General features: G+C 40.2%; 56 protein-coding genes and 1 pseudogene (1 of these 57 running past the window's edge). 16 read left to right on the forward strand and 41 right to left on the reverse strand.

What is annotated here, in order from left to right; translation table 11 throughout:
- The first annotated feature begins 533 nt into the window (after positions 1-533).
- Positions 534-1,097 (forward strand): GNAT family N-acetyltransferase, encoded by a 564-nt coding sequence (locus J2S25_RS00005; protein WP_044391246.1) that lies wholly within the window; start codon positions 534-536, stop codon positions 1,095-1,097.
- Positions 1,098-1,427: 330 nt separating this feature from the next.
- Here J2S25_RS00005 and J2S25_RS00010 read toward each other — a convergent pair whose 3' ends face one another.
- Positions 1,428-2,348, reverse strand: a complete 921-nt coding sequence (locus J2S25_RS00010; RefSeq protein WP_307190905.1) for a DUF1002 domain-containing protein — start codon at positions 2,346-2,348, stop codon at positions 1,428-1,430.
- Between the two features lie 251 nt (positions 2,349-2,599).
- On the opposite strand from J2S25_RS00010, the gene J2S25_RS00015 reads away from it, so the two are divergent.
- A complete protein-coding gene (locus J2S25_RS00015) occupies positions 2,600-3,121 on the forward strand; it encodes a MerR family transcriptional regulator (protein WP_044394644.1) in 522 nt (173 codons plus the stop codon).
- Positions 3,122-3,207: 86 nt separating this feature from the next.
- On the opposite strand, the gene J2S25_RS00020 is transcribed toward J2S25_RS00015, so the two are convergent.
- From J2S25_RS00020 to J2S25_RS00055, 8 genes are all read right to left on the reverse strand, one after another.
- Positions 3,208-3,408, reverse strand: a complete 201-nt coding sequence (locus J2S25_RS00020) for a cold-shock protein (RefSeq protein ID WP_044394646.1) — start codon at positions 3,406-3,408, stop codon at positions 3,208-3,210.
- Positions 3,409-3,496: 88 nt separating this feature from the next.
- Entirely contained in the window at positions 3,497-4,729 is a 1,233-nt protein-coding gene (locus tag J2S25_RS00025) for a glutathionylspermidine synthase family protein (RefSeq protein ID WP_044394648.1), read from the reverse strand.
- Positions 4,730-4,739: 10 nt separating this feature from the next.
- Positions 4,740-5,204, reverse strand: a complete 465-nt coding sequence (locus J2S25_RS00030; protein WP_307190906.1) for an RNA helicase — start codon at positions 5,202-5,204, stop codon at positions 4,740-4,742.
- Between the two features lie 14 nt (positions 5,205-5,218).
- Positions 5,219-5,623 (reverse strand): DUF350 domain-containing protein, encoded by a 405-nt coding sequence (locus J2S25_RS00035; RefSeq protein ID WP_241768515.1) that lies wholly within the window; start codon positions 5,621-5,623, stop codon positions 5,219-5,221.
- 12 nt (positions 5,624-5,635) lie between these two features.
- The gene (locus tag J2S25_RS00040; RefSeq protein WP_052807048.1) at positions 5,636-6,067 is read right to left on the reverse strand and encodes a hypothetical protein; all 432 of its coding nucleotides are present in this window, start codon (positions 6,065-6,067) and stop codon (positions 5,636-5,638) included.
- Positions 6,068-6,287: 220 nt separating this feature from the next.
- Positions 6,288-7,286, reverse strand: coding sequence for an NAD(P)H-dependent flavin oxidoreductase (locus J2S25_RS00045; protein ID WP_044394654.1), 999 nt, complete (start codon positions 7,284-7,286; stop codon positions 6,288-6,290).
- 152 nt (positions 7,287-7,438) lie between these two features.
- A complete protein-coding gene (locus tag J2S25_RS00050) occupies positions 7,439-8,692 on the reverse strand; it encodes an MFS transporter (protein ID WP_084221855.1) in 1,254 nt (417 codons plus the stop codon).
- Between the two features lie 178 nt (positions 8,693-8,870).
- Positions 8,871-9,104, reverse strand: coding sequence for a hypothetical protein (locus J2S25_RS00055; RefSeq protein WP_044394656.1), 234 nt, complete (start codon positions 9,102-9,104; stop codon positions 8,871-8,873).
- A gap of 229 nt (positions 9,105-9,333) precedes the next feature.
- Between J2S25_RS00055 and corA the strand changes: the two genes are divergently transcribed.
- Positions 9,334-10,284, forward strand: coding sequence for a magnesium/cobalt transporter CorA (gene corA / locus J2S25_RS00060; RefSeq protein ID WP_044394677.1), 951 nt, complete (start codon positions 9,334-9,336; stop codon positions 10,282-10,284).
- A gap of 72 nt (positions 10,285-10,356) precedes the next feature.
- Here the strand turns inward: corA and spoIIP are convergent, their stop codons facing one another.
- Both spoIIP and J2S25_RS00070 read right to left on the reverse strand, forming a co-directional pair.
- Positions 10,357-11,487 carry a stage II sporulation protein P gene (gene spoIIP, locus J2S25_RS00065; RefSeq protein WP_052807050.1) on the reverse strand — a complete coding sequence of 377 codons (1,131 nt, stop codon included), beginning with the start codon at positions 11,485-11,487 and terminating at the stop codon, positions 10,357-10,359.
- A gap of 566 nt (positions 11,488-12,053) precedes the next feature.
- A complete protein-coding gene (locus J2S25_RS00070; RefSeq protein WP_044394661.1) occupies positions 12,054-12,992 on the reverse strand; it encodes a magnesium transporter CorA family protein in 939 nt (312 codons plus the stop codon).
- Positions 12,993-13,429: 437 nt separating this feature from the next.
- Here J2S25_RS00070 and J2S25_RS00075 point away from each other — a divergent pair, with 437 nt between their 5' ends.
- A complete protein-coding gene (locus J2S25_RS00075) occupies positions 13,430-13,828 on the forward strand; it encodes a hypothetical protein (protein ID WP_044394663.1) in 399 nt (132 codons plus the stop codon).
- A gap of 311 nt (positions 13,829-14,139) precedes the next feature.
- The gene (locus J2S25_RS00080) at positions 14,140-16,248 is read left to right on the forward strand and encodes a transglycosylase domain-containing protein (RefSeq protein WP_044394665.1); all 2,109 of its coding nucleotides are present in this window, start codon (positions 14,140-14,142) and stop codon (positions 16,246-16,248) included.
- A gap of 213 nt (positions 16,249-16,461) precedes the next feature.
- On the opposite strand, the gene J2S25_RS00085 is transcribed toward J2S25_RS00080, so the two are convergent.
- Entirely contained in the window at positions 16,462-17,406 is a 945-nt protein-coding gene (locus J2S25_RS00085) for an ABC transporter permease (protein ID WP_044394667.1), read from the reverse strand.
- Positions 17,403-18,344: an ABC transporter ATP-binding protein gene (locus J2S25_RS00090; RefSeq protein ID WP_044394669.1), complete on the reverse strand. Its 942-nt coding sequence runs from the start codon at positions 18,342-18,344 to the stop codon at positions 17,403-17,405. Before J2S25_RS00090 ends, J2S25_RS00085 begins: the two co-directional genes overlap by 4 nt.
- A 197-nt stretch (positions 18,345-18,541) precedes the next feature.
- On the opposite strand from J2S25_RS00090, the gene J2S25_RS00095 reads away from it, so the two are divergent.
- Positions 18,542-18,694 carry a YpzG family protein gene (locus J2S25_RS00095; protein WP_084221856.1) on the forward strand — a complete coding sequence of 51 codons (153 nt, stop codon included), beginning with the start codon at positions 18,542-18,544 and terminating at the stop codon, positions 18,692-18,694.
- A 70-nt stretch (positions 18,695-18,764) separates the two neighbouring features.
- Here the strand turns inward: J2S25_RS00095 and J2S25_RS00100 are convergent, their stop codons facing one another.
- The 3 genes from J2S25_RS00100 to J2S25_RS00110 form a co-directional block, all read right to left on the reverse strand.
- Entirely contained in the window at positions 18,765-19,592 is an 828-nt protein-coding gene (locus tag J2S25_RS00100) for an undecaprenyl-diphosphate phosphatase (protein WP_044394671.1), read from the reverse strand.
- 636 nt (positions 19,593-20,228) lie between these two features.
- Positions 20,229-21,263 carry a glycosyltransferase family 2 protein gene (locus J2S25_RS00105; protein WP_044395517.1) on the reverse strand — a complete coding sequence of 345 codons (1,035 nt, stop codon included), beginning with the start codon at positions 21,261-21,263 and terminating at the stop codon, positions 20,229-20,231.
- Between the two features lie 294 nt (positions 21,264-21,557).
- Positions 21,558-22,796 (reverse strand): MFS transporter, encoded by a 1,239-nt coding sequence (locus tag J2S25_RS00110; protein ID WP_044395519.1) that lies wholly within the window; start codon positions 22,794-22,796, stop codon positions 21,558-21,560.
- 326 nt (positions 22,797-23,122) lie between these two features.
- On the opposite strand from J2S25_RS00110, the gene J2S25_RS00115 reads away from it, so the two are divergent.
- Complete coding sequence (locus J2S25_RS00115; RefSeq protein WP_307190907.1) at positions 23,123-24,865, forward strand: AAA family ATPase; 1,743 nt, start codon at positions 23,123-23,125, stop codon at positions 24,863-24,865.
- 39 nt (positions 24,866-24,904) lie between these two features.
- Here J2S25_RS00115 and J2S25_RS00120 read toward each other — a convergent pair whose 3' ends face one another.
- The gene (locus J2S25_RS00120; RefSeq protein WP_044395523.1) at positions 24,905-25,735 is read right to left on the reverse strand and encodes an STAS domain-containing protein; all 831 of its coding nucleotides are present in this window, start codon (positions 25,733-25,735) and stop codon (positions 24,905-24,907) included.
- A gap of 89 nt (positions 25,736-25,824) precedes the next feature.
- Positions 25,825-26,100, reverse strand: a complete 276-nt coding sequence (locus tag J2S25_RS00125; RefSeq protein WP_307190908.1) for a YkvA family protein — start codon at positions 26,098-26,100, stop codon at positions 25,825-25,827.
- A 248-nt stretch (positions 26,101-26,348) separates the two neighbouring features.
- Here J2S25_RS00125 and J2S25_RS00130 point away from each other — a divergent pair, with 248 nt between their 5' ends.
- Positions 26,349-27,104, forward strand: coding sequence for a uracil-DNA glycosylase family protein (locus J2S25_RS00130; RefSeq protein WP_307190909.1), 756 nt, complete (start codon positions 26,349-26,351; stop codon positions 27,102-27,104).
- 58 nt (positions 27,105-27,162) lie between these two features.
- Here J2S25_RS00130 and J2S25_RS00135 read toward each other — a convergent pair whose 3' ends face one another.
- The 5 genes from J2S25_RS00135 to ltaE all read right to left on the reverse strand — a co-directional run bounded on the left by J2S25_RS00135 (position 27,163) and on the right by ltaE (position 34,128).
- Positions 27,163-29,442, reverse strand: a complete 2,280-nt coding sequence (locus J2S25_RS00135; protein WP_307190910.1) for an ATP-dependent DNA helicase — start codon at positions 29,440-29,442, stop codon at positions 27,163-27,165.
- A gap of 106 nt (positions 29,443-29,548) precedes the next feature.
- On the reverse strand, positions 29,549-29,677 hold the full coding sequence (locus tag J2S25_RS00140) for a hypothetical protein (RefSeq protein ID WP_307190911.1): 129 nt from the start codon (positions 29,675-29,677) through the stop codon (positions 29,549-29,551).
- Positions 29,678-29,978: 301 nt separating this feature from the next.
- On the reverse strand, positions 29,979-31,199 hold the full coding sequence (locus tag J2S25_RS00145) for a tetratricopeptide repeat protein (protein WP_307190912.1): 1,221 nt from the start codon (positions 31,197-31,199) through the stop codon (positions 29,979-29,981).
- A gap of 184 nt (positions 31,200-31,383) precedes the next feature.
- Positions 31,384-32,670 carry a S8 family peptidase gene (locus J2S25_RS00150; protein ID WP_307190913.1) on the reverse strand — a complete coding sequence of 429 codons (1,287 nt, stop codon included), beginning with the start codon at positions 32,668-32,670 and terminating at the stop codon, positions 31,384-31,386.
- A 432-nt stretch (positions 32,671-33,102) separates the two neighbouring features.
- A complete protein-coding gene (gene ltaE / locus J2S25_RS00155; protein ID WP_307190914.1) occupies positions 33,103-34,128 on the reverse strand; it encodes a low-specificity L-threonine aldolase in 1,026 nt (341 codons plus the stop codon).
- Between the two features lie 188 nt (positions 34,129-34,316).
- On the opposite strand from ltaE, the gene J2S25_RS00160 reads away from it, so the two are divergent.
- Positions 34,317-34,802 (forward strand): hypothetical protein, encoded by a 486-nt coding sequence (locus J2S25_RS00160; protein WP_307190915.1) that lies wholly within the window; start codon positions 34,317-34,319, stop codon positions 34,800-34,802.
- A 38-nt stretch (positions 34,803-34,840) separates the two neighbouring features.
- On the opposite strand, the gene J2S25_RS00165 is transcribed toward J2S25_RS00160, so the two are convergent.
- From J2S25_RS00165 to J2S25_RS00180, 4 genes are all read right to left on the reverse strand, one after another.
- A complete protein-coding gene (locus J2S25_RS00165; RefSeq protein WP_307190916.1) occupies positions 34,841-35,242 on the reverse strand; it encodes an anti-sigma regulatory factor in 402 nt (133 codons plus the stop codon).
- Positions 35,243-35,246: 4 nt separating this feature from the next.
- Positions 35,247-35,603 carry an STAS domain-containing protein gene (locus tag J2S25_RS00170; protein ID WP_044394785.1) on the reverse strand — a complete coding sequence of 119 codons (357 nt, stop codon included), beginning with the start codon at positions 35,601-35,603 and terminating at the stop codon, positions 35,247-35,249.
- Between the two features lie 204 nt (positions 35,604-35,807).
- Positions 35,808-36,824: a C40 family peptidase gene (locus J2S25_RS00175; protein WP_307190917.1), complete on the reverse strand. Its 1,017-nt coding sequence runs from the start codon at positions 36,822-36,824 to the stop codon at positions 35,808-35,810.
- A 368-nt stretch (positions 36,825-37,192) separates the two neighbouring features.
- Positions 37,193-37,627, reverse strand: coding sequence for a hypothetical protein (locus tag J2S25_RS00180; protein WP_307190918.1), 435 nt, complete (start codon positions 37,625-37,627; stop codon positions 37,193-37,195).
- A 237-nt stretch (positions 37,628-37,864) separates the two neighbouring features.
- Here J2S25_RS00180 and J2S25_RS00185 point away from each other — a divergent pair, with 237 nt between their 5' ends.
- A complete protein-coding gene (locus J2S25_RS00185) occupies positions 37,865-38,974 on the forward strand; it encodes a TIGR04053 family radical SAM/SPASM domain-containing protein (protein WP_307191037.1) in 1,110 nt (369 codons plus the stop codon).
- Positions 38,975-39,142: 168 nt separating this feature from the next.
- Complete coding sequence (locus J2S25_RS00190) at positions 39,143-39,439, forward strand: HesB/YadR/YfhF family protein (RefSeq protein WP_044394775.1); 297 nt, start codon at positions 39,143-39,145, stop codon at positions 39,437-39,439.
- Between the two features lie 94 nt (positions 39,440-39,533).
- Here the strand turns inward: J2S25_RS00190 and J2S25_RS00195 are convergent, their stop codons facing one another.
- Entirely contained in the window at positions 39,534-40,130 is a 597-nt protein-coding gene (locus tag J2S25_RS00195; RefSeq protein ID WP_307190919.1) for a class I SAM-dependent methyltransferase, read from the reverse strand.
- Positions 40,131-40,353: 223 nt separating this feature from the next.
- On the opposite strand from J2S25_RS00195, the gene J2S25_RS00200 reads away from it, so the two are divergent.
- On the forward strand, positions 40,354-40,557 hold the full coding sequence (locus tag J2S25_RS00200) for a thioredoxin domain-containing protein (protein ID WP_084221859.1): 204 nt from the start codon (positions 40,354-40,356) through the stop codon (positions 40,555-40,557).
- Between the two features lie 107 nt (positions 40,558-40,664).
- Here J2S25_RS00200 and selB read toward each other — a convergent pair whose 3' ends face one another.
- Positions 40,665-42,524 carry a selenocysteine-specific translation elongation factor gene (gene selB / locus J2S25_RS00205; protein WP_439117475.1) on the reverse strand — a complete coding sequence of 620 codons (1,860 nt, stop codon included), beginning with the start codon at positions 42,522-42,524 and terminating at the stop codon, positions 40,665-40,667.
- Between the two features lie 284 nt (positions 42,525-42,808).
- On the opposite strand from selB, the gene J2S25_RS00210 reads away from it, so the two are divergent.
- The 3 genes from J2S25_RS00210 to J2S25_RS00220 all read left to right on the forward strand — a co-directional run bounded on the left by J2S25_RS00210 (position 42,809) and on the right by J2S25_RS00220 (position 44,022).
- Positions 42,809-43,015 carry a spore coat protein gene (locus J2S25_RS00210; protein WP_307190921.1) on the forward strand — a complete coding sequence of 69 codons (207 nt, stop codon included), beginning with the start codon at positions 42,809-42,811 and terminating at the stop codon, positions 43,013-43,015.
- Positions 43,016-43,120: 105 nt separating this feature from the next.
- Positions 43,121-43,555 (forward strand): spore coat protein, encoded by a 435-nt coding sequence (locus tag J2S25_RS00215; RefSeq protein ID WP_307190922.1) that lies wholly within the window; start codon positions 43,121-43,123, stop codon positions 43,553-43,555.
- 29 nt (positions 43,556-43,584) lie between these two features.
- Positions 43,585-44,022 carry a spore coat protein gene (locus J2S25_RS00220; protein WP_307190923.1) on the forward strand — a complete coding sequence of 146 codons (438 nt, stop codon included), beginning with the start codon at positions 43,585-43,587 and terminating at the stop codon, positions 44,020-44,022.
- 93 nt (positions 44,023-44,115) lie between these two features.
- Here J2S25_RS00220 and J2S25_RS00225 read toward each other — a convergent pair whose 3' ends face one another.
- From J2S25_RS00225 to pdxR, 8 genes are all read right to left on the reverse strand, one after another.
- Entirely contained in the window at positions 44,116-44,691 is a 576-nt protein-coding gene (locus J2S25_RS00225; protein ID WP_307190924.1) for a branched-chain amino acid aminotransferase, read from the reverse strand.
- A gap of 231 nt (positions 44,692-44,922) precedes the next feature.
- Positions 44,923-46,182, reverse strand: a complete 1,260-nt coding sequence (locus tag J2S25_RS00230; protein ID WP_307190925.1) for a LysM peptidoglycan-binding domain-containing protein — start codon at positions 46,180-46,182, stop codon at positions 44,923-44,925.
- Positions 46,183-46,327: 145 nt separating this feature from the next.
- Positions 46,328-46,810 (reverse strand): hypothetical protein, encoded by a 483-nt coding sequence (locus J2S25_RS00235; protein WP_241768516.1) that lies wholly within the window; start codon positions 46,808-46,810, stop codon positions 46,328-46,330.
- A 77-nt stretch (positions 46,811-46,887) separates the two neighbouring features.
- Positions 46,888-49,560, reverse strand: a complete 2,673-nt coding sequence (ppdK, locus tag J2S25_RS00240) for a pyruvate, phosphate dikinase (protein WP_307190926.1) — start codon at positions 49,558-49,560, stop codon at positions 46,888-46,890.
- A 4-nt stretch (positions 49,561-49,564) separates the two neighbouring features.
- Complete coding sequence (locus J2S25_RS00245; RefSeq protein WP_307190927.1) at positions 49,565-50,377, reverse strand: pyruvate, water dikinase regulatory protein; 813 nt, start codon at positions 50,375-50,377, stop codon at positions 49,565-49,567.
- 14 nt (positions 50,378-50,391) lie between these two features.
- The gene (ccpN, locus tag J2S25_RS00250) at positions 50,392-51,039 is read right to left on the reverse strand and encodes a transcriptional regulator CcpN (RefSeq protein ID WP_307190928.1); all 648 of its coding nucleotides are present in this window, start codon (positions 51,037-51,039) and stop codon (positions 50,392-50,394) included.
- A 246-nt stretch (positions 51,040-51,285) separates the two neighbouring features.
- Complete coding sequence (locus J2S25_RS00255) at positions 51,286-52,041, reverse strand: exodeoxyribonuclease III (protein ID WP_044394754.1); 756 nt, start codon at positions 52,039-52,041, stop codon at positions 51,286-51,288.
- 62 nt (positions 52,042-52,103) lie between these two features.
- Positions 52,104-53,513 carry a MocR-like pyridoxine biosynthesis transcription factor PdxR gene (gene pdxR / locus J2S25_RS00260; RefSeq protein ID WP_307190929.1) on the reverse strand — a complete coding sequence of 470 codons (1,410 nt, stop codon included), beginning with the start codon at positions 53,511-53,513 and terminating at the stop codon, positions 52,104-52,106.
- Positions 53,514-53,650: 137 nt separating this feature from the next.
- Between pdxR and J2S25_RS00265 the strand changes: the two genes are divergently transcribed.
- Positions 53,651-54,544 (forward strand): DMT family transporter, encoded by an 894-nt coding sequence (locus tag J2S25_RS00265; RefSeq protein WP_307190930.1) that lies wholly within the window; start codon positions 53,651-53,653, stop codon positions 54,542-54,544.
- Positions 54,545-54,598: 54 nt separating this feature from the next.
- Here J2S25_RS00265 and J2S25_RS00270 read toward each other — a convergent pair whose 3' ends face one another.
- From J2S25_RS00270 to J2S25_RS00285, 4 genes and pseudogenes are all read right to left on the reverse strand, one after another.
- Positions 54,599-55,468 (reverse strand): DUF3307 domain-containing protein, encoded by an 870-nt coding sequence (locus J2S25_RS00270; RefSeq protein ID WP_307190931.1) that lies wholly within the window; start codon positions 55,466-55,468, stop codon positions 54,599-54,601.
- Between the two features lie 21 nt (positions 55,469-55,489).
- Positions 55,490-56,227 (reverse strand): hypothetical protein, encoded by a 738-nt coding sequence (locus J2S25_RS00275; protein WP_307190932.1) that lies wholly within the window; start codon positions 56,225-56,227, stop codon positions 55,490-55,492.
- Positions 56,228-56,398: 171 nt separating this feature from the next.
- A complete protein-coding gene (locus tag J2S25_RS20110; RefSeq protein ID WP_439117476.1) occupies positions 56,399-56,797 on the reverse strand; it encodes a peptidylprolyl isomerase in 399 nt (132 codons plus the stop codon).
- Positions 56,798-57,193: 396 nt separating this feature from the next.
- Positions 57,194-57,671 (reverse strand): annotated as a pseudogene (locus J2S25_RS00285) (recombinase family protein) (its annotated part continues 677 nt past the right edge of the window); the annotation flags it as partial.

Here is a 57,671-nt window from a genome sequence, read left to right on the forward strand (position 1 = left end):
TTCAGCTATCAACATCAAAAAGGAAGGATTAAGATTATTAGCGTTAGCATAGAAACAAAAACTCTTGGAACAAGAGGGTTAGCTCGGTCAGTTTTCGTTGGCTAGCAAAAGCAACGATAAGTCGAGAAGCCCCCACTTCAAGCGACCTGTAAGGGTGGTAAGTGGTGGGAGTAGTTCACAGTTCCTTTTTGCTTTTTGTCCATTATTTGTATTATTAGGTTTACTAGTTTTACAAGGGGGAATAATATAAGTAACAAAATGATGACAGGAGCGATTATTAATGATTACTACATTTGTATTACTTGGTGGAGCTTTCGCAATCGCCGCTGGACTCAATTTCTTTGCAGTTAATGAGAAAAATGCCTTTATAGATGATGAAGCAATGAACTAAAGTGGCGCTAACATAGCGTCTTTTTTTTGTGGAAATTTTGCAACTTTTATTGTATTTTGAAGCTGCTAGAGGAAATAATAGAATAAAAGAGAATTATATAAGGATAAGGCTAGCCTCATTTCGATGAAGGAGGTACCGATTTATGCAAAGTCCTGATTTATTGCCAGGAGAACAGGTTGTCCTATGCAAAGTGAAAGAAGATGATTTAGAAAAATGGTGGAGCCTCATCTATAATGATGAACATCCGGAATGGAAAAAATGGGATGCTCCTTATTATCCGTTGAGACATATTGAATATGAAAAATTCAGGGATCAAATGAGCAATTTGATACACCAGGGTTACGACCGAAAATACCTAATAAAAGTGGATAATGAAATAATTGGTATGGTCACTTACTATTGGGAACACGAATCTTCACAGTGGCTTGAATTCGGAATCGTCATCTATCTCCCTGAATTCTGGAATGGAGGATATGGAACGGATGCGCTTATAGTATGGATTCAACATCTGTTTGACACCTTCCCCATTCCCCGGATAGGCTTTACCACATGGTCTGGAAACGCCAGAATGTTGACTGTCGGCAAAAAATTAGGAATGGTGGAAGAGGCAAGAATCAGAAAGTGCCGCCTTTACAACGGAAAATACTATGATTCAATCAAAATGGGGTTATTAAGGGAAGAATGGGAAGCACGGGATCAGGGATAATCTCTTGATCCGACAAAATCTGTCGGTATTTATTTTAACGGATTTCCGTAAAAATAGGCACCAATGATGCCTATTGGTGACCTAATTTTGCGGATCGCCTCAAAATGGGGATCATTGGAGTGCCTGGCGTCATTCAGCTAAAATCATGAAAGATCTCACGCCTAAAGGATCCTCGACATATAATACTCGTCGAAAAATTGTCCATCCTTGAACATTGAACCCTTCTTCGTTCCCTCTATTTCAAATCCCATTCTTGTGTATAATGCGATGGCTCCTTTATTCTTTGTTACGACAGTTAGCCAAACTTTATTGCTTCAACAACCAAACGGTTTATGAAAAAAGGTTTTTGATGCTGTTAATAAGTTCCTTAAAGAAGTTGGAGACGGATTCCAGAAATCCTTTGTCGCCTACAGCTTCCTCAATCCTTTTCTGGATATCGCCCGAAATGGTTTCTAATTGGCTTTTCACATTGTCAAAGTTTATGTTTAGGTCGCGCATTTTATTGAACAGATCGACAAGTAACTGCCTGTCTTCAGGGCTAAGTTGAATTTCAAGAGTTTTTAACTTTTCATCAATTATTTTTTCGATTTCCTCTTTGGTTGCTGGATTTTGCTCGGCAATATCTTTCTTGATTTCTGTCAGGAGTTCGCTGACTTTATCCTGATCAAGGCCGTCTTTTTTCGCAAGGTTTGTCGCCAAGTTCAATTCCTGATTCGCTACTTCTGTGCGGTCCTTATTGAGTGCGGTTCCGTCCCCTTCATCATATGCCTTGTAAATTCCGACTAGCGCTGAATGTCCAGTAACTTTCACCGGGGAAACCACGTCTACGACTGCTTCTTCCACTCCAGCTGTTAACAGGGCGTTCGCATACATTTCATCCGTTACCTCTGTAATATTTTCTGGTGTAACCTGGTTAATAACGAGACCCTCTCCTGGATCCTTCCTGGTGATTTTTGCTGATGAGTACATGTTAGAATGCTCGTCACCGTCAATATAGTTCACTAGGTCTTTTCCGGTGACGATTATTTCTTTTACTTTCGTTGGATCTGTTACATCCAGCAGATCCCGAACCTCTTCTTTTTGTTTTTCAGTGAGAGCTTCACCATATACAACAATCGGAAGGCCGTATTTTTCATTAATCGCTTCCTCTTGATTCCCAGTGGAAGCAAAAGCTGGCACAGCAACGATAACTAGAGCAAAAATGAACAAACTAGCTGCCGCAACAAAATGTACTACGTATTTCGCCTTCATCCTATTTTTCTCCTTTTTTACATCTATTCAGTACATATATATGTACGATGAAAACAACAGAAAAGTTTCGTGTCTTCCCTATTAAATTCGTTTTCAACAAACAGTAGCTGTCTGATTTTTATTTCTTAATTATTCGGATTTGAGCATTTCATGTTGCTTCTTCACTACCTTTGCCGAAAGATAACTAGTTTTGTCATGTACGAAGGAATTGCCTAATGGAACAGCGAAGTTTTTTTATATGGAGGGATGATATGAATACAAATGCAGTCGCAAAGTTGCTAGGGGTGTCGCCAAGTACCATTCAGCGTTGGGTGAAACAGGCGAACCTTCAAATGGAACGTACGGAGCTGGGCCATTATCAATTTTCAGATGAAAGCATTGAAATCTTAAAAGATATCAAAGCTCAGCTTAATAGCGGTGTCTTGCTCCAAGATCTGAAAATAAAAGGGAGACAGCCAAGAAAAGCAACCGTAAAAGGAAGCTCAACCGAGATCGCCCTTGGATCTTTGGTAAGGCGAATGGAGGAATTTGATCAAAGGCTGGAAAGAAAGGCTGATGAAGTAGTCTCTTATCAAATTCTCCAGCACAGAAGAGAAATAGAGGAGCTTCAGAGCGAACTTTCCAATCTTAAATTGTTAATCACCAGCATGCAGGAAGCTGCCGCTCAAAGGGAAAATGACACAGCAATGGAAAGGACGGATTCCTTGGAGCCACTCTCCACTATAAGAAACTCTAAAAAGAAAAACTTCATGAGTGCTTTTTTTGGATTTTAAGCTCCGCACATCAAGGATGTTTTTTTTTTTTTGAAAAAAAACAGACCCCATAAGATGGAGTCTGAGTCTGTTGTGGATATCCTTAGTCAGATCTTCTGTACATTTGTCGCCTGCGGACCACGCTGGCCCTGCTCCACATCAAACGATACTTCTTGTCCTTCATCTAAAGATTTGTATCCTTCACCCTGGATTGCTGAGAAGTGAACGAACACATCTTCTCCACCTTCACGCTCAATGAATCCAAAGCCTTTTTCACTGTTAAACCATTTTACCTTGCCACGTTCCACGATTGTTGCCTCCTAGCGATTTAAGAAAATTGCAATTAACCTTGCCTGATTATTATATCCATTCATGATAATTTTAAACGTATCTTTGCTATTTTTTTATGCCTGCTGGTAAAAAGCATGATAGGTTGTTGGTAATCTTCCCCCCAACTCTGTAGCCAAAAGCGGACGGTTCTCCGGAGACAAGAAAACTTCCGATCAGGATATGACCGCATTTTATTCCACTCTCTGTCGCGTAATTTGCGCTAGGCAATTCGATATACTGCTGAAAAATTGATGGTAGATGATCGTAACTTTTCTGTTGCTCTTCTAAAATCAATTTTCCATTCGAATTGAAAATTTGGACGGTGTCTCCTTCTCTCCCGAAAATCGGTTTTTTTACATATGGCGTTTTTGTTTCGTGGAAATGATCTGCTTCCAAATACGTCGGCAAAAAGTATTGCTCGATCCATTGGTGCTCCTCTTTGCTGAAAAAAGGATGTTTGTTTTCATGCATCCCCCAAATCACTGCTTGAATTGCTTTATTTTGCAATAAGAATGCAGATGGAGGATTAACCACAGCAAGTTTTTTTGTTTCAATCAGCTCGATCAACCAGAGCCCGATTGGATTGTCTGAATCATCCTTATCGAGGATCATGCTTTCAATGGGATATGTCTGCCTGTACAAGATGTCGATCTTACGGCCATCTTCATCAAAAAGACCTTCTCCACGCTGGATTGTCAGTTTATCTAATGAAATAAACCTGGAAGGCAATCCGTACAATTCTTGTAAATATAAGACTGTGTTCTTGTCTTCGATATTTTCTTCATGTGCGGTAAAAACAATATAGGGCTCCACTTCAGACAGCCATTTAGCTGAACTCCCGATAGCATTCCTAACAGCTTTGGCAAGTTGTTTTTCCGTTGATTCATTGGGATTCCGATAGCCAAAGTCCTTTGCCACGAGTCCATTAACAAGGAACAATTCTTTAATAAAAGTGGGAGTATCGGCATTCATTTCAATGCATTTGTATGTAGCTTCCGTTTTAATAAGATCCAGTCTTGCAATGACACTTCCATGATTTAAGGTTTTCATCCGGAGAAAATCCAGTGTTTCATTCGGGAAACCCAATTCTAGTAAGGTATTGCTCTCCACGTTTCGTAGCAGGTCACAAATTTTGAAAAAAATGTTTCCAATCCGGTGCGTACAAACCCTAATTTCCTCCGCTTCCTCCTGGGTTATAGGAGCGATATCATATAAAGCGTATTCTTCTCCGTATAAATCAGGCCAGAAACTCTTGATTTCTCGATAAAAATTCCTTCGTCTTATTCGTTGGGTTTCCATGGAATACCTCCTATTCCATGGCGTTTTCTTGCAAATCTTGCACATATAAAACATATACTCCGCGATCCTCATCAATTTCCGTCGATTTTACTGCCATTTGGCCAATTTCCGGGATATCCGTGACATCCTTTAAAAGATAACGGATGACATCGAGATGGGTTTTGCATCCGACGGTGGAGAGCAATTTGTAATTGTCCCGTTCCTGATGCTTGCGGAATTCAACGTGAATCCCCAATCCCCGATAATTTTTCTCATCCATGCCGGAATAATTCCTTCCACGGTCCACTACAACTAGGATTTCATCTTCTCCGCTCATTTCATTTGAAACCAATTCATATTGGTTCCCTTTTATGACGAAATAGGTACATAACTGTCTGGCATAAAATTCATCGATGCCAACTGTTGCAGATGTATATTCATATAAAGGTTCGAAGTGTCCATTTCCTTCGTCGATAAAATAAGTCAGTTTTTTCATAGCTGTTTTCCCCCTTAATACGAAAGACTCTTGGAGACAATCCAGCCAACAGCGAGAGAAAGTGAAAAAAGAATGACCCCGACAGAACGATTATCTTCCTCAATTGCTGTTTGAAGACTAAACCTGATGGTGGCCATCTCAGCGACAAAAAAAACTAGGATTTGTGTAAAAATCCCGATAGATCCCCAAATAGCCATATCAAGGAGGGAAATGGAATATTCAGCCGCTGCCCCAAGGACAATGGCTAGTCCAAGCATTTTTCCGCCTAGCGAAAGAGCAGCCGCAACGTTTCTCTTGCCAATCAGCTCGAATTCTTTGATTTTAGGAGTAGCCAGAACAAATAAACCTACTCCTGCTGTCAGCATAAGCAATCCAAGCCCTAAGTATGAAGCAAAATTCAAATATAAATTATTCATCATCTGATCTCTCCCTTAGCCGCCAGTCGTGCTTCTTGACCCGCTTCCGAATCCCGAACTTCCCTTTGGCGAACTATTTTTAAAATTGCTGTCCAGTCTAGCTCCCTTAAATGAAGAGCTGTCCTTATATTTCATATAATCATTGCTCCTATAAAGCATAGAGCGGTTTGCAAAGAACATGCCTGCGAAAAAGTAATGGCCAAAGTATGAAGAACGTTGATCATCACATGACCATACTCCCTCCTTATCATCCCACTTCCAGTCACTACAATCTGTTCCTTCTGGTACAGGGGGAATATCTTGATCACCAGCAGCACTCCAATCCTGCCCGTTCCCTGCAGGAGATGACCCTTTGTCAGGAAGTGTTTGTTGATTATTGCATGCTGCTGCACTCATTAACAGCGCTGTTGCTGAAATCCCCGCCATCACCTTCTTTGTTTTGTTCAAATTTTTCACCTCTTTCTGTTCCATAACTGTATTTACGATAGCATGATCAAAAAGTTTCAGATTGGATATTCATCCTTCCTTTTATTATATACCAGAAAATGAATTTCTTATTGTGAAAAAGGTATCAACGCTGAAAGCCTTGATCGAGTCGCTCAAAAGATCAGCTTCCTATGTAGAAAATAGAAAAACCTACCTATAATAGGCAGGTAATATACTTTCACTAACTTCCAGTCATGGCTGCGAATTTGTCCGCTTTTCCGTTCAGCACTAATAAGGCTTCTTTATATTCAGCTTCTAACTGTTTGATAATCGCAGATGCAGGCTGAATTTCATTGATCGCCTCAACCCCTTGTCCTGCTGACCAGATATCTTTCCACGCTTTTGCATTTGTCTCTCTTTGCATAGAATCAAAATTTACACTGTCTTTTTTCTTAAGTGTTTCAGGGTTCAATCCGGCTTTTATAATACTTGGCTTAAGCATGTTTGCTTTCACTCCTGAAAAAGCATCGGTAAGGATAATGTCATCTTGGGTTGCATTAACTACCATATTTCTGTATTCGTCATTTGCCATGCTTTCCTCTGCAACAATAAATCTTGTCCCCATATAGGCTAAATCTGCACCAGCAGCCTGGGCAGCTAGGATGGACTTTCCGGTAGTGACCGCACCTGCCAGCACAATAATTCCGTTCCAAAAGGAGCGAACAGTATCAACAAACGCAAAGCTGTTCCATTCCCCGGCATGCCCACCAGCCCCATTGGCAACCAAAATAAGACCGTCTACTCCGGAGTCCACTGCCTTCCTGGCAAATTTCACATCGCTCACGTCAGAAAATACCAGCCCGCCATATTCATGCACAATGTCAACGACCTTTTTTGGACTTCCAAGAGAGGTAATGACAAGCCGCGGCTTATGTTTTCTTACTAATTCCATCTCATCTTCAAGCCGGCTGTATGTACTGTGAACGACCATATTCATGGCCCAAGGTGCAATCTTCCTTTCCGGTTCCCGATTTCTCGCATCTGCCAAATCTTCATTCAGTTTCCCCATCCATTCATCCAACACTTCAATTGGCCTGGCATTTGGAGCTGGAAAAGAACCTATCACTCCACTTTTACAACAAGCGCTTACAAGATCTGGCCCGGAAACAAGAAACATTGGTGCGGCTATTACGGGTACGGAAAGATTTTCCCACCAGCTTTCAGGTATCATATTACTCATAGAATCATCCCTTCTCAACGAGTCTTAATTTTCTGAATATAAGTATCATAATGTAATATATCCAATAAATCAATAAAGACAAGCATGGTTAAATAAAATCCCCCCCACGAATGGGAAGGATTTGTCAATTGCACTTTTCTTATTTTGACGATTTAGGATCTCTGAACAGATACTTTTGTGCACCTATAATTTCTCTGCTTTTTCATGTAATAGTAAAATCCTAAAAATACAGCACCGCTGACCAAACGCATCCCAGCCGAAAGGTTCATAGCAGTTTGAATCGAACTGAACTGCAGCAAATAAACACCTGCCTGAGGAGCAACAAAACCAATGACCGCCAGATTGATATTGTACTGAGCAATAAAGCTACTGCGATTCTCCTCTAGTGTAACTTCGAGCAATTGGTTGAATAACAATAAGACTGTTCCCGAAACAAACAACCCCGAAGTAAAATTCACGATAGTCAAATAATACATATTAGTAGACAAAATCGTTAAAAATGGAGCAGTTGCCATGCCTATAGCTGTAATCGCCAGCATCTTAGAATTGCTGTGCTTATCAGCCATCCTTCCCCACCACTTGAAACTGATGATTTGCCCAACTGAATTTGCCACTGTAATGATACTAATCCAAAATCCACTCATATGAGCAATCTTTATATTATAAATGTTGAACAGTGGCCAAGCCATCTGCCAGGCAAAGTTGAAAAATAATCCGCATACAAGAAAATAGATAAACGATTTATGTTTATAGGCGTCCCAGCCAAAATTCACTCGTTTTATTTCTTTTTTTCCTTCTTTTTCCGGTTCAATATGTTTATTCAAATAAAAAACTTCCACAAGGCCAAAGAAGAAAGCGAGAATAAACAGGATCTGATATGGCAATGGATTGGTTTTATCAAACCATTGAAGTCCGATACCGATCACCAATGTAGTGAACATGCCAGCAATCGTCAATAATCTGTTTCTCTCACTGAAAAAACTGCTTCTTCTGTTATCAGAAATAAGGTCTCCAATAAATGACTGCCAGCTGAGCATGGCAAATGAGCCTGGAAGATTCATCAGACCGATTAAAATAACAAACGTCCATGCCCTGTACTCCACAGGCAGGTAAATGACCAGGAACATCGCAAGCAAAAACAAGCGTGTGAATAAAATGGATAATCCAGTGAACCGCTTCTTTCCTTTTAACCTGCTCATGATCGCGGTTCCGAGAAACATCGCGAACATCCCAACGATTTGCGGCAAGGAACTGATCAAACCGACTTGGTAATTCGTCGCACCAAGAACACCGATTGCGAAAAGAGCAAAGTAATTATTGCTCATGCTCGTAACAATCGTCGCAGCCACACCATTTAAGATACTATTTTTCTCATTCCGCATTGCCAGTTCAGAAAGACTTTGCATCTCTTTTTCCTCTTTCAAATGATTCAAATTATTTTGTATATCGAAATATCCACCTAATTTTACTCCTTCTGTTTTTTACTGGCAATAAGAATTTTAGCTACTATATAAACAAAGAGTATTCTGTAAATTTATTTTACTACGTAAGAAAAACCGGGCGCAGTTAGCCCGGTTTTTCTTATTAAACGTTTTTCAAGATCAGATTCAATCTGTTGTTTCGTTGATTTCTTTCCTCTTCGGCGGCAAGGTCATACTTTTTCAGCAAATGAAATACTTCATTCAAGATTTCCTGCGTATGTTCTTCCTCGAGAAAATTGTTGAATGAAGCTTGAATATCCTGTGGCAGGAATTCCTTCTGAGACTCGTACTTCTTTTGGACATCTTCCTTGCTGTGATCGATTTTGCATTCTCCCATTTCAAAATCCCTCCTCCATGGTAGCATACCAGACTGATACTTCGATTTTCTAGTCATTTTATTCCTTGATGGCATTTCCGAAAATATTTTGGATCATTTGATGATGCAAAACCGATCGAACTTTACCGCCCCTCCCTTTCAAAATTTAAACTATAGGTGCTTTTAGCTTTGCTTCCTGTTCGCCTTTGTTATTATAATAAGAAGAAAAGCCTATATGCAGGGAGATTTTATGATACAAACAATGTCAGTAAGTCATTCTGGACAGATCCAAATTGGCAAAAGTATCGAAGCAATGCTATCTGAAAAGGATAAATGGTATTGGATCGATTTTCATGCACCCACAGAGGAGGAGGTAGAGCTATTACAAACCCCGCTTCGGTTCCATCCATTATCGATTGAAGACTGTACCCACACTTTACAAAGACCAAAGCTCGATTATTATGATGATTATCATTTTTTTATCTTTCAGAATTTAAATCCCGGAGTCGTGCAAGGGGAAGAGATTGATGTGTTCCTCGGCCCCAACTATATCGTCACCTACCACAATAATCATTCAAGTGAAGTGGCAGAAGTCTGGAAAAGATTAGAGCAGGCAAACACGACAAGAGAGTGGAACCCGTCGACTGTTCTTTATCATGTTTTGGATAAAATAGTTGATAACTTTTTCCCGCATGTCGATCGTATCGAGGATCTATTAAACGAAATAGACGAAAATACCGCTGAACGATCAACGGAGGAGTTGCTCAACGATCTGTTTGATACAAGGCATCAACTGCTCTCCCTTCGTCATACTATTACCCCAATGAGAGATTTGGTATACAGGATGATCAATTCACATCATCTCTCTGGTGTCCTTGAGCGAAAAGAATATTTTGCCGACATCCATGATCATTTACTGAGGCTGGCTGAAAAGGTAGAAGCAAGTCGCGAGTTGACAACAGATATTCGCGATAGCTATTTATCCATGAACTCTCATGAAACAAATCGAGTGATGAAGGTTCTAACCGTTATTACAACCATTTTCATGCCTCTTACCTTCATTGCCGGAGTTTACGGAATGAACTTTGAGAACATGCCGGAGCTCTCCTGGGAATTTGGTTATTTTGGAGCTTTAACCGCCATGTTTACCATTGGAATAACCATGTTCCTGTTGTTCAGAAAAAAAGGCTGGTTTAAATAAACGCAAAAACCATTGAAGTCGTTCCTTCAATGGTTTTGGTTTTTTCGACGACTTGTATATATAGATTTCTGATCAACCATTCACTTCTTCCGCTTTCCAATATATCTGGCTGATTGCCTCTGCTAATGCTTCGACCGTATTTTTTAATTCTTTCATATTATTATCGACGCCACCAACCTCTACTACCAGTGAATTAGGATTCAAATCCTGATTGTAAATCCCATCTACCCCAACACCCTTTTTCGGCAAAACACCTTTGCTTATTCCTGGGTATTGCTTATTAAGGATTTTATGAAGCTCATTCGCAAACTGGAGATTTTTTTGAAAATTTTTGTTTTCCTCCCCAATGACAAGCACAATTCTCGCATATGGTTGATTGTTTATAACCGTGGTTGTTGAATCCTTTCTAACTGAATCACGATGCAGATCAATGAAATAGTTCAGTTTTTGATTGCCTGCCATCGCTTTTTGGACGAGCGAACGGGAAATTTCATAAGACCTAGGAGTAAGCCATCCTTTTTCATCTAACATCAAGCCAATATTCGTCTTATCCACACTAGCCCCTACGCCACGTTTTTCCAATTCTTGTCCGAGCAATTCCCCTACTACCGTAATATTAGTCTTGCCATCAACAGCTTCATTTTCATTCTCCGCACCCTCCATGCCAAGCAATGGCAAGTAAGATTCCCAACTATGGGTATGGTAAATGAAAACAGCTTTTTCCGATGGGGAAGAACCCGAATACACCTTGCCATTATTCAGTTCCTTCAGTTCCTTCGCAGCCATATTCCTTTCCTGCAAAAGGACATCCATAGGAGGCGCTGATTCAACCGGGATATCCGTAAAATCTACCCCGTCTTCTGCAATAATGAAATTAGAATCAAAGGCCATGAACCCTGGAAGCTCGCTTCTAATCAGGCTCCTAATATCCTTCATCTCCACGTTTGTAAGCAACTGGAACCCCGTAGAAAAAATTGGGAAGTCCATATTTGCACCTGTTAAAGCATGTCCTATAAGCGGATTCTCATAACCGATAATCCGCAGAAAAACCTCTGCACCGATATCACCGTTCACTTTGAACTTAAAAAAACTGATATTAGAAGAGGATAAAAGACCTGCCATCACAAACAAACTTGTTGTGCAGATCAGAATGGCGAAAACCAACAATATTTTCCTGTAAATTCGCATTAATATCCTGGACATTCCATCACCCTTTTGCATGCGTAAGAAATTCTTTTAATCCATGAATATGTCAAAAAAAAGTTTTTAGACTAAAAAACGCCTGAACCTATGTCCAGACGTTGTTTTTACGGATGAATGAATTTCATTATTTTAATCCCTTACGCTTCAAGGCTTTCAAGACATGAAAAAAGGAGTACCTCCCCAAATATCGAATTAGTTAAGTACGACCCAAACTATTCGAAAGCGGAGGTGACTCCCACATCCGTCAGGGAGCACTTCTACCGTATGACAGCTATGATAAGAAATACAAATCCCTAAAATATACCCGTCCAAGAGAGTGCGAATCAATGAAAAACCAGTTGATTGGAGTGGAAGGCGCGAAGACTCCTGCGGGATCAGACGGACAGGTGAGACCCCGCAGGAGCGAAGCGACGAGGAGGCTCAGCGCCGGCCCCGCGGAAAGCGAAGCGCCTGGAGCGCAAATCAACTACCTCGTTTAAAGACCAAATTTTAAAAAAGTGCATTTTTAAAATCAGGGCCACTCTAAACTATTTTTTAAAAAGCAATTATGAAATTGATTCGGATACTTAAAAATATCTTTTTTTCCAGAAGATGAAGGCTGTGAGCCCCGCCAACAGCACGGCCATGCTAATAGCCAGGAAAAACGCATGTGGGCTATGCTGAAACGGAAGGTCCACGTTCATCCCATAAAAGCTTGCTACCATTGTTGGGAACGACAGGATAATGGTGATAGAAGTCAAAAACTTCATCACCATATTCAGATTATTGGAAATGATAGAGGCAAACGCATCCATCATCCCGCTTAAAATGGAGCTGTATGTTTCAGCCATTTCAATCGCTTGTGTATTTTCGATGATGACATCCTCTAATAAATCCTTGTCTTCTTCATACATTTTTAAAAAATGAAAGCGCATGATTTTCGCGAGCACAACCTTGTTGGATTTCAAAGAAGTAGTGAAGTATACCAGACTCTTTTCGAGAGCAAGGAAGGCATATAATTCCTTGTTTTTCATCGACTGATGCAGTTCCCGCTCTATTTCATTCGTCTTTTTATTAATTTGTTTCAAATATCGCAAATAGTAAATGGAAATAACATACAGAATTTGCAGAGCAAATCGTGTTTTTTTGAATGTAAAGAATTCCTTCACCCTGTTATTGCGAAATTCTTCCAATACTGGTGTTTCATTTAGAGAAACCGTAATAATGCAGTTGGATGTTTGGATAATGCCTATAGGGATCGTTTCATAAACAGGAAAACCTGCTTCGTCATGAGTAATATATGGATAGTCAACAATGATATAAACATTGTCATCTTCTTTCTCAATTCGCGGACGTTCTTCGTCATCAAGGGCATCTCTAATAAAATCAACTGCTATTCCCGTTTCTTTTGCTACTCTCAAAATTTCATCCTCAGAAGGATGCACCATATTGATCCAGCAGCCTTTTGAGATTTCTTCAACAAGTGATAAATGTCTATCTTCCTTACTTTTGTATATCTCTAACATTTTCTCCACCTCCTCTTTTAACTGAGGAAGTCAATTACCGTTTATAAGAGTTGATCGTCTTCCAGATTCATTAGCATCAAATCTACTAGATTATCGACTTCCCCGCGCCTATCGGGATCAGGTTCTATTGAATAACCCAAAGATACCAACTCCTCTCTTTTTTCACCTCTTACATATTACTCCTGACTGCGGTAAAGCACAATGCTATTTTTCAAGAAGGGGGTATGTCGTCGTTTCCCTACTAACTTGAAAAAAGGATGCTTGAATTTATGGGCACATACGGCCTCTTATGTGACAATAAATCAGATATTCTCACATAACACATTATTGCTTAAAAGCAAGACGAAAAAAAGTATTGACAATATACCAATAGGGGTATATATTATAAACATATCACGAATACCCCATTGGGTATAAATTAGGGAGGAAACAAATATATGATGAATAGAATCGCAAAAATGGTTATCGCACTTGCACTTGTTGTTTCCATGTTAGCTATTGGTGGTGTCAGCCAGCAAAAAGCTAAAGCAGCCACTACTGCTGCGGATGTGTTGGTAACTGTCGGCCAAATGGGTGCAGACTCTTATTCACAAACTTTGGATGGCGTTTTATATACAGTTGATTCAATCGGTTTAATGGCGGACCGAATTCTGTGGACGGAACAGCAAATCGGGTTCATGGCGGACCGGATCGTCTATGTAACTGAATTCTCACAAGACAATACCATCAAAGTGATCTACATGGCTACGGCTTTATGGCCAACCGGAACACAAGACGGAGGCTACACTTACCAAGTTTCCTTAATGCCTGTAGCCATGCTTCCAGCAGGATGGTAATTGAATACAAAAGGCGAACCCATAGCGGTTCGCCTTTTTTTATAGGTGAATTTTGATTTTGCCTTTTTAACTACCATGGTTCCTTTCGGATTTTGTTTCCCTGATTTTGCATACTCAGAACAAATCAAAATGGCTCCAGCTTTTCCGCAACTGAAAAAATATATATAATGAATAAAAGATAAATGAGTCTATATTTATCTTTTACAGCTTCCAGCCAGCTAAAGTAGTCAAAAAACCAAGCTTTTTTAAAAATTTTCACCCCTGTAAATATATATCTAATTCCTTATCATTCGTTAAAAGGAGAAATGGTCATGCAACTGGTGCAACGACTATGGGAGGCTATTGTCCGATTTTGGAAAAGACGCCATCTGACACAAATTCTGTTATTAAGCTTATTGGTATTTACATTGCTGGCCATTCTTTGGTTTGCCTTTATTGCCAGCAGGGCAAATGTCCAGACATTAAAGGATGGATTAAGCCAGGCGACTACAATCTATGATAAAAATGGAGAGGAGGCCAGCATACTTGCAACAAATCGAACTGGCGGGGTCCCTATTGAAGAGATGCCTAAGCATGTTCCGAATGCGGTAATCGCAATTGAAGATGAGCGATTTTACGAGCATAATGGTTTTGATATCAAGGGAATCGCGCGTGCATTCTTCGGAAACTTGTTTGCTGGACAGATTACCGGAGGCGGTAGTACGCTGACTCAGCAGCTGACAAAAAATGCCCTGCTTTCTTCTGAACGAACTTATAAACGTAAAGTGGAAGAACTTTTTCTTGCGGTAGAACTTGAAAAGGTATATGAAAAAGACGAAATTATGGAAATGTATCTGAATCAGGTTTATTTCGGCAGCGGTGCATTCGGGATCAATAATGCCAGCAAGAAGTATTTTGCGAAAGAGATTCAGGATGTGACGATTAGTGAAGCGGCTATGCTCGCTGGTTTGCTGAAAGCTCCTTCTGCACTTGATCCCTACAATAATTACGAGGCTGCCATCCAGCGCAGGAATGTGGTTCTCGCAAAAATGAACGAATTAGCGATGATAACGGATAAGGAGTTTACACAAGCAAAGGCCGAGGAGATACAATTAGAAGACGGCGGCGGGTCACTTGCGGATCGTAAATATCCTTCCTATGTCGACGCCGTATTAGATGAAGCAACCAGCATATATGGACTGACACAGGATGAAATCATGACAAGAGGCTACAGGATTTACACAGAACTAGACCAGAATATCCAATCCGGTTTGGAAAAGGTATACCAGCAGGATTCCCTATTTCCTGATCGGACAAGGGATGTAATGGTACAAAGCGGATCCGTGCTGCTTGACCCTAAAAGCGGCGGAGTCCGAGCACTGATCGGCGGCCGTGGTGAAAAAGTCTTCCGCGGGTTTAACCGCGCAACACATTTAAAGGCTCAGCCAGGCTCGACCATGAAACCTCTGGCAGTTTACACCCCTGCATTAGAAGAAGGATACGAGTATGATTCAATGCTGGTAGACAAAAAGATGAGCTTTGAAAATTATAGTCCCAAAAACTTCTCAGATACTTACAAAGGAGAAGTTCCAATGTATGAGGCCATTGAAAATTCCATTAACCTTCCTGCAGTCTGGCTCCTAAATGAAATTGGTTTAGATAAAGGAATTGATGCTGTCATGAGGTTTGGCATCCAGGTTAAGAAAGAAGACCAGAATCTGGCGCTTGCTTTAGGTGGAATGCATAACGGAGTTTCCCCTCTTAAGATGGCGGAAGCTTACTCCGTATTTCCAAATGGTGGGACACGAGAAGATGGACATTTGATTACGAAAATTGTTGGTCCTACAGGAAAAGTCATCGCCGAGCATGATGGCTCTACCACTCGTGTAACATCTAAGTCTGTGGCAAATAAGATGACATCTATGCTGTTGAATGTAGTGGAAACAGGCACGGGAAAGGGAACCTATATAAAAGGAGTCGATCTAGCTGGAAAAACAGGTTCCACACAGCTTCCTTATGCAGATATCGATGGTACAAAAGATCAATGGTTTGTTGGTTACACCCCAAATATCGTCGGTGCAGTCTGGCTTGGATATGATCAAACCGATCGCAAGCATTATTTATCCAGCAGTAGCTCAAAAGATGTGGTTCCTTTGTTTAGAGCCATAATGGAAGAAACCTTGCCTCATGTAAAACAAGCGGAATTTCCAGTGAAATCAATCAATGAGAGCAACTCCCGAGGGTTTGAACAAACCGAAAAGGCACTTAAGGAACGAGCAGACAAACTGGAAAAAGAATTAAAAGCTCGTGCAGGCCAGGTTGAAGAAAAATTGAAAGAGGAAGCACCAAAGTGGAAAAAGGTTTTTGAACAAATGCAAGAGGATGCAGGGAAAGTCAGCGATCATGTTATAGATAAATTACGTGAATGGAAAGGACAGTAAAATAAGGAAGAGAGCGGCTTTGAAGAGCTGCTCTCATTTTTTGTTTCTTCAAAGGATCTTAGATAAATACAAGTATCCCACAAATCACCTCAACGGAAACGGAATCTTTTTTCAATATACCGTCTAGGGAAAATTCTGATTTTCCGGTAATGCTTTTCCTATTTAAAGAATCCTGTCATTTCAATCCTGCGGTCTTTCAATTGTTATACCCCTCTATATGCTAATATCCCTCTTTTGGAAAAAGAAAAAGGTTAGCATCATAAATATTGCATAGTAAACAGCGAGTATGGACAGGGATACTGGCAGGGTTATGTCCTGTAGGATCCTTTCCTGAAGAGCATAAACTGTCAAATCCAGATGGGGAAAAATTAAAAATTTTGCCCAAGTATATTTGTCAGCAAGCATCAGGATGATGCCACCCAAAGTAGACGAAAAGAAAAGGACAAAAATACCGATGCCAACGGAAATAGCCTGGTTTTTGAATAACGTAGATAGCATGAATGCGATCGTCATGATCATCAGCAGGCTCGGAATGAAGTAAAGCATTTTCAAAAGGAATTGCTCCCCTACAATTGCGACCTTTCTTCCTTCTAATGTGATTTCAAAAATTTTCATGTTAAAATCACCGTTTCCAAATAGAACCAAACCAATTATATATCCTGAAACGATCAACGTAAGGACCAATATCAATGCATAGAGGATGACGGCTATATACTTGGACAGCAGGATTCTCCATCTCTGGTGCGGGCGGATCAGTAATTGCTTTATCGTTCCATCAGAGAATTCTGCCGCAACATTGGCACTTCCTACAACAACTACAAAGAGTGTCACTAAAGAACTGACACCAACAACGACATCATTCATAAAGTGCCAGTTAGTCTTGGCATTTGGATTGATGTCCTCATCCAAAAACTCCTTTGTCTGATCAATTTGGTTTTGAATCATTCCTTTTTCCTCTTCAGAAGCGGATGCCTTTTGGTTTTCAAGCATGGCGATTTCTGCCTCGGTATCCTGGCGCCAATTCGGATTGGGCTCGGCACTGAACTTCATATAAATAATTCCGGCAATTAAAACAGCCAAAACAATAATTGCGATATAAATCCAGCTTGCCACTTTTCCGAAGATCTTCATTAATTCATTTTGGATTAAACCAATCATGTCGTTTGCTCCTTTCGATCTTTATTGGTGATTTCTAAGAAGCGATCTTCCAACGTTGCTTTCACATTCATTATCTCGAAAACATCAATATTGTTTTCGACGAAGAGCTTATTAAAGGACGGTATCTTGTCTTTTCTCAACGATAAGGTTAGTCGGGAGCCTTCTTTTGAAGTCACTTTAATGTCAGGCATGTGCTCTGCTAGCAACTTGGCCGCTATGATTGGGTCTGAAATTTCCACAATAACTGTTTTCGGCTTTTCTGCTTCTGACGCGTCATTTTCGTGCATCGATGAGATATGTATGAGCTTTCCATGTTCAATGATCGCGAATCGGTCACACATCAACTGCATTTCAGACAATAAATGTGAAGAAACCAATACGGAAGTTCCCTGACTGGTAAGGAACCGCAAATAATCACGAAATTCTCTGATTCCCTGGGGATCAAGTCCATTTGTCGGTTCATCTAAAATTAAGATGGTAGGCTTATGCAGAATGGCTTGTGCGACTCCAAGACGCTGACGCATTCCTAGAGAATAGGTACGAACTTTATCATGGATTGCTTTTTCCAATCCGACCAGTTTGGTGACTTCATTGATTCGCTCGTCGCTTACCTCCCCAAGGGCCATGCGCGCATAATGCCTTAAATTTTTGAAGCCACTCAGATATTTGTAAAACTCCGGGTTTTCTACGATTGCACCCAGTTCATTCATAGCTGCCGTAAAGGAATTGTCTAGATCCTTCCCGTTCACAAGCACTGTCCCACCTGTGCGGTTGATCAAGCTGACAATCATACGGATAATGGTTGTCTTTCCTGCGCCATTTGGACCAAGGAGTCCAAATATCTCGCCTTTTTCTACTTGAAAGCTGACGTCATTCACGATTGTTTTTTTACCAATTGTCTTGGTCAGTGACTTTACTTCTAATGCAAACTGCACGATAGAATCTCCTCTCTTCCTAAAAAATACTTTCTTCCACTGTTTAATACGAAAAATATTGTAAAAAGTTACAAATTAGAGTGAAAAGAATCTCCTGGCTTCTGAAAGACCAGTATAATGCCCATTCATAATACAAACGATATAAATGATATTCAAAGTGAATATCCTGTGTTTCAAAAATCCAATCATGAGGTGATTGTATGAGTTACAAAGATCAATTGGATCCACACTCACAACTATTCCACCACACTTGGACAAGGCGGAAGCATACCAATTCGCAGGTGAATGGGGAAACCCAGATAACCAAAAACACGATCCTTGCAAGAAGTAATGCGAAAGCCCACCGTTTTTGATTTTTGAAACCAATAAGAAAAAGACGCTCTGAGCGTCTTTTTCTTATGATAATATCTGACTTTTTCAGATTTAAAAAAAGATAAAATAGATTACACCAGCTAAAATAATTCGATAGATCGCAAATGGCAGCAATTTAATTGTATTGATCAGTTTAAGGAAGAATCGAATGAACAATAAAGCGAATAAAAAGGCACTAATGAATCCTACCGTGAAAAACGGCAGGGCATCGACGGTAAAATACTGCCAATTTTTCAATAAAGATATTGCACTTGCACCAAGCATGATTGGTACGGCCATAATAAAGGTAAAATCAGAAGCGGCACGGTGACTTAAACCAAGCAACACCCCTCCTGCAATCGTTGAACCAGATCTTGAAAAGCCTGGCCATAAACCAAGACATTGAAATAATCCAACGCCCAGCGCCTGCTTATAGCTGATTTGGTCGACATCATCCATTTTAATCACCCCGGAGTGCAAGCGGTCGGCAATGATCATTAGGATGGCTCCGATTACTAAACCAATTATTACTGTCTCCACAGAGAATAAATGCTTATCAATATAATCCTCGAATAAAACTCCTAATATTCCTGCCGGTATCAATCCGACAATTACTTTGGAAAGACTGAGTCTTCCTCTGGAATCCGCGATGGAGACCCCTTTTTTTAGGCCAAGCAGGTTCATGAATCGATCCTTAAAGACGATCACTACGGCAAGTATAGAACCTAATTGAATGACCACTTTAAATGTATTGGCCACAGGTTCTGTAAAAATTTCTTTAGAATGCAGCAGAAGGTCATCGACAATAATCAAATGTCCTGTAGATGAAACAGGCGCAAATTCGGTTAACCCTTCCACTAGACCGAGTATGAATGCTACAAACAATTCCCAGATATCCATTTAATGCTTGCTCCTTTTAAAATATAGATGTTGCATTTTGCCCAACTGCTCGAAAGCAGAAAGCACTCTTTCAGTTTTATCTCTAATCGGCTATATAGTCAATAAGAAAAACCGGGCAAACTGCGCCCGGTCCTTTTTTGGGTTTGGCTGATAATCGATTTCCACCAGAAACTCGCTTTCCGCGGGGCGACAGGTGAGCCTCCCCTCGCTTCTCTCAAAACTTTCCGATAGCAACCGAGCCTATCACCATCCAAATAAATAATTTCATCCCAAACCATCACAGGATCGGTTTTTTTGATAAGAACATAGAACCTGTCAAAATAACGGGGCTTTCTTGACAACTTTTCGTTCTACATCCTCAAACCTGTCAAAATAAATTTGTCCAGCACTAGCACATAGCCCAACGCTTAGGCAAGCCGTTTGCCGCTAACTCCTCGAGACGTTTTTCTCCTTCGTGCCATCAACAAAAAAGATTTGTTTAAGAATATTTGGCTCCATGCCTCGATTTTCCCACAATTACAAAAAAGGGTAAACATATAAATTCTGATATTATAAAAAGCTTTAAGAGCTGCATTTTATCTTCTTAAAAAACAAATAGTTCTTATACAAAACGGTGTCCGCACAATATTCAGCTGACTAATGGTTCTCCGATAGTTTCTGCTTTTCAAGGATTTGTTCGTACCCGTGCTGCTCCACGTTCCCGATTTTTTTTGATATCGGCAGATTGAGCAGGTCAACATCGACAATATATTTTGGCCGGCGCTTTGTTTCCTTGTAGATTTTCCCAATATATTCTCCGACCAAACCGATGGCTATTAACTGTAAGCCTCCAATTAGCCATATCGATGTGATCAAGGAAGTCCATCCTAGCTCCGTTTTTCCAAAAAACTTTAAAATTAAAAAATAGATTCCAAATAACAAACTGATCATAAAAGAGAGAAACCCGACAAGCAAAACAAGCCTGATGGGAGTGACCGAAAATGAGGTTATTCCATCAAAGGCAAAGGCAAGCATTTTTTTTAATGGGTATTTTGTTTCCCCAGCAAGCCTCTCGTTTCTGTCATAATAGACATTTGCCGAGTTGAAACCGATTAACGGAACAATTCCTCGTAAGAACATATTACACTCTGCAAATTGTTCTAATTCATTAACCGCTCGCCTGCTCATTAAACGAAAGTCAGCATGGTTAAAGATCAATTTTACTCCAAGCTTGTCCATTAGCTTATAAAAGCCCTCTGCCGTAAAACGCTTGAAGAACGTATCCGACTCCCTGCTGCTTCTGACACCGTAGACAATTTCGTAGCCTTCCATGTATTTTCTTACCATCTCATTGATGGCATCGATATCGTCCTGAAGATCTGCATCAATACTTATGAGACAATCTGAAGAATTTTTTGCAGCAAAAAGACCTGCTAGCAAGGCATTCTGGTGTCCTGCATTTTTGGAAAGCTTCAATCCTTTTATAAATTCATTGCTTAGGCTAGCTTTGTAAATCAATTTCCATGTATTGTCTATGCTACCGTCATCAACAAACAATATTTTACTGTTTTTCGATACGATGTTTTCGTGTATCATTTGCTCCACTTTTGTCGCTAGCTGTTCCATGGTTTCTGCTAGCACCTCCTGCTCATTGTAGCAGGGAACGATAATCGATAAAATCGGCAAATTCATGGATGGACCTCCTTAGTGTTAGACAACCTGACTAGGCGCTCGTTTCTGACGTGAAAATGGCATCAAGCGTTCAATTATTCATGAGTGCATGATCAATGTCAGACACGTAGAAATATGTATTTTCCCCATAATATTGAAATTCACATACTTGAGTGATGTATTTTCTTGGTTCGTCTTTTTAAGATTTGCACAATGGCAGAAAATATTCCCTTAACGTCTGCTTCCTAGTACATCCAAAAAACACTGTAAAGAAAAAGGCTGCAACGGTAATTAATCACCATTACAGCCTTATATTTAATTTATATTCCTCTCAGATTCTAGAACGAATAGATTCTTTTTAGATTGGAGGAAAACGATTGATGTCAATGTAATTGCTAATAGCAGCCCAATGACCGAAAATCCGATGGTAGCGGTTTGCAGTTCAATGACCTCAGCCAAGTATCCTAACAATAGTGTCAATACGATTTGAACCATCGACTGAAAAAATGCAAAAGCACTGCTAAACCTTCCCATTAACTCTATCGGCACATTGTTCTGAAAAAAGGTTGTGTATCCGGTAAATGAAAACGGTGAGAAGAATCCAATTACGATGAAGCCAAATACAGCTAAAGGTACAGTTTCCGATGATGCTAGAAAAAACATAAAGTACCCGATCACCGATAATAAAGACCCTAATCCTAACAGTGTACGAATGGAAAGCCTCGATGCCAATGCAGATACTGCGAAAGAGCCAGCGACATAACCTGCGCCAGTAAGACTAACAAGCAAGCCATAATTCTTTTCTGACAAACCGATGACTTGCTGGATAAAGGTTACTTCCTGTGAATCAAGTGCATAGGAGATCAGTGTAATGAATTGGAAAATCATGAAAACCACCATAAATCCAACCGCTGCTTTTCCAAAATCGGCCACTGCCTTCCAATCAGTAGCAATCATTTTCAATGTAATACTGTTGTCTACGTATTTTTCTTTTCCCTCTTCCCTATCAACGTCTGGCAAGAAGGATATAGCCGCTGCACAGAAAAAGAAGGTAACTGCATTTAAATAAATGCTGGTATTTATGCTTCCATACATAATCAGCAGGCCAGAAACACTCGGCCCAACCAACATTGCTCCTGAAGTCGCGAATGAAAAAAAGGAATTAAACCGTTTTCTTTTTTCAGGGGGAATCAACTTTGCTATGTATGTTTCGGAAGCGGGCCCAAAAAAGGATCCAGCAATATTAGTCAAAAACATAAGAATATAAATAGGAAAAAGCGATGTAAAAAAAGGAATCGTTGCAATGAATATCCCCCGGATTAGATCAATCCAGATCATCAACTTTCTTTTGTTTACACGATCGATGACGCTTCCAGCCCATGTATTTGTCAGAAGGATCGCCAAGGGCCTGATGATAAACAAGCCTGCAATGGCTGCAGCTGAGCCAGTGATGTTTAATACCAATAAATTAATTGCTACAAAATAAATCCAGTTGCCAATATTTGAAATCCCAATTCCCAAAATCAGTAATATGGGATCTTTCCATTCCTTCAAGCAATACCCCTCCTCAACCAGTTAAAATTATCGGAATTTTACCAATCCTTTCTCTTTTTTATCCTATCGGTAACTTCCAAAAGTTTCAAGCACCTATTTTGAATTGAATTACATTTTATTCCATAACTATTAATGGTCACAATTTGTCCATATAAATTTTCCCAATATAAATACTTGAAACATGCATTATACCCGCATTTTCGCCACTCTTAAACGCTTCAAGTAAAAGTTTCATATATTTACCACCCTCTCTACGACAATTTACCTATTTATAACATCGGTATATTACTTATAATGGTATATAGATTCGATAAGGAGCTGAAAGCATGAATTCAAATCCAAAATTTGTTTCTAAAATCCTTCCGTTTTTTGCGGCGTTTATGGTATTGGTTACAATAGCAGCGACAATTGTCGTTCAAAATAATGATGATCAAGTATCGGTTCCATTTAGTTCTCTAGTCAAGTCAGTAGAAAGTCTTAACGGCGACGAGGCAACGCTGATTGAAAAAATAGATGGAACACTCATACTTAAAACGAAAGATGCAACATTTGTTTCCCAAGTTCCCCCTGGAAGTGATATGGTCGATAAATTAGTAGAAAAATATAATATCAGTTATGAATATATGAATAACAGCAAGTATGGTGCATGGATTTTTGGTGGTGTTCTGTTGCTTTTAATGGGTGGCGCATATGTCATCCAAAAAAAAACCGGAGGGATTGGTGCCGGTAATCGAATGAAAAACAGCCTGTCAAAGCCTCATCCTTTGCCTTCGATCACACTAGCTGACGTTGGCGGTTTACAGGAAGAAATGAAAGAAGAAATCAACCAGACACTTTCCATTCTGAAAAATCCTGACAAATCAGCCAGGATGGGCATTAAACCTCCGAAGGGACTTCTGTTATACGGTCCTCCAGGAACAGGAAAAACTCTCCTTGCACAGGCAATCGCTCGTGAGCTGAATGCAAATTTTTTCTCGACCAGCGGGTCAGCTTTCAATGAAATGTTTATCGGAGTTGGTGCTTCTCGGGTGCGAAGCTTGTTTCAGAGTGCACGGAAGCAAGGTCCTGCAGTCATTTTTATTGATGAAGTGGACGCACTTGCCGGCAAGCGGAAACCGCATGGCGGAGAGGAAGGGGAAAAGACGCTCACAGAACTTCTCGTCCAGCTAGATGGAGGACATTCAAATGATGGTATTCTTTTCATTGCCGCAACAAACAGAAAAGACATGCTGGATGATGCATTCCTCCGCCCTGGTCGAATTGATTTTTCTTTCAATGTCCCACTGCCAGATACTAAAGGCAGAAGGGAAATCATTGATATCCATATCAAAGGGAAAAATCTTGCCCCAGATGTCTTCTCCTCATTGGATGACCTGGCAGAAAGCACCTCAGGTTTTTCAGGTGCAGAGCTGTACTCATTGTTTGAAACTGCCAGCAGACGCGCATTGAGAAACGACCAGGATATCATTTCAAAAAGCGATCTTGATTTTGCCCTAGACCGGATCATCCTTGGCAGCACATCTAGGACACTCCAGGATGCTGACACGAAGCGAAGGGTTGCCATTCACGAAGCTGGACATGCTCTTGTTTCTGCTGTCACCAAACCAGGTTCTGTCCGGAAAGCGACCATTATTCCGCGCGGCCAGGCACTTGGATATGTAGCACCAATACCAAAAGAGCTTGAATTGTCAACGCACAGCGATTTAATCGACCGTATTGCCATGATCCTTGCCGGTGGTGTCGCTGAAAGAATGTTGCTTGGGGAGCACAGTATTGGGGTAAGCGGAGATGTTCAACAGGCGAAACAAATCATTGAACAAATGGTCGATACTGGTTTATTGCAGGAAGGCTTCTCCCTCACTTTCAGCAAAGGGTTAAGAGAAACAAAAATGCAGGAACTTTTTGATGACGCTCTCGAAAAATCCGAAATGATTATAAGATCTCATCAAAATCAATTTGGAGAACTTGTTGATGCGTTATTAAAGAAAGAAACTCTCGAAGGCTCCGAAGTAGATGATATTGTCCAAAATACATCTTGTTTTCGAGAAGAGCGATGTGTAATGGTATAAATAAAAAAAGATTTCCGAATAAATAATCGGAAATCTTTTTTATTTTCGCTGGGCAATTGCCTGGGCAAGATTTGCTTTAATGTCTATTTCTTTAAAAGAAATTCCCAGCTGAACGGCGGTTTGGGCAATCTCAGGACGCATGCCAGAAAGCGTCGCATTTACGCCTATTAATTTCAAGGCATTCAATAGCTGGAAAATTTGATGAGCAACCATCGTATCAATCATTACAACACCAGATAAATCTACAAATAAATGGTGAATATCCCTTTGGGAGCACTGCAACAATGTGTTTTCAATGATTATTTTAGCTCTTGAAGTATCTATATCCCCAATCAGCGGCAGCAACCCCTGGTGGTTCGCAAGCGAAATAACAGGAGCACTTAATTCATTAATTGTTTCTTGCTGTGCTTTCATCACCCTTTGAGAGTATTTATAGGTAGCTTCTATGAAGCGCAGAATCACCTCATCCATTTCTTTCAAGATGATATCATACCAGATATCGATCTCTTTTCTTGTTATTTCAGGATGCAATTCTGCAAATCGGCGAACATAATCAAAATACTGGCTTCTTACATTTTTAAATTCCTTAATTACGTATTGAATTGGCGTGTTAACATGTTCAATATCACTTGCAACTTTTTCGATCCAGGGACTAAAGTCCTTGATAAATTCCCCCTCTTTCTTTTTAAATAACTCAATGAAATGAAGGTGAAACTCATGATTCTGTTCTTTTAACGAAGATATAACATCTGGATTGCGAGAAGCGTAAACACCCGCGGAATTTTCAAAATCGATATTTCGATGCCATTCCTCTGTCATATTCCAACTATTTTTCTTTAAAAAATTGTATAATTCCTGATTCCGATGCAAAGAATTTCCCCCTAACTGGAAGGTAGATGTAATATAGGTAGAACTACCTCAATCAAGCCCCAATCTATTATACCAAACAGTTTTTAGTTTTACTCTATTTTGTGTTTCTCTCTTAGTTCAGCAGGAGCCATCTTAATGATTTGCTGAAGTACGATTAAAAGAACTCCAATATCATCGACGACACCAATCAGTGTTAAAAAATCAGGAATAATATCAAAGGGAAACAAAAAATATCCAATGATCAAGCTTGCGGAAATGATTTTTTGCTTCACTGGAACCACTCTAGACGTGAAAAATTCTATTAGAAAAGGAAGGAATTTTTTTGCATGAAAAATCATTCGAATTCTTTTAAAAAACATCTTCATTATGATGCACCTCTTTTATACAGAATCTTATATCCTTCTTTCACTATTCGCCAATTTCAAAACCACTAAAGGCATTATTATTCACGGTCGTCAGATGGATTCGTTTCATTTATCTTATAGGTTTACATAATACTATTATTGAGTATTCCACTTTCTAGTCTTCATGTCGCTTGCCAGCCGTCTGACAAAATTGATAATCTTAAAAAGGTTCGTTCATAATATATGTACTATACATAGGGGGATTATTTATGGCTAAACTGGTTGAATACATAGAAAAAATTGCAGAACTCCCTTTGAAAGAAAATTACTCTCGAGAAGAACTTTTGACCAAAGAGTTTTTATTGACGAAAGAAGGCCGACTTGAGGTCTATTATTGTACACATAATGAATACATAAATCCAAAAGCAAAGGTGTTTATTGTTGGAATAACTCCTGGTTTCCAGCAAATGAGCAAGTCCATTGCAGTTGCCCGCTCCCTTATTGAAAAAAGAAAGCCTGTTACCGAGATTCCTTATTTGTGTAAACGGGAAGCGAGATTTTCTGGGGTACTACGCAATCATATCATTGAAATGCTTGATGACCTCGAATTACAAAAATGGCTAGCATTGGAATCTTGTGCGCTACTTTTTAATGAAAAAGACAATCTGCTTCATACAACGTCTCTGATTCCATATGCTGTTTTCAATAATCGGAAAAATTACACCGGACATCATCCAAAAATTCTAAAAAACAAAATGATGATGGGTTTCTTAAAAAGTTACTTTGAACCACAAGCTTGCATGCTTCAGAATGCGATTGTGGTCCCACTTGGAAAAAGTGTCGAAGAAGTCATGAGGCTATACGTCAGTGAAGGGCTTCTGGAAGAAAAAAATATTCTCTTTGGATTCCCTCACCCGTCAGGTGCAAACGGACACCGACTGCCGCAATTTAACAGGAACAAAGAGAAAATGAAAAATACCATTAAAGACTTTTTCCAGTTCGAATTCAATAACACTAGTTGTTAAGCATGGTATGACCATTTAAATGATACTTTCGTATTACAAATATTTTCTTATATGCGTGTTACCATAAGGTGAAATTTTTCCAATTATTCGGCAAAAGCGCCTGATATTTAGGTAGCAGGTAACGATCGTCTATCAACACTATTCTGCCTGTGTCCTTTTCTGATCGAATCAGTCTTCCTCCAGCCTGCAGTACTTTGTTCATGCCCGGAAAGACATAGGCATAATCATAACCATTCTTTCCAATACCAGCGAAATGCTTTTTTATCAAGTCTCTTTCGAATCCTATCTGAGGCAGTCCCACACCTACAACCACTACCCCGTTAAGCCTGTCCCCTTTTAAGTCGATGCCTTCAGAAAATACACCGCCAAGAACAGTAAAACCAACGAGTGATCTTTTATTGTCAGCTGTGAAAGATTCCAGGAATGCGGCACGCTCTTCATCATCCATCCTTGTACCCTGGACAATCGTGGTGATATCCTCATTGGAAATGCGCCACTCATCCAGTACCATATTAAGGTATTGGTAGGATGGAAAGAAAAACAGATAATTGCCTGGAGCATTGTGGACTAGATCAGACATTGTTTGGACGATCGGATTAACGGATCTTGTCCGGTCTTTGAACCTTGTTGATAACGATTGAATCTTCACTTCAGTCTGCTTATTAGTAAATGGAGAAGGTACCAAAGTGATATAATCTTCGTGATCGCCGCCAAGCATATCTCTGTAATAGCTCATAGGGTTAAGAGTAGCTGAAAAAAAGATTCGAGATTTAAAACTTTTTCCTGACTGTTTAATCAGATGAGAGGGATCCAGGCAAAACTGCTTTATCAGAACATCATTTTTTTCAATTACAGCATATAAAACGAACCGTTCATCATATAATCTGCTGATTCTTTGCCAATTTTGGGCAACGAAAAAAGTTTCAAGCAGTAAGTCTGATTCTCCTGCTCTAATGAGTTCATTTTCAGCATGTTCAATGAACTCTGCTACCAACTGATTCAATTCCTCGAGTGGCGCCTCGTACTCCATAGTTTTTGATGAACCAACCTGTTTTCTTAATTGGATAAAATAGTTATTAAGACGTTTGGATATATCACCTAATGAAAGATTTTTTTCTTTAAATTCCCTTTTCAACTGAAGAAAAGATGATTTTTCCAATGTCGCAGAGAATATATCCCGTCCTCGATCAACGAGATTATGTGCCTCATCGACAAGAAGGATGGTTTTCTTTTTTTGTTCATCGAACAGTCTACTCAAAGAGATTTTTGGATCAAATATGTAATTATAATCGCATATGACCGCATCTGCTTCGTATGCTAGGTCCAATGAAAATTCAAAAGGACAAACTAAATGTTTTCGGGCATATTTTTCAATGCAGCTTCTATTCAGAATTGCTTCCTTGCGGAGGATATCAAGCACTGCATCGTTTATCCTGTCATAATATCCATTTGCATATTCACAATCGTTCTTGTTGCACTTTCCCTCACTGGTAAAACACACCTTAGCTTTTGCGGTGATTGTCACCGTCCTTATTTCCAAGCCTTTTTTTATCATAAGACTGAACGCTTCCTCTGCGGTTAGCCTTGTTGTTGTTTTGGCAGTTAAATAAAATAGCTTCCTAATTCGTTCCTCCCCTATTGCCTTAACTGCAGGAAATATAGTTGAAATGGTTTTGCCAATCCCAGTCGGTGCATTGGCAAATAACGTTCTTCCTTCGTTGATTGTCTTATAGACTGCCCCGGCAAGTTGTCGTTGTCCCTGACGGTATCTGGGAAATGGAAAGTTCAGCTTTTTTATGCTCTGATCCCTTTTCAAACCATGTTCCACCTGCAACCGGGCATACGGTGCAAAATCTGCGATCATTCCTCTAACGGAATCTTCTAATTCAACTAAGGAAAATGTTCTTTTAAAAAACTTCTTGTCACCAGAAATTTTGTGAACATAAGTCAGCCGGAGATCTATCTGGTCTTTCCCCTGTTCCTTTAAAAACATAAAGCCATAGCATTGTGCTTGCGCCCAGTGAGCATGATTTGTTCGCTCATCAATACTCTCCAAAGGCAAAGAAGTCGATTTAATTTCATCAATCGTAATTTTCTCCCCTGAAAAAAGCAATCCGTCACAGCGACCTTCGATCATAAATAAAAGGTTATCAAATTCAAGTTTTGTTTTTAAAAAGACTTCACTCTGATCCATCTCTTGATAAGTTTTTTGGATTTCCCGATGGATCCTTGAGCCTTCAGAGAAAGAGGATGCGGATTTAAAACCCGATTCAATGCTTCCAGTTTTAAATACATATTCAGCCAGTACCCTTACTGGAATTTTTATTATCTTCTTCATCCTGCTCACTCCCTGCTTAACCTTCTATTCCATTATAGTACATATGTTCTCTATGAATCAATCAAAAAAACCGCCCAGCAAGACCTGAAACGGATTTATTTCTAATTTACCAATGTCGTGTATCTTCAAGCAAACTGTCAATTTCAATCTGGCTCAGTGAAAAACGTAAATCATCGTCAGCCTTTTCCGTTGTTTCTTCTAACAGCTCGTCAATATCCATGCTAATTCTTCCCATACCGAACCTCCTCAGTCAATAAGACGATCGATTGTCCATGCGGTCCACATGAAAATAGTTCGGTTTTTATTTGAGGGGTCTGGGGGTTAATGAACGCAGTAAAAATTTTCCCAAGTCGTTGCTACATTTTTTAACACCGTAATTAAATTCGAAAGGAGGTATCTTCGGTTTATTAAAAACAAAAAGGCCTAAATTAGGCCTTTTTGAGAGTTATTCATGCTGGAGGTAAAATTGGCGGCATGCTTGCTGCCATAACACTTGTCCTTAATGCTGTAACCATCTTTTTCATACAATCTCCTCCTCAATTGATTTTTTCTATATATTTTACTGCTTGATCAAATCTTCCCATCTGTCGATAGTGATTTGATAGCATTTTGTAAAACCAAATTAATTCTTCACTTTTGCCATCACTTTTTTCAAGAAATGGTATCACCATGGTTTCAGAGTAGTCTAACGATTTTTCTGGAGCATCCCAAGTCATTAAATAATAATTTGCTAATATTCTATACTTTCGATTTTCTGTGTCTTTAGATAATTCGTATACTTCCTCAAAAGCTTTCCTTGCTTTTTCTTTATTTTGCAGCTCATATTGTATCTCTCCGATTGAAAAGAGAGTAATGAGATAGTGTTGTGTTCCTTTTGTTTGTAAAGATAAGCTTTTCTCAAAGAAGAAAATCGCCTTTTTATAGTTCTTAAGCTTTTTTTGAAGATATGCCATATTGTGATATATTTCAGGTAATAATTTCTTTTCCTGTAAAATCTCTGCATTTCTGATGAGATTTTTATAGCAATCTTCGGCTTCTTCATAGATTTTAGAATTGGTGTAGTTGATACCAAGCAACATCAACACATGCAAAATTCTTTTAAAATTATGTTGTTCCATGAATTCTTGCAGTGCCATCTTCCCATAATAAATAGCGTAACCTAAATCTTCTGGAGAAGTTTTAGCCAAAGCACGATGATAAAGTAATTCTCCATCCGGTATGTCAAACTTTGATCCCTTGCCAATAGTGTCTAAGATCTTATCTGCTTTCTTATATATTCTCTTCTTTAATAACATTACAGCATGCAGATAGGAAAATAAAGTCATTTGAGGTTGGGAAAATATTTTCTTTTGTTTCTTCAATGATTCATATTGTTCATGGGCTTCGGTAAATCTGTGCTTGAAAATCAAATACCTAAATTTGGTAAGTTCATATGTATGTAAATAGGTCGTGAATGGAATAATTTCTTCGAATTGCTTTACTAATTGCATAATTGTATCTGCTTCTTCCTCTTGTATAAAATCGATTTTTTCATTTAGTTCTTTAATTAGCTGCTTAATCTGTTCTTCATTTTTTGTGATGGATACCAGGTTGACGCCCAGCCTTTCGAGGAGGAGGCTCATTGTTTCGCCATTGGCTTCTTTTGAGTTGCTTTCAATTTTGCTTAAATGTGAAACTGAACATATGCCTTTAGCCAGTTCCGTTTGTGTTAACCCATGCCGGATTCTGTAAAATTTGATTAATGGTCCAAATTGCATACGTTCACCTACTGTTTTCTTATTAATCTACCACCTTTTTCAGAAATTAAAACTGTCCAAAAGTACTATTTTTAAAAAATTCTATATTTTAAAAATTATACCTTCAGATAATACTATAAATAAAAAAATAAAGCCACTGGAATCAATCATTCATCCAGATGGCTTTCAAGTGTAAGCATTTAAATTATTTTACCCGAGGGAAACCGAATCCGGATGCGTAGTCATCACCTGTACTAGCTCCAGTTCCTCCTTTAATGTCATAAAGTTTTGCCCGCCTTTGGATTTCCGAACGAAGCTGGGCGTTGCTCCATGATTTATTCGAAGACCATAATTTCGCAGCAAGTCCAGAAATATGCGGAGTTGCCATGGAAGTTCCGCTCATAGTCGTATAGTTGCCATCTACTGCAGTAGAATAAATTCCGCCGCCAGGTGCTGCAACTTCAACATCCTTTTCCTGGATATAATAATCCCCATCAGTATTTGGGTTGCCGCGGGAAGAAAAGTCGGATACTTTATAGGTACCATTTACAAATGTATTATCAAGTGATGCAACAGCAATTGCATTCGTAAGTGCACCTGGATACCCGATTGTATTGGCACTCGGACCACTGTTTCCAGCTGCAGCAACCACTAAAGCACCTTTGCTGTATGCATAGTCAACTGCGCTTGCAATCATCGAATCTTTGCCACTAGATCCTAAAGACATGGAGATGACAACCCGCGTTCCGGTTCGGACACCTTCATCAGCAGCATGACGGATTGCTCCAGCGATATCATCAGAATACCCAGATCCATTGTCTCCAAGAACCTTATATCCCCATAGTTCAGCTTCCGGTGCTACACCGTAAACCCCAGCACCATCATAACCTCCATTCGCTGCGGCCGTTCCGGCTACATGTGTACCATGTCCTTGGCGATCAGTACATGAACCATTGACTAAAGATGAAGAAGTCTGGGTGAAATCCTTACATTGTTCAACATTGTCAGTCAAATCAATGTGATTTCGGTTGATTCCTGTGTCAAGAACAGCTACCTTGATTCCGTCTCCACCACTTGTTGATTGGATATAGTTATCGTTATAGACTGCTTGAATGCCCCATGGTGTCTGGTCGGATGGGTAGGATGCCTGGACAGTATAGTCACCCTTGCCTTTCCCCTTTCCATTGCTATTTCCTTCGACTCGGCCATCGACTGTATACATACCAACTTGAGAGATTTCGATATTCTTATTTTTCAACAATGCCTGATATTGTTTGCTGTTCACTTCAGTCGTAAAACCTTGTTTTCCAAAATCCCACCGTTTGCCGTATTGTCCTTTCACTTTTGCTTTTTCTGCACTCGGACCTTGAATTAACACTCGGTAAGTATCCTGATTCTCCTGTGTACCGGCGCCAAAAGCACCTGTTGCGAACATGGAAATACCCATTGCCAAACTAAGTACAGCGGCTCCGAAAACTCTTTTCTTTTTCATCCTTTTGCTCCTCTCATTTTAAAAAATTTGCAGCATGCCAGGCTACACTATTAGTATATTTCAAATTTTCTGTTTTCAGCAAGTGCGCATAGTTGGGAAAAAAGCAGAGCATTATTCTTTTCGCATTAGGGAAATATATAGTCCAGTTATAAATTCCGCTTTCGCTTACTACCTTTCAAAATACCATTTTAAAGAATTTCTAAGCTAGTAATACAAAAATGGAATGAAAAAATAGCTAACTCCGCATCAACTACTAAGAAAACTCATTATCAGCGATTGCACGCGCAAGGAATGAAGGAGAAAAGAACTTTCAAAACTCTTCATAGATCTAAAAAATTCTATTCTATGTTAATTCTGGTTCACAACAAATATCGGCATATGGATAACGTTTAGAAAAGAATCAAGGCTGGATGCAGAACATCCAGCCTTCTTTTAATTTTTGGCTACTTTTGCAATTGCTTCAATTGCCTTCTGAATTTGATCCTCTTTTACATCGTAATGAGTAACGAAACGCACAAGGGTTGGACCAAAAGTTCCTGAAATTACTCCTTCTGACCGCAGTTTTTTCACAAAATCCTCAGAGGTGATATTTAAACCTGTAACATCGGCGACTACAATATTTGTTTCTGGATGCCTTGCAAGTTTCATCCCTGGAATCGATTCGATTCCTTCTGCGAGAATCCTGGCATTCCATTGATCTTCTCCAAGCCGATCTTTCATTTTCGTCAAAGCTATTAATCCTGGCGCAGCGATGATACCAGCCTGTCTCATTCCGCCACCCAATCGTTTTCTCCATTTTCTTGCTGTTTTAATAAAATCGGAACTTCCTGCAATGATGGAACCAACTGGAGCTCCTAATCCCTTTGAAAGACATATTTGAACTGTATCCGTGTATTTAGCAAATTCCTTTACATCGACTCCCGCTGCAGCCGCAGCATTGAATAATCTGGCACCATCGAGATGAACAGGTACATTATTTGCTTTTGCGGTATTGTAAACTGCTTCCATGTTTTCAACTGGGATAACTGCCCCTCCCGCCCTATTATGGGTATTTTCGAGGCAAATCAATCCTGTTTCGGGGTAATGGATATCTTCTGTACGGATGGCGTTTAGAACATCGTTTGGATCCATAGCCCCTTTTTTTCCTGCGATTGTCCTCGTTTGGACTCCAGCAAGTGCAGCTACTGCTCCTGATTCGTAATAAAAAATATGGGATTCTTCTTCAAGCAACAGTTCCTGACCCGGACGGCAATGAGTAAGTACCGCAATTTGATTTCCCTGTGTTCCACTAGTAACAAATAACGCTTTTTCTTTTCCAAGTATCTCAGCAGCAGTTTCTTCTAGTTCATTAACAGTGGGATCTTCCTGATATACATCATCACCCACTTCTGCAGCATACATTGCTCTGCGCATTTCATCAGTCGGTTTGGTAACGGTATCACTTCGTAAATCGATCATTCTTATTCCTCATTTCTATGTAAATTTTACCATTTTCCCCTTTTGCGTTTTTCTACTTTTTCGTTGCGTGGAAAAATTTCATTATTTGGACAAATATCATATGTTGGTTAAATTTAACATAATTTTCTGCAGAACACAATAAAAAAAATTCTTGTTCGTGGTAAATTTAGATATTTTGGAGAAACTAAATGAAAGAAACTAATTTTAAAGGAGCAGATATGTTACATAACATCTTCAGGATCATTATGGTTGTAGTTTCCTGGGCTACTTTGTTGCTTTATCCTAAAAGCCAATTTAAACATTTTTTTCCAGTAACATTATTCGTCACTGGGCTTGTAGCTATTTTGTTACTGTTATCGAGCCCCTATAGATTATGGAAAGTATCTGGAGGGCTTGCATCAAAAATCATCAATGATTTAAGCTTTACTCTCGGTCCCTTTCTTGTGGCTAATCTGTGGGTCTTTCGACTTTCATACGGAAGCATCTGGCAATACTTAGGCATTAATCTTGTGATGGACTATTTATTGGCATATCCAGTAAGCAGGGTCTTTAAGAAATGGAATATTTACCAATTAGACAGGTTAAAGCCTTTCTATTTCTTCAGCGTAATTTATTTTTTTGCACTTTCAGCGTACGGCTTCCAATATTTTTTTCGATTCCATCAAAAAGAATAAAAGGTCTTTCTTGGGTAGAAACAGGATAATAACTTCGGTTATCTTACCCATTTCGTAATGATGATTTTTGTTCCGACACCAACCGTTGAGTCAATATCAAAAGTATCCATTAACCTTTTCACTCCAGGAAGGCCTGCACCAAGTCCGCCAGAGGTTGAATAGCCATCTTGCAATACCATCCTGATATCATTAATTCCTGTTCCATTATCAGCAGCTATAATTTTGATTCCTTTTCTGCCGTTTTCATGCAATATCTCTATCGTGATCTGACCGCTGCCTGCATACAAATATATATTCCTGGCAAGTTCAGAAATTGCTGTCGTGATCCTTGCCTGATCGACCCCTCCAAATTGAAGCTTTTTTGAAACTTCTCTCCCTTTTTGCCGAGCAAGTACTATATCGAATTCATTTTTTATATTTACTAAAATCGATTCGGTCATGTGGTTAAACCTCTAACAACTGACTTAATATCGAAATGCCCTGTTCCAGATCCAGAGCGGTATGGACATTATCCAATGTAATGCCCAATTCGATCAAAGTAATGGCTACTGCTGGCTGTATGCCTGTAACAACGGACTTTGTTCCCATCAAGCTTGTCATTACGATAACATCGCCCAAAACCTTTGCTATGAAGGAATCAACCATATCAACAGAAGTAAGATCGATCACAACACCTTTTGCACTTGTAGCTTTAATTTTATCCAACAAATCCTCCTGAAAGGTCAATACAGTCTGGTCATCCAATTCAACTTGGATAGAAACCAGCAGATAATCTTTTAATTTTAAGATTGGGATCCTCACTTTATATGCCTCCAAGTCGTAAACTAACAAGAAATCTTTTTGACTTAAAAAAGATTTTAATTGGATTATACGTTATGTAAGATATGCTTTACAAATTAAAAGCAGTATTTATAGTACTAAAGTGTAAGTTACTCATGATAAAACAATAAAATAAAAAAACCTCCCCTAAAGGAGGTTTCCAGCACCAAAATTACGGATAACGAGTTAAAAAGTAGTTTTTGCACCAAGGTAACGAGCTTTCCAGTAAGAGTTATTCATATCACTAATTTCTACTCCTCTAGAGGACCCGGCATGAATAAATTTGCCATTGCCAAGATAAATGCCTGCATGTGATGGACCAGTTTTATATGTTTCATAAAATACTAGGTCTCCTACACGTGGGGAGGAAACAGATTTAGTTGCGTCCCAAATGGAAGATACTGTTCTTGGAATAGAAATTCCTGCTTTATTATAGACATAGTTCAGAAATCCAGAACAATCAAATCCAGATGGAGAGCTACCAGCCCAAACGTATGGCACTCCCAAGTATTTTTTTGATTCTGCAATCAATCTATTCACCTGTGAAGTGGAGCCGTATGTTGCAACTACAGGTGCAGATGCAGATGCTGTTGACACTTTTGTTGCAATCGTAGTGGCAACAGTTCCTGATAATCTCAATACTTGCCCTGGAAAAATAAGGTCTGATTTAAGATTATTGATCGATTTCAACTTCGACACCGTTTGTTGATGGCGAGAAGCAATCGTTGACAAATTATCACCGCTACGGACTGTGTATGTATTCGATGTACTTGCAGGCACGACTGAAGCAGGCTGAGCAGCCGTATCAGAAACCTTTAATTTTTGGCCAGGATAAAGAACATCAGAAGATAATCGATTGAGAGATTTTAAGGTACTGATCGACATTCCGTTTGATTTTGCAATCCCCCATAAAGTGTCCCCTGACTTTACGATATAGCCGTCTACACGCGCACTTTGAGCGGCAGTATTGGAGTGACCATGTGGGGCCTGGACGGAAAGTTTTTGATTTACATAGATTGTCGAATTTGATAGATCATTCCATTTTTGAAGATCATTCACCGCAACATTGTATGTGTTAGAAAGCTTCCATAAAGAATCTCCAGATTGTACCGTGTATACTTTTTCATGTGCACTAGCAGAACCATTGAATGATGCAATAAAAATTCCAGCTGTTGCAGCTACCGTCAGAATTTGTTTTTTCATGTTGAGCAACTCCCTTTGATTTCGTTTACAAATTAATAGTAGAGTTTCTCAAACTAGTTTTGAATCTATAAATATTGGTTTACAAGGAATAGTTTTCCTGTGATCATTCATTCGTTCTCTTCTCAAACTATTCAATAAACCTTTTATCTACAGGGTATTTAGTTACTTTTTCCACTTTTATTCTTTTTGTTGTAATGTTTCTGCAATAGAAGCTTAATTTCATTGTAATGTACACTTCCTATGTAACTATTCCTATTTTTAGTGTAAGACAAGAGGAAAAAGGACTAATAACATGGCAATCTCGTAACATTTTATAAAATAACGCAGAACGGCCCGCTAAATTTCAGCGGGCCGTTCTGCATTTCCTGTTAGAGATTTCGCTTAATTAATTGTTCTGTCATTTGGTCAACCTTTTGCCAATTTCCTTCTTGCTTGGCGGCTGCAGCAATTTGATTGATCATATTACTGCTCTCAGGATCAGTCGCATTTTGAGCATGGTCCACAGAAGTATTGTTTGTTTTTTGAGAATTCGTCATGCCTGAGGTTATTTCTTTGGCGAACTCCGTTAATCCGGCAGATATGGGCTGGTTTTGTGAATTTCCAGTGCTTGTGTTCTGAAAAAGCTGCCTCATTCCATTTCCCATGCTATTTCGGAAAGCAAATGCGGCTGCGGCACTTGCTACAACACCCATAACTGAAAACGTCATGGAGCGTGATTTCTTGCGTTTATACCCAAACATCTTCAGTAAAGATTGAAGAATATTCGACTTCCTCAACCCAGACATCCAAGCAGTTCGATTCATCGAAAGCACCCCTTTATAAATTAGAGGAGAAAAAATATCCCCTCCTCTCTTTAGTATTAGGCATTGGACATTCAATATACGGGAAAAGTTCTTCATTCTTTTTGTTGCTATCATGTAACATTCCTTACATGCAAACCTACCCACCTATTTTATAATGTAGGAATAAAACGATAAAAGCAGGTGATGAAAGTGCATAATACAGGACTTGGTCATTCCACAAACAGTCCATTAGCCGAAATGGATTTTAACATAAATCCTTTTATTGCTATTTGGGAAGTAACTAGAGCTTGTCAGTTAAAATGTATCCACTGCCGGGCTGATGCACAAAACAAGCCTGATCCTATGGAATTAAGTCCTGAGGAAGGACTGAAGCTTATCGATCAAATTCATGAAATGGGCAACCCTATGCTTGTGTTTACAGGCGGCGACTGCATGATGCGAGAAGATCTATTCGAACTGGCTGAATATGCGGTGAAGAAGGGCATGCGCGTCTCGATGACACCAAGTGCTACTGAAAATGTTACAAAAGAAAAAATGCTCCGAGCCAAGGAAGTTGGTTTATCCAGATGGGCTTTCAGCCTTGACGGACCAACTCCAGAGATACATGATCATTTTCGTGGTACTCCAGGGTCATTCCATCTGACAATTGAAAAAGTCAACTATTTAAATGAATTAAAAATGCCGCTGCAGCTTAATACTGTCATCTCACGTTATAATTATGATCATTTAGAACAAATGGCGGAACTGATGAAAGAACTAAAAGTTGTGATGTGGTACATATTCCTTTTGGTTCCTACCGGCAGAGGTCAGCTAGATGCCTGCTTGACACCTGCAGAGCATGAAAAAGTGTTCCGTTGGCTGTACGAAGTAAGTAAAACTGCTCCATATGATATTAAAACAACAGCAGCTCAGCATTACCGTAGGGTTGTATTCCAACAAAAAGCCAAAGAACATCGCGTGAACAAAGATGAAATTCGTTATGAAGACACATTAACAAAAGATATGGCTTCCGTCGTTGATGGCCTGAAACGCGCCCCAAAAGGTGTCAATGATGGCAACGGATTTGTTTTCATTTCTCACACAGGAGATGTGATGCCATCCGGATTGCTGCCTTTAGTTGGCGGAAATGTTCGGGAGAAACCTTTGGCGGAGATTTATCGACACTCTCCGATCTTCAAGAATCTCCGAAGTCCTGATCAATACAAAGGAAAATGCGGTGTTTGCGAATTCCGTTATGTCTGTGGGGGTTCCCGTTCACGAACCTATGCAGTCACCGGAGACTACATGGAAAGCGAGCCATTCTGTGTCTATATCCCGGAAGTTTTGCGCAAAGGAAAAAATCGTTAATAATAATGCCTGAAAGCTCCGGTTTAAGGAGCTTTCTTTATAAAAATCCATCGAATTCCTTTAGTGAAATATTGAACCTTTTATGACATCTTTTTTCGTGTGACATAAAGCATGGAGAATGATAACTTTCACCCTCTACAATATAGGTAACGAAAGGATGGTGCCAAGATGACAATCAAAATTGATCAAGAAGCATTAAAATGGTTTGAAAGAGAATTCGATACTTCAAAACCGTTTCACATCCGCCTTTATCCTCAATATGCAGGGTTTGGTGACAAGAATAAAGGCTACAGCTTAGCATTCTCGCTAGAAGCTCCAGCCGTTGCTGCCGAACAGCAGGAACTGAACGGAATAACCTTTTATGTTGAATCCAATGACACATGGTTTTTTGATGATACAGAAGTAGAAATCAAATACAGCGATACTGATGGTGAAATATTCACAAACTATAAGGAGCATCATTAATCATACACTTTTGCAATCTGGCTGAGCTCCTGGAGGCCCAGGAGCTCTTTCGTATTTCATTTTATCGAACGTTGGTTCTCAAATTATTCTTTTTTTATTTCTTGATGATCACCTGAATAACATGACCAGTTCCCCTGTGCAATTCTCCTTCTACTCTTTCTTGCTCTCCATAAAAAAAATGAATAACATGATAGTCCTTAATCCATTGCAATACATCAAATGGGTTATAAAGCATATCAACGGACTTTGGTCCGCCTGTACCGTATTTCACTTGGTCTTCTGAGTATACTTCAAACATGATGATCCCCTCTGGTTTGACAGTGGAAATCAATTTGTTGATCACGTTTTTTTGATCGTTTTTACTAAAATGCCCAAACACCATAAAGGCTGCTTCAAATTCTTCAACGGGTACTGAGTCTCGTGTTAAATCCTTTAGCTCCGTTGACAATTTCACCTCATACCGTTTTGCTAACGCCTCAGTTTTACTCAAACCATTTTCCGCATAATCATATGCTGTAACATGATGCCCCTGCCTCGCAATAAATACTGCATTTCGTCCTTCGCCTTCTGCAAACGCGACAATACTGCTACCCTTTTTCAGTCTGTGGAACTGTTCTCTGATAAATTGATTTGGTTCTTCCCCATAAATATATTGGTCTGAACCAAAACGTTCATGCCAAGTATTTCCCATACGATCACTCCTCCTTATTATTATACCCTTTCCCCTTTTTTTAGTATGATAAAAGTTCAAGTGGCTATTCTATTTTAAAGAAAGGAGTTTATTTCAGATGAAGGAATTAACATCCATGGATGAGGTTACAAAGTTGATCAACGAAAACGAATTAAGTTTTATTTACGTTTTAACCGATAGTTGAAGTGTCTGTCATGGATTGCTTCCTCAGGTCGAGGATGTTTTGAAAGATTTTCCTAAAATCGAGACAGGACTGGTTAATGCGGGGAAGGTCACCGAAATTGCTGGATTCCTAATGGTGTTCACAGTACCTGTTCTCGTCCTGTATGCAGATGGCAGAGAATATATTAGGGAGGCAAGGATCGTCCAAGTTGAAAAATTAAGGGCGGATGTCTCGAAGGTATATGAAGGTTTTTTTGGAGAATAAGTGAGCCGTATTAATTTTATACTATTGACAATAATAATGTTATGTAAACAAATACATGATGAAAAGAACAGCAGAACCCCTTCTCTTGGCTTCTGCTGTTCTTCTGGTTATTTCTTTTTCCAGATCCTCTTGTTGTCGATTCTTTTTGTATATCCTAGTGAATCGAGACGTTCAAGAAATGGAATCAAATACTTACGTGATAACTCTACTGATTCCTTGGCTTGTGAAACTTCAAATTCATCCTTTGTATGTTCTTTTAACTTCCGGACAGCTTCTGCAAAATGTTCTCCATACCAGGCATATTGGTCATCTAGCATCACAATTACTCCCTGGTCTTCCAAGAATCGTTTTAGTTCTATGGAAATGGAGTCAGGAATGCCTGCTTTTTTTAAATAATCATTCAAATAGGCCACCTGCAAGCCGTCCTTTTTCAGTTCATTGACCAGAGTTTCTGTCCGTTTTTCCCAACTTTTTGGGACATGTGGAGAAAATGCGGAAAGAGAGATATATTGGTCTTTTTTCACAAATAAGCCCTTGCTAATGCCATTATCGATTATGAATTCCAGCAATGATCTCGAGAATGCTGTTTGCAAAGTTTGCAGCAATTCAGCTTTGTACATGCCCGTACGCATTGCATTTCCCGAATGATAGTCTTCCAGTCGATCTTTGATATCTTCTTCGATAAAGTCAATGACTGATGTCAAGGCATATTCTTTATTAGAAATTTTGATAAACTGATCATCTTTAAGATTGGCTAAAATAGATTGCTCATCCAATGCTGTCCGCTTAATAAGCTCTTCGATCGTCAGGCTTTTTGCCTCATATAAGGCAGCGTTCATTCTTTCGATCGGGGTTCCTGCTTTCTTTTTTTCCAACTCCTCCATTGTCTGCTGGCCAAAACGATACTTGTTTCCACGCGGGTCGATTACCCAACCGCCTCCGATCGTCTCTTGCGGACTTGGCCTGCGAACAATAAACCGATCTCCTCGTTTAGTGACGATCTTTTCATCAAGACGCAGCTGACAAAGAATTTCCCCATTGTCTTCTTTTAGTTCGTTACGGTCAAAAAAGACAATCCGTCCCATTACTTCAGCAGTCCCGATATGGCATTTAATCGGTGTCCTTTGTTTTACCAGGTGGTCGAGATCCTCCACCACTCTTATTGCAACATCTATTGTATTGGTAACGATAAAATGTTCAGATGAAACTAGCACTTCTCCCCGTTCAAGTTCATCTCTGGATATCCCAGAAAGATTAATGGCAGCCCGCTGACCCGCGAACGCTTTTTTGGCAGGCTGATGGTGAACCTGAAGCTGACGAGCCCTTACTTCGAGCCCCGATGGCAAGACTCTTAATTGCTGTCCTTCTTCGACTGTTCCCTCGTAAACCGTGCCTCTAATAACAGTGCCCTGGCCTTTTACGGTAAATACCTGGTCGATTGGCAGCCGGAATGCCCCCTTAACGTCCCGCATTTCTTGCTCTTTCAGTGTGTCAATGATTCTTTCTTTCAATTCGCTAATTCCTTTTTTAGAAAGGCTATCAACCATCATAAAAGGTGCATTTTCAAAAACCGTATCTTTAAGCTCTCCAAGAATGTCGTCTTTCACAAGTTCGATGAAGTCTTCCTCCACCCTGTCAATTTTTGTAATTGCTATAATTCCTGAACGGATGCCCAGGAACCCAAGAATGTCCAGGTGCTCACGAGTTTGCGGCATAACTCCTTCATCTGCTGCAACAACAAGAACAACAAGGTCAATCCCTGCAACACCAGCAATCATTTGGCGGATAAAGCGCTCATGACCGGGAACGTCCACTACGGAAATTTGCAATTCTTCATCTTCATATAGTGGCGCAAAACCAAGCTCAATCGAAATTTGCCGTTCCTTTTCTTCCTTCAGTCGGTCTGTGTCGACATTGGTCAACGCCTTGGTCAACGACGTTTTCCCGTGATCAATATGACCTGCCATCCCGATGGTAAAATACCTCTTGCTCAACTGCAGACACCTTCTTTTACTATATATAAAACAACTCTAACTTTAAATCCAAAATAGTTCAAGCACCGAAAACCAGACACTTTTTGCATATGCCATTAAGCAAACTGTTTTCCGATCAACCTAACAAAACAACTTCAACTTATAACTTCTGTTGCTAATTTTCATACAAATTCATCTAATTTAAGTTTTTCGCCCTGTCCAATGCAGATTCACTTTCATATCCTGTTAAGAAAAATAATTTGCAAGGAGGGATTTACATGAGTAAACAGCAAAATAAACCAGGAGCAATCCCTAATAAACTAGTTGACTTATTTGTTTCAGATATTCTGCAAAAAAACGGGATTAGCAAACAAGCAATTAAAGGGAAAATCACAGCTGAAAAAAAACAGGCTATCATGGAATTAGTAGAGGATCTTAGCAAGCAAGTTGACGCCTTTGTCAATAAAAATACTGCTTCCAAATAGACGGGTGTCTTTTTATAAGAAAAAAACCTTTCTCTAGGGAATACACACAAGCTATGCGAGATTTGGAGAATAAAATATTCCATACTAAATAAAGGAGTGAAAACAATGCCAAACTATTATCATGCTCATCATTTGCCTCAACCATATCGGAAGAACCGGCAAAGAAAGGCTGATGTGAACCAAGAGGCCTTACAGCTTAATTATACGGAGCAGGATTCTGATGAACTAATTTGGATTAGAGAGTCTTGTAGTGTTAAAGTTCATACTACGGACACCCAAGTGGCTGTTTCCTTACAGGTGGCCCTTCAATTAGCGATTGCACTTGTCATCGGTATTACGATAGGTGACTCGGAAAAGGGCCAATATGTCGCACAGCAACTTACACAGGAAATAGGTACCGAACAAACGAACAAGCAAAAAATCATTATTAATAATTCAAAGGACATCAATGTGACAACTACCGATACTGATGTTGCAGTAAATATTCAAGCATTACTGCAGATTCTGCTAGCACTTGTTGGCGAATTGGACATTCTGTAATCCAATAAAACTTGAAAGGGGTGAAAACGATGCGCAAAGAAAAAACGTGGAGAGCTTTGGACTATTGTGATTGTGAAACAGAAAAAGCCAATAATCAGGAAGTGACACAGGAAGCAGAGCAAAAGCTGGTCACTAAGCAACAATCTTTTGAGTGGATTATCATCAAGGATTCTGAAGACGTTGATGTCCACACAACCGATACCCAGGCTGCCGTCTCCCTGCAACTCGGACTCCAGGCAGCAATCGCAGCAGTCATTACCATTTCACTAGGAGATTCAGAAAAGGCGAAAGCTGTCGTCAATGATATTAACCAAGTGTTCAAAACGAAACAACGCAATGTACAAAAAATGATTATTGAAGGATCCAAGCATGTGGAAATCAGGACAACTGACACAGATGTCGCTGTGAATATCCAGGCGCTTCTTCAAATTCTTGTCACACTCATAGCCAAGCTCGACATTCTGTAAACATATTTCTAACATGAAAGGACATAACCTGCAGACTTTACACTAGTCTGCAGGTTATGTTGGTTACATAAAGCCCAACGGAAATGGATTTTATTACTTTTGTTCTATCGATTCCACCATTCTGAATAGAAAATCATAAATTAGAGAAAATGCTTCCTTTATGGTTAAACTCTCCTTGTATCCTTCCAGGCCATTCAATGCGAAGTTAAGACTCCATATTCCCTCGTCGCCGTCGAACAGTAAGTCGTATCCATCTTCCCGGAGGTGTTGCTCCAAATAGACCTTAATGGCTGGCGCCAGCTTTTTTTGTCGCTTTAGGCCAAGCATTACATCGTACGTCCCAAAAACTTCATCTTTTTCAAAACTCACAGCATCGACTCCGATCAAATCAAACCATTTCGATTCTATGTACATGAATTCATTTTTCCGGTCTTTAAAATAGGTGATGGGCTGCTCAAGAAAGTCGAATGACTCCTTTCCTAGGAAATCCTCCGTTTCCTTGTCCCCTCTTTCAATGTATGCTTGAGCAAAAAGGCTGCCTGAATCTATCATCTTAGTCTCTTTTCCTTCGATCAATCCCTGTTGTTTGGCAAATTCCCTCATGACATTTGGTAAATCGACAGATCCATCCTGTGTTGCGAGATACTTCTCCACCTGGTTTTTCAACATTTTTTTCCCTCCATAATTGGGTTTCCTATTATGTATATTGAATGGTTATTTTAGAAATAGCAACTAATCTTGATGATTATTGCCAAACTCGTTTACACCCTAACAGCAAAAGAAAAAGGAAATGATAGTCATTGCCTGGTTCGTCCTAAAATCTTCCTGATCTAATAATCGAATAATGTCTTTTCTGAACCAGCAAAAGCTTCGAATCCATACCTTTTCAAACCAGCTCCCCTATATGATCTCGACCTTATGAAGATAAGCCCAGTTTTGCGGAGCTTTGTAGCTCAATTGCCAGTATGTTGCTCCATACAATCCATATAAATCGATTAGTTTGTATTTTTCTATATAACTGCGGATATCTTCAAACCAGACGATGTGTTCCTCCGTCCCTCTCCAAAATCTGAACCATGGTGATTGTGCAGCATTGTCATACTCGATGACGGAGCCTGTTGAGATGGCTAGGTTTTGGGCAGCCAGCACGGAAACAGCATGATATCGACTAGTTAAACTTATCTTGTCATGTCCATAAAACGATAGGCCAATCTGCAGTTTGTCACGCGGTATCAATGTTAAAGAATACCTGACAACAAGTGCAATCCACCAAAGCGGTGAAACTGGATCTGGCGGGCCGCCTGGATACCCATAATCAATGGTCATAACAGCGACAATATCAGCGATTTCCCCGATTTTTTTATAATCATGCGCACCTACAATTGGGTTGGATGGAAGATCTTCCGTCTTTGCATGTACATTTACATGCAAAATAAGACTTCCCATAGCTGCTTTTAGTTCCTTGAGGAATGAGGTAAAATCCTCTCGTTGAGGAGGAGGAATAAATTCAATGTCTACGCTAATTCCCCTGTATCCTCTTTTTAACGCCAGATTCACCAGGCTTGCTACCAGATTCCTTCGATAAGCCGGAGTGGACAGAACTCTCCCTGCAAGCTCTTTGCTGAATCCTGACGATGTTGTATTTTGAATCAATAATAATGGAAGGATATTCAACTCTGTGCTCTTTCGGACAATCGGGAGGTCATCGCCTACTACATAGGCATATCCTTCTTCCGTGAAGGAAAATGCTGCAACTGCAAGGTAGGTAAGCTGGGGTGCCATTTCCATTAAATCGGTAAGGAATGTTGGAGAAGATCCAGGTACGATGAATCCTAAGGTGGCAAAACGCGGTTTAATAGGAGAAGGTATGTTGATGTTCTGGCCAATGGATAATCTGTTTGGATCAAGACCCGGATTAGCAGTCAATATATTGGCGATACTTGTCTGGAATTGTATGGAAAGTTTCCACAATGTATCTCCAGCTTTTATTTTATAATACCTGATGATTGGTTGCTGATCTGGGATGTAAAGGGCGAGACCAGGCACGATAAGATTTACGGAAGGAAGGCCATTCGTTTCCACAATATGTTGAATCGTTACACCATACATTTTGGAAAGAGTCCAGAGGTTTTCCCCTGATTTCACAATGTGCACAGCCATTTGATCACACCTTTTTGTATTATCATATGGCTGGTGTTCCGAAATATATTCCTTTCGTTTTGCAATAGGTTCCGCAAGATAGAAAAAGGCCGCACAAAAATGATGAATGTGCGAACCTTCCTGTTACATCAGAGCAATGGGTATCTTACGCATTTTTTAACTTTAATTTTTTCATTACCTTAGTTGTTATCTTTTTATCATCTTTGGTTACCGACTTTGGTTTATATGGCAATACTGTTTTTATCGCATTATTATTTTCGATACTTAGAATTTCCAGATAAAATGCTGTGCTTTTCCGATTGCCATTTAAATATCCCCGAAGGATCTTCATTTTATCAGGAGTTCCTGTTAAATCCCCTTGATAATCCCATTCAATTTCATTTTCATATCTTGAATCCATTTTTTCCTTTAATGCGAATGCCTCTGACAATGCATCCTCTGGTGTCGAAAAGTAAGATTTTGTTCTTCGTAGCCCCTTCTTTTTGTTGCCATCGCCTGCTTTTGCCTGATATAGTTTGATTAACATTTTCCTCATCCTCTCTGGTTTAGTCTCACGCCTTCTCATAGTAAGTCCAAATACCAGAAGACCCGAGGAATTACTTATAATACAGTATACCCTTTTTTCCATCAGTTACCTATTAATAAGGAAATAAAGTCTATCGCGAAAGAAAAGGAGCGTGGTTTTAGCGCACGCCCCATAGATCGCTATTTTGCTGTTACAGCTTCTTTGTGGTTATTTTTACCAAAACGGATGGTTGCCTGTGCTGCAGCAAGTCTCGCAAGTGGCACGCGGTAAGGAGAGCAACTGACGTAGTCAAGTCCAGCCTGATAGCAGAATTCAATCGAACTCTTCTCCCCGCCATGTTCCCCGCAAATTCCAGTCTTCAAACCTGGCTTTGTTTTGCGGCCAAGTTCCACGCCTATCTCCACTAACTTGCCCACTCCCTCACGGTCCAAAACGGCAAATGGATTTTCAGGAAGGACTTTTTGCTCGATATAAGTCTGTAGGAATTTTCCCTCTGCATCGTCTCGGCTGTATCCAAATGTTGTTTGCGTGAGGTCATTTGTTCCAAATGAGAAGAAATCTGCTTCCTCGGCAATTTGATCTGCAGTTAGTGCTGCACGAGGAATTTCAATCATCGTACCCACTGTATATTCAAACTGCTTGCCTGTTTCTTCTTTTATGCTAAGTGCAGCTGCGTTCACAAGCTCACGCATTTCTTTCAACTCATTTACATGGCCTACTAACGGAATCATGATTTCAGGCTTTGCCTCAATCCCTTTGTCAGCGAGGTTCGCTACTGCATAAAAGATTGCTCTAGCCTGCATTTCATATATTTCAGGATGAATCATCCCTAGGCGGCAGCCACGGTGTCCAAGCATTGGATTGAACTCATCCAGCTGGCGCACTTTCTTCAGCAATGCTTCTTTTTCCTTAAGTTCCTTTGATTCCGGATTCAAAATTTGCAGTTTTGTAATCTCCACCAAAAGTTCTTCTTTATCAGGCAGGAACTCGTGCAATGGAGGATCAAGCAAGCGAATCGTCACAGGCAGTCCCTGCATCACTTCCAAGATTCCTTCAAAATCCCCTTGTTGCATTGGCAGGAGTTCATCAAGTGCGGCATTGCGCTCGTCAAAAGTTTCAGCAAGAATCATTTTCTGCACAATTGGTACCCTGGCAGCGTCCATGAACATATGCTCTGTACGGCAAAGGCCGATACCGCCAGCACCAAACTCCAGTGCTTTAGCAGAATCCTCAGGATTATCTGCATTCGCACGAACGCCAATTTTTCGCTCCTCATCTGCCCATGACAGTAATAATTGGAACTCGGCAGAAAGCTCAGGTTCAATCATTGGGATTTCGCCAAGCATGATTTCACCTGTTCCCCCATCAATCGTGATGATATCCCCGTGCTTCACGATAACTTCGCCAACTTGAAACTTTCTTTCGTGCAAATCGATTTTCATCGCTTCGCATCCGCAAATACAGGCTTTCCCCATGCCTCTAGCCACTACTGCAGCATGACTTGTCATTCCGCCGCGGCTGGTCACAACAGCCTGGGCAGAAATAATCCCATGGATATCATCAGGAGTCGTTTCCGGGCGCACAAGAATGACCTTTTGGCCTTCATTTGCCAGCAACTCAGCTTCATCTGCATCAAAAACAACCTTGCCGGTAGCGGCACCAGGTGACGCAGGAAGACCTTTCGCTAGCTGGTTGCGTTCATGATTTTCATCAATCCTGCGGTGAAGAAGCTGGTCAAGCTGTTCCGGATCTACACGGAGCAAGGCAGTCTTTTTATCAATAATTCCTTCTTTCACAAGCTCTGTGGCAATTCGGATAGCCGCCTGTGCCGTGCGTTTCCCCGTCCGTGTCTGGAGGATGAATAGTTCCCCGCGTTCTACCGTAAATTCAATATCCTGCATGTCCTCGTAATGCTGTTCAAGCCGGTTGCAAGTGTCCACGAATTGCCGATACACAGCAGGCATTTCATCTTTTAATGTCTGGATTGGCTGTGGAGTCCGGATGCCTGCCACGACATCTTCTCCCTGTGCGTTGATCAAGTATTCTCCATACAGGATGCTTTCGCCAGTTGATGGATCCCTCGTAAAAGCAACCCCGGTTCCCGAGTCATTTCCCATATTCCCAAATACCATGCTCTGAATATTTACCGCTGTTCCTAAATGGGATGGAATTTTATTTAAACGTCGATACACGATCGCCCGTTGATTGTTCCATGAGTCAAATACAGCATTGATCGAAAGGAAAAGCTGTTCCTTTGGATCCTGAGGAAAAGGTTTCCTCGTATGCTTTGTCACGATCTTCTTATATTCTTCGATGACTTCCATCCAATCTTCTGCCATCATTTGAGGATCTGAATGATAGCCTTTTGCTTTCCTTGTTTCTTCTAGCAAACGCTCGAAGAAGAACACGTCGATATCAAGCACGACATTGCTGAACATCTGGATGAAACGGCGGTATGAATCGTACGCAAATCTTGGATTATTTGTAAGCTTCGCCATTCCTTCAACCGTTTCATCGTTCATGCCGAGATTCAGAACGGTATCCATCATTCCCGGCATGGAGAATACTGCACCAGACCGTACAGAGACTAGGAGCGGGTTCTCAAGATTCCCGAGCTTCTTTCCCGTTTTTTCTTCGAGCTCATCAAGTGCTTCTAGCACCTGAGCTTTCACTTCTGCGGTGATCATCTTTCCAGCGTCATAATAAGCGGTACATGCCTCAGTCGAAATCGTGAATCCGTAAGGCACTGGAAGTCCAATACGTGTCATTTCCGCCAGATTGGCACCCTTTCCACCTAGTATTTCTTTCATTCCGCTATTTCCTTCATTAAAAAGATGCACATATTTAGACATTCGCTTAGCTCCTCTCGCTTTTTAAAATCTCCAGTATTAGCCCTGCAGTTTCTTCAATCGCCTTATTGGAAACATTGATGACCGGGCAGCCAACACGTTTCATGATTTTTTCTGCATAATCCAGTTCTTCAAGAATTCTTTCATAACTGGCATAGTTCGCTCTGGCCCCAAGGCCAAGTGCTTTCAGCCTTTCCGTTCTGATTGCATTCAGCTTATCTGGCGAAATGATCAATCCTACACATTTGTTTCTAGAAATCTGGAACAATTCATCCGGCGGTTTGACTTCAGGAACGATTGGTACATTGGCTACCTTGTAACGCTTATGGGCAAGGTACATGGATAATGGGGTTTTTGATGTTCGGGAAACGCCGATCAAGACAATATCAGCCCTTACTATTCCTCGTGGATCCCGGCCGTCGTCGTATTTGACCGCAAATTCGATTGCTTCGATCTTGCGGAAGTACTCGTCGTCCAATTTGCGCATCAATCCCGGCCGATGGTTAGGTTCTTTGTTGAACTTCTTTTCAAAGGCTTTCATCAGTGGATTCAACAAGTCAACTGCGTATATCCCCTCCTCTTGAGCCCTTCGATCCAAATAGGCTTTCAGTGCCGGTACAACAATGGTATAGGCGATGATGGAATGTCCTTGCCTAGCTATCAACAATATGTCCTCAATGTCTTCCTCGTTTTCAACATATGAATGCTTTCTAATATCTACCTGTCCGCCGTTAAACTGTGTTGCCACTGCTTTCACTACAAATTCTGCTGTTTCTCCGACAGAGTCGGATACCACATAGACAACTTCCTTCCGTTCCAAAGTCCGCTCACATCCTAGACAAATTTTTGCTCAGCAATTTCTAAAAATACCTTAGTAATCGTTGTTTTCGTTATTCGTCCGATGACCTCATATAAATTAGGATTACTGTTGAGTTCCCGAACGACAGGAAGTGAATCAATTTTGTTCGTTATCAGTTTCCTTGCAGCCTGAATTAGCTTTTCTTCTGGCTTTACCGTTATGATGTTCGGCATTCTGGTCATGATCACGCTAACTGGGAGATACTCAAGGTTCTTATTTCCAATCGAAGCCCTTAGTAAATCCTTTCGCGAAATAACTCCAGCCAGCCCCCCCTCTGAAGTGACTGCATACAAAGTTCCCACATCCTCAAGGAACATCTGGACGATTGCATCATACACAGAGGAAGATTTTTGTACCACAATCGGATGTCCTTTATAATCATTTACTTTTAAGTTTAGTATCTCTGTCGGTTGAAATGGTCTCTCTTTGTCCTTATTGAAGAAATAGCCGACTCTCGGCCTTGCTTCAAGACTGCCCGCCATCGTCAGAATCGCCAGGTCGGGACGAAGGGTTGCCCGTGTCAGCTTCAGCTTCTCAGCAATCTGTTCACCAGTAATCGGTCCGTCCTCTTTGACGATTTGCACGATTTCCTCCTGCCGTTTTGTAAGTTTAATAGAACTCACCACCAACGTCCCCCAATAATAATTATGTAATATTATTAAGGATTTTTTAATGTGTTATCCTTATTAATTTATAGTATATAACATTTGGGAGGAAAGCAAAAGAAAAGGTTTTATTATTTATGAATTTCTTTTAAAAGCGTTGTTTTCAGCTCGTTTACCCTCCATTTTATAAAGGGAATTAGGTCATACTGTTTAATTTTTATGCAAAAAAATCCCCTGGAACACTATCCAGAGGACTCAAAAAACTTATTTATTTAATTCAAGTATCACAGGACAGTGGTCGCTGCCCATGACGAAACATTCTGCTCCTGCTTGATGAATGGCTGGTGCCAGTTTTTCTGACACAATGAAGTAATCAATCCGCCAGCCAATATTTCTTTCTCTCACCTTATTCATATACGACCACCAAGTGTACACATCCCTGGCATCAGGGTGCAAATATCGGAATGAATCAACAAAACCGCTGTTGAGCAGTTCTGTCATTTTCCCTCGTTCCTCCTCTGTAAAACCGGAGTTCCCGTGATTCGATTTAGGATTTTTTAAGTCCTCTTCTTTGTGTGCGACATTAAGGTCCCCGCAAAGGACCACAGGTTTCGCAATTTCTAATTCAAGCAAGTATTCCCGCAGCTTAACTTCCCACGATAAACGGTAGCCTAAACGAGCAAGATCACGTTGTGAGTTTGGGGTATAGACATTGACGACATAAAAACTGTCGAACTCGAGGGTGATGGCCCTGCCCTCATGATCGTGTTCAGTTGACCCAATACCGTATGTTACTGATACAGGCTCTTGCCTCGAAAAAACTGCAGTCCCTGAATACCCTTTCTTCTCCGCATAGTTCCAGAACTGGTGATACCCTTCTAATTCAAGGCTGATTTGGCCTTCCTGAAGCTTCGTTTCCTGAATGCAAAACAAATCTGCGTCCGCTTCCCGAAAAAAATCCAAAAAACCCTTTTGGGCACAAGCCCTAATGCCATTCACATTCCATGATACTAATTTCATAAATCCTATTCTCCTCGGTGTTTTATTTAGCTGCTATGTGGACAATCTCCTATTCTTTTATTCTAACAGTCTTTAATCAACGATTCTAATACAGCGATTCCCTTAACAATGTCATCAATCCGGCCATTTGCAAAAGAGAGCCTGAAATACTGGTTTTTTTGGTTTGAATAGATCTTGCCAGGATTAATCAGTACTCCATGCGCGAGAGCTTTCCGGTATAAATCAGACAAAGCAACTTCCGGATTGAATTTAACCCAGATGAAAAATCCCCCTGCAGGCTGTTCCCATTCAGCATACCGGCTTAAGTGAGTATCCAATGCCTGCAGTGCTGCATTTCTGCGCGCCTTCAAATGCTTTCTTACTGTTAGTAAATGCTGCTCATACAATCCGCTTGAAAGCCATTCTGCAGCTGCTCTTTGAGAAATGGAACTTGTCCCATAGTCCGTTTGCATTTTCAGGTCTGCCAGGCGATCCATTACGGCTTCCGGACCGACAATCCAGCCAATCCTAAGTCCTGGATTCAGGCTTTTTGACAGGCTGCCTAAATATAAGACATTGCCATTCCTGTCATGAGATTTGATAGGCAAAGGCGGCGGACTGTCCAGCCAAAGGTCACTATAAACATCGTCCTCTATTATTGGAATTTGTTTTTGCTCCGCCAGCTTGAGCAGCTCCTGTCTTCTTTTCCATCCCATTAATGCACCAGTAGGATTATGAAAAGTCGGGTGACAATATAATACAGAATATTTATTTTGATGAGCAGCTTCTATTTTTTCAGGAAGGATGCCTTCTTTGTCCATTGGGATTCCTTGAAGCTTCATGCCAGCTGATTGAAAAGTAGATAAAGAATTTACATAAGAGGGATCCTCCAGGAAAACTGTTGATCCCCTTTCCAGCAAGCCTATAGAAATAAGATGGAGCGCTTGCAAAGCACCAGAAACTACTATGATGGAAGAGGTTGAAACTTTGATGTCTTTTTGACTAAGGTATTTCGAGATTGCCTCTCTTAAAAGTAGATTCCCCTTCGGATCCTCATACCCGAAAGGTTCCAAATTTCGTCCCACTTTTGTGATTACAGCCCTCATATCGTCTAGCGGGAATAAATCTTTTGAGAGCTCACCCTTACTGAGCTGAATCAAGTTTTCATTTGATTCTGCCTGGTTTATCGCCTGAACAGTTGGTATGCTCGCTTGATGAGCGCCAAGCTTTACCTGTTCATTCCAATTCACAAGAGGAACTGCCCGCATCAACGTCCACGTGTTATTGATTACCACAGTCCCCATTCCGAGTTTTCCTTCAATCAGTCCATCTGCTGCCAATTCGTCGAGCGCTGTAATAATAGTACTACGGTTCACTTCAAATTGCCTGGCGAGCTCGCGCTGGCTTGGAAGTCTGCTGCCCACTGGCCAGGTACCGTTCGTAATCTGTTCTTTTATATAGGCACTAATCAGTTTGTACTTCGGTGCTTTCATTGGCAGGCTTCCTTCCAAAATTGGTTGGTTTTATAAAACTCCTATTGGATGGATACATTTTACCAAGCACAATGTATATTGGGAAGACATAAGAGAAATGAAGAATAAATTGGTAGGGTTTTTTAGGGGTGGATGACATGAATATTAGACTGACAATAGCGCACTTGCTCGTCATCTTATTATGGGGTTCGGCATTCGCCGGTATAAAACATGGGCTTGAAGGATATTCTCCTGAGCAACTGAGCTTCCTTCGGCTCCTAGTAGGCTCTCTTACACTAGCTTTTTATGCTGCTATCACCAAAATGAAGCTGCCGGAAATGAAGGATTTACCCGTCATCTTCCTGTTCGGATTTCTGGGATTTGCAGTTTATCAAACAGCCCTGAATTTCGGGGAACAAACAGTCAACGCTGGTGCAGCTAGTTTGCTTGTATCTACATCGCCTGTTTTCATAGGATTGTTAGGGAGGATCTTCTTTCAGGAGCGTGTTGGAAGAATGTACTGGACTGGCGCTGCCATCAGTATGGGAGGAATCTTTCTTATATCCACTGAATCTGGTGGCGGGTTCGAACTAGGAATGGGAGTCGTTTTCATCTTGATTGCTTCCTTGTCAGAATCACTCTACTTTGTATTCCAAAAAAAATATTTGAAAAAATACGGTCCCCTTCCTTTTACTGCGTATACGATCTGGACGGCTGCCTTCTTAATGAGTTTCTTTGCTCCCGGAACTTTAACACAAATCGCTTCGGCACCTTTAGGGTCTACAGTAAGCGCTGTCTATCTAGGGGTTTTCCCTACAGTAATAGCCTACTTCGCTCTAGCCTATATAATGGCCAAATCCGGCGCGTCTGAAGCAGCCAGTTCATTGTATCTTACACCTGCCGCTTCTTTTCTGGTAGCCTGGGTGTGGTTGGGAGAAATCCCAAGCTTTTTGACCATTGCGGGAGGTATGACCACATTACTCGGAGTTTCCCTGACTTACCTCCCTAAAAGGAAGGAACTGCCGGAGTCCTTATTAGAGATCAAAGGGTAGCTGTTCGGTCTCTCCTCCTGTCTAGTTAATCAGCAGTAATCTTCCTTTGCTCAGTTAGTTGAGTAATTCCCTTAGAAGGATACCGAACAGGATGCCCAGAAACATGGAAGTCAATGTTCCGAGCAAGAAATATTCAGCCCAGTCCCGGTCATCCATCTGCTTGAAACGCGCAATCGACTTAGCAGTGACAATGAAGGCAATTGCCGGGTAAGAACTATAATAAGTCAGAAGAATGACCAGCAACCGTTCAATATAGCCAATCAGTTTCCCTCGGGACATATCATGCTTATTGAAGATCATGTAGCTGTATTGTTCGGAAAGTCCACTTTCTCCTTTATTCCGGGGGGATAAAGGCTCCTTCCATTCATTTTTAAAGCTATATTTCCCTTCAAAGGTCAATAGTTGCCCAGGAAGAGAGCCAAGCAGGATCCTGACGATATGCCCACTGACCGTTGTACCCAAGATCAAAATGATGAAAATAACCAGTAGCACGGTAGCAGCATCCAGTTGCCGGCCTTCTGTAAAAAGAAGCTCTAAAAACCTTTGTATACTCGAAACCATGGGAACCCTATAAAACAATTGCAGTGCAGCCAGCAGCATTGTCCCATGAAGAAGCTGATCGAGAACAAAAAACCAAAGGCTATTAAAGTTATAACTTGCTGTATATTGATCAATCAGCTTAATTTTGAACAAGTCTATGATCAAATGAGAAGAAGTAATAAATATTACCGGTAAAACGACGGCCATCATCGGATCCGTTTGCTTGTTAAAAAGGAACCATCCTCCAACTAGGACAATTGTATTGACGATAAAATGATGTAGTAAATGCTTTTTCAAACTTCCGAGCTTGTCCTCCACCATTCGATCCGTCTGCAGGTAAAAGTCAGCTAGTAAATGAGCAACAATAAGACTTAATAAAAGCATGCCTTCTCCTTTCTCCAGAACCTAGAGGCTGAAAACTTCCCGCAACTGGCTTTTAATGTCATCTTTTATTTTAACTTCGACACTGTTCTCTGAGTCAGCATAATTTCTCCTTTGAAGAGATTCCAATACACTGACAATGTCCTGAAAACTTTTCAGAACCTGTTCACTGTGACCCTTTTTAAAATGACTGTAAACAGTAGGAGCAGACCGCCCAAGAATATCGGCGACTGCCTTCTGCTTGCCATAAATAAGGTACAGGGAACAAACCAATCTCTGTATATCTGTTTGATGGGTGATTAATACATTTTGAAGGCTAAGCATGCCATTCATCAAAATCTGATGCTCTGGTTGACGACCATCAGTCAGGAAAAAAAAAGATTCTCTGTCTTTTTGCTTTTTTAGATGCTCGTTTGCGATTCTTGCCTGTTTAACGATCGGATGAATCCATTTTTCAATCTCAATAGCTTCTATGCTTTTCTCAATGTTGCCAAACGACAATCCGAAATATGGTGCATTCTGTTGAAACTTCCATATTCGGCTGATATAAAAAGCAGTAATAAAAGCAGTTGAATATCCTTCGGCCAAAAAAATCAATTCATCTCCGGCCCGGTGATGAACCTGAATACTTCCGGAATTTCCGTACCATTTTTTCACCGTCGATTCAAGCTGACCTATATAATTGCTCAATGTTTCTCCATTCTCCACTGAGGAAGAATTCGATACATCCATTATAAAAACTGAAGCCGGTCGCATTGTCATTCCACCCTGCTAACAAATTAGATCTCATAATCTAATTTATAATAAATTAGATAGTATAGTCAAATTTATTTATTATTAGCCTGACATGCCATATCTCAATTCCATTTTAACAGGATCATACGTTCGGTTCAATGATTAAAAAAAGAGCTTTAAAGCTCTTTTTTACATTGACTATCCTTCTGTTACGACGACCTTTTCCATTACATCCCCATTGCTCATCGCTTTTGCTGCTTCCAAATTGGAAGTAACTTTTCCAAAAACAGTGTGAACACCGTTTAAATGCGGCTGAGATTCATGAACGATGAAGAACTGGCTTCCTCCTGTATCTTTACCTGCATGCGCCATAGAAAGTGAACCCGGTACATGCTTGTGCGGGTTGCCTTCTGTTTCACATTTGATGGTATATCCTGGTCCGCCAGTACCTGTTCCAGTAGGAACATTTGACCACCCTTTATTTTCACTATCATTAATAGGAAGAAAACTATTTTCTAGGGCTTTTTCTATGGTTATATTAAATTTTATTAATAGAGCCTCTTTACTGATAGCCACCTCTCTAACAACCTGAGCCATCATCACTTTTCTTTTCTCTAGGCTTTGCTCAATTTGGTAGTTCTCTACCCAATTTTTTAACTGTTGCTTTAGCTTATCAAGGTCTGAGCTAGTTACCTCAACTTCCTCAATATCTTTCTTTAGAGCATCTATCTTTTTATTTAGCTCCTCTTTTTTCTTATAATACTCCTCCATTTTATTGGAGACAAAATCAAGGCTTATTTTTGACTTTCCTGACATTATATCATCAAACAGCTTTTCTACATTAGCAAGAGATTTCACTGTTTCTTCTTTCTGTTGCTCCAATTCTTTTAGCTGTATCTTTCTTGTATCTATCTCCTTAAAGTCAAAAGCATCCTTCTCCGCATTAAAAGCATCTAAATTAATTGAGTTGACTGCCAGTAGCACTTCCTGCTCTACCTGCTTATCTATTGTAACAGCTCCAAAGGCTCTTTGCTTGTGTCCTTCTGGAGTATTCCTTGCATGATGACAAGTATATCTATAAGTCCTGTATTCTTGTACTGAGCCATCTACCCTTACATTTTTCTTGTTTGTAAAATCAGCTTTTAGCTTATGCCCACAGTAGCCACAAACTGCAAAGCCAGATAATAAAAGATTAGAATTAGTAGGAGTCCTGTTCTCAGATGATGCTCCTGTCTTTTTAACCCTCTTATCCATAATATCCTGTACTTTTTTAAACTGCTCCTCAGGGATAATTACAAGCTCCTGATTAAAAGGCTGTAACTGCCATTCATCCCTTTTAGTTTCTTTTCTTTTCTTAGTTCTAGCTCCCACAAATTCAGTAGTATTGTATTTCTTATAGCCCATATAAATTGGATTTCTCATCATTCTTGTTATTGTATTGTGTCTCCAGAGCTTTCCTCTGTTAGTTAAT

This window comes from Mesobacillus stamsii, assembly GCF_030814065.1.
Lineage (GTDB): Bacteria > Bacillota > Bacilli > Bacillales > Cytobacillaceae > Mesobacillus > Mesobacillus stamsii.

What these genes read in the sequence shown, in the direction of transcription:
- J2S25_RS00100 (WP_044394671.1), bottom strand. Translation starts at nt 19,592, where the DNA reads ATGGATATCTGGGAATTGTTTGTAGCATTCATACTCGGTCTAGTGGAA.
- J2S25_RS00220 (WP_307190923.1), top strand. Translation starts at nt 43,585, where the DNA reads ATGCGCAAAGAAAAAACGTGGAGAGCTTTGGACTATTGTGATTGTGAA.
- J2S25_RS00160 (WP_307190915.1), top strand. Translation starts at nt 34,317, where the DNA reads ATGAAAGAAACTAATTTTAAAGGAGCAGATATGTTACATAACATCTTC.
- J2S25_RS00005 (WP_044391246.1), top strand. Translation starts at nt 534, where the DNA reads ATGCAAAGTCCTGATTTATTGCCAGGAGAACAGGTTGTCCTATGCAAA.
- J2S25_RS00150 (WP_307190913.1), bottom strand. Translation starts at nt 32,670, where the DNA reads ATGAAAAAGAAAAGAGTTTTCGGAGCCGCTGTACTTAGTTTGGCAATG.
- J2S25_RS00230 (WP_307190925.1), bottom strand. Translation starts at nt 46,182, where the DNA reads ATGGCTGTGCACATTGTGAAATCAGGGGAAAACCTCTGGACTCTTTCC.
- ppdK (WP_307190926.1), bottom strand. Translation starts at nt 49,560, where the DNA reads ATGTCTAAATATGTGCATCTTTTTAATGAAGGAAATAGCGGAATGAAA.
- J2S25_RS00175 (WP_307190917.1), bottom strand. Translation starts at nt 36,824, where the DNA reads ATGAAAAAACAAATTCTGACGGTAGCTGCAACAGCTGGAATTTTTATT.
- J2S25_RS00265 (WP_307190930.1), top strand. Translation starts at nt 53,651, where the DNA reads ATGAATATTAGACTGACAATAGCGCACTTGCTCGTCATCTTATTATGG.
- J2S25_RS00085 (WP_044394667.1), bottom strand. Translation starts at nt 17,406, where the DNA reads ATGATTGGTTTAATCCAAAATGAATTAATGAAGATCTTCGGAAAAGTG.
- J2S25_RS00185 (WP_307191037.1), top strand. Translation starts at nt 37,865, where the DNA reads ATGGATTTTAACATAAATCCTTTTATTGCTATTTGGGAAGTAACTAGA.
- J2S25_RS00015 (WP_044394644.1), top strand. Translation starts at nt 2,600, where the DNA reads ATGAATACAAATGCAGTCGCAAAGTTGCTAGGGGTGTCGCCAAGTACC.
- J2S25_RS00275 (WP_307190932.1), bottom strand. Translation starts at nt 56,227, where the DNA reads ATGACAATGCGACCGGCTTCAGTTTTTATAATGGATGTATCGAATTCT.
- J2S25_RS00225 (WP_307190924.1), bottom strand. Translation starts at nt 44,691, where the DNA reads ATGTTGAAAAACCAGGTGGAGAAGTATCTCGCAACACAGGATGGATCT.
- J2S25_RS00045 (WP_044394654.1), bottom strand. Translation starts at nt 7,286, where the DNA reads ATGAGTAATATGATACCTGAAAGCTGGTGGGAAAATCTTTCCGTACCC.
- J2S25_RS00235 (WP_241768516.1), bottom strand. Translation starts at nt 46,810, where the DNA reads ATGGAAAAAAGGGTATACTGTATTATAAGTAATTCCTCGGGTCTTCTG.
- J2S25_RS00195 (WP_307190919.1), bottom strand. Translation starts at nt 40,130, where the DNA reads ATGGGAAATACTTGGCATGAACGTTTTGGTTCAGACCAATATATTTAT.
- J2S25_RS00180 (WP_307190918.1), bottom strand. Translation starts at nt 37,627, where the DNA reads ATGAATCGAACTGCTTGGATGTCTGGGTTGAGGAAGTCGAATATTCTT.
- J2S25_RS00165 (WP_307190916.1), bottom strand. Translation starts at nt 35,242, where the DNA reads ATGACCGAATCGATTTTAGTAAATATAAAAAATGAATTCGATATAGTA.
- J2S25_RS00010 (WP_307190905.1), bottom strand. Translation starts at nt 2,348, where the DNA reads ATGAAGGCGAAATACGTAGTACATTTTGTTGCGGCAGCTAGTTTGTTC.
- J2S25_RS00070 (WP_044394661.1), bottom strand. Translation starts at nt 12,992, where the DNA reads ATGTTAGAGATATACAAAAGTAAGGAAGATAGACATTTATCACTTGTT.
- J2S25_RS00130 (WP_307190909.1), top strand. Translation starts at nt 26,349, where the DNA reads ATGGCTAAACTGGTTGAATACATAGAAAAAATTGCAGAACTCCCTTTG.
- J2S25_RS00025 (WP_044394648.1), bottom strand. Translation starts at nt 4,729, where the DNA reads ATGGAAACCCAACGAATAAGACGAAGGAATTTTTATCGAGAAATCAAG.
- J2S25_RS00035 (WP_241768515.1), bottom strand. Translation starts at nt 5,623, where the DNA reads ATGATGAATAATTTATATTTGAATTTTGCTTCATACTTAGGGCTTGGA.
- J2S25_RS00140 (WP_307190911.1), bottom strand. Translation starts at nt 29,677, where the DNA reads ATGGGAAGAATTAGCATGGATATTGACGAGCTGTTAGAAGAAACAACG.
- J2S25_RS00075 (WP_044394663.1), top strand. Translation starts at nt 13,430, where the DNA reads ATGATGAATAGAATCGCAAAAATGGTTATCGCACTTGCACTTGTTGTT.
- J2S25_RS00215 (WP_307190922.1), top strand. Translation starts at nt 43,121, where the DNA reads ATGCCAAACTATTATCATGCTCATCATTTGCCTCAACCATATCGGAAG.
- J2S25_RS00210 (WP_307190921.1), top strand. Translation starts at nt 42,809, where the DNA reads ATGAGTAAACAGCAAAATAAACCAGGAGCAATCCCTAATAAACTAGTT.
- pdxR (WP_307190929.1), bottom strand. Translation starts at nt 53,513, where the DNA reads ATGAAAGCACCGAAGTACAAACTGATTAGTGCCTATATAAAAGAACAG.
- J2S25_RS00145 (WP_307190912.1), bottom strand. Translation starts at nt 31,199, where the DNA reads ATGCAATTTGGACCATTAATCAAATTTTACAGAATCCGGCATGGGTTA.
- J2S25_RS00105 (WP_044395517.1), bottom strand. Translation starts at nt 21,263, where the DNA reads ATGAATTTGCCGATTTTATCGATTATCGTTCCCTGCTACAATGAGCAG.
- J2S25_RS00125 (WP_307190908.1), bottom strand. Translation starts at nt 26,100, where the DNA reads ATGAAGATGTTTTTTAAAAGAATTCGAATGATTTTTCATGCAAAAAAA.
- J2S25_RS00055 (WP_044394656.1), bottom strand. Translation starts at nt 9,104, where the DNA reads ATGGGAGAATGCAAAATCGATCACAGCAAGGAAGATGTCCAAAAGAAG.
- corA (WP_044394677.1), top strand. Translation starts at nt 9,334, where the DNA reads ATGATACAAACAATGTCAGTAAGTCATTCTGGACAGATCCAAATTGGC.
- J2S25_RS00030 (WP_307190906.1), bottom strand. Translation starts at nt 5,204, where the DNA reads ATGAAAAAACTGACTTATTTTATCGACGAAGGAAATGGACACTTCGAA.
- J2S25_RS00270 (WP_307190931.1), bottom strand. Translation starts at nt 55,468, where the DNA reads ATGCTTTTATTAAGTCTTATTGTTGCTCATTTACTAGCTGACTTTTAC.
- J2S25_RS00135 (WP_307190910.1), bottom strand. Translation starts at nt 29,442, where the DNA reads ATGAAGAAGATAATAAAAATTCCAGTAAGGGTACTGGCTGAATATGTA.
- ltaE (WP_307190914.1), bottom strand. Translation starts at nt 34,128, where the DNA reads ATGATCGATTTACGAAGTGATACCGTTACCAAACCGACTGATGAAATG.
- J2S25_RS00115 (WP_307190907.1), top strand. Translation starts at nt 23,123, where the DNA reads ATGAATTCAAATCCAAAATTTGTTTCTAAAATCCTTCCGTTTTTTGCG.
- spoIIP (WP_052807050.1), bottom strand. Translation starts at nt 11,487, where the DNA reads ATGTCCAGGATATTAATGCGAATTTACAGGAAAATATTGTTGGTTTTC.
- selB (WP_439117475.1), bottom strand. Translation starts at nt 42,524, where the DNA reads ATGGCAGGTCATATTGATCACGGGAAAACGTCGTTGACCAAGGCGTTG.
- J2S25_RS00050 (WP_084221855.1), bottom strand. Translation starts at nt 8,692, where the DNA reads ATGCAAAGTCTTTCTGAACTGGCAATGCGGAATGAGAAAAATAGTATC.
- J2S25_RS00095 (WP_084221856.1), top strand. Translation starts at nt 18,542, where the DNA reads ATGAGTTACAAAGATCAATTGGATCCACACTCACAACTATTCCACCAC.
- J2S25_RS00255 (WP_044394754.1), bottom strand. Translation starts at nt 52,041, where the DNA reads ATGAAATTAGTATCATGGAATGTGAATGGCATTAGGGCTTGTGCCCAA.
- J2S25_RS20110 (WP_439117476.1), bottom strand. Translation starts at nt 56,797, where the DNA reads ATGGCTCAGGTTGTTAGAGAGGTGGCTATCAGTAAAGAGGCTCTATTA.
- J2S25_RS00080 (WP_044394665.1), top strand. Translation starts at nt 14,140, where the DNA reads ATGCAACTGGTGCAACGACTATGGGAGGCTATTGTCCGATTTTGGAAA.
- J2S25_RS00190 (WP_044394775.1), top strand. Translation starts at nt 39,143, where the DNA reads ATGACAATCAAAATTGATCAAGAAGCATTAAAATGGTTTGAAAGAGAA.